The organism is Helicobacter cetorum MIT 99-5656 (assembly GCF_000259275.1).
Taxonomy (GTDB): Bacteria; Campylobacterota; Campylobacteria; order Campylobacterales; family Helicobacteraceae; genus Helicobacter; species Helicobacter cetorum.
On sequence record NC_017735.1, the window covers coordinates 1,382,937 to 1,440,607 of the forward strand.

The window sequence follows — 57,671 nt, forward strand, 5'->3', positions numbered from 1 at the left end:
CCCACCCCCATAAAGGATATTAGAGTTAGAGAAGTAAGCGTTAGTGTAAAGGTATTCAATATTAGCATAAGTTCTTAATCCAAATCTAGGCACAAAGAAATGTTTGTATCCTATAGCTAGACTAACTCCATAATGGAGAGTGGTTTGTTTGGAAACAGACACTAAATTTGAAAGGTTGGTTTGAGTATAGCGGTTTGTTTGTAAGGTTAGTAGGCGGTAGAGAGAAGCAAACATATTTGGAACATCTTGTGGTAACTCTGGCGGAATAATGGGACCTTTGTAACGAGTAGAACCATTATCATAAATACCATTATAGTAACAATTATAGTCTTCTAGTTGCTGTTGTGTATAACCCTGCGGAATAGCAACATGATATGCTGTTGGGCAAGTGGGAAAATCTGCATTTGGAGTTTTTATCTCATTAAACAGACTACGATACTTGGTTAGATAAACCTTAGCATTAGGACCAGCAACATTTAAACAATTATGCCGTTTATCTAAACCTTTTTTTCTATCGCAAAAGCTTTGAAATTGACCCCATTCAGTCGGATACTCAGTAGAAGCATGCTCTAAGGCATCAGCTCTCTGTGTCCAGTAACCGCTAACTTTGTTTTCATAATCTTTTTTGGCTAAATCTTGGGCTTGCTGTTGGGGGTCATCTTGTGGTTGTTCGGCTCTTCCTTGTGGTCGTTTTGATTTGCTTTGTGGTGGGTCTTGTTTCTGTGCCTGTGGTGGTAGCGGTGCTTCAGCTGGGTTCTCTTGGGGTGAGCTAGACTGGGCGGATTTATGCTGTGGCGGTGGGTCTTGGACTTGTGGTTTATCTTCAGGAAGTGGTTTGGTTTGGGGTAGCACTCTAGGTTGGCTAGGCGGACTTTCAACTACCTTTGGCGGAGTGGGTTTTTGCTGTGGTGGCTCTAAGGTGGTAATGGTGCGTTTTTGTTCACCTTGACCAATTAAAAAGCTTCCACCCGCATACCATGAGCTTTCTTCAGCTCTCAAATCCGTTAAGAAAGCTAAGGGTATGAAGAGTAAAGGTCTCATAAACTGCCCCCCCCCCCCGAGCTTGTTGTTGTGGCTACTATTTGAAAAAAGGCTATAAAAATTCATGTTAGATTCCTAAATATTTTAATTCATTGATTATCAAGTCAATATAACACAAAACACATGAATTTAAAGTGAATGTTTGTGGTTTGTAGGATATAAGTTTTAAGGCTGTTCTGAATTTATGCAAATGATTTTGTTAAAAAGAATAATCCCTGTTGCAACATTGTATAGATAAACTCTTTTTATGGGTCCATTCAAAATTCTGTGTCAATCCACTAAAATATAAAGAAAAGGATTGATTATGACAGAACAAGAACAAAATTTTGATTTTAACGATGCTGTTAAACAACTCTTAGCTTGGTCAAAAAGATAGGGGGTAAAGATAGTGTTTTAGCTCCCTTAGTCAAACAACTTATAGAAGTAGCACTAGAAACTGAAATAGAAACCCACATAGCACAAGATGTGTTAGGGGGCAATAAAAATCGTAAGAATGGAAGTTTTAAGTGTTCTCTAAGTTTCAAGTTAAATTCAATCAAAAATCATTTGAAATATAACACAAATTTTTTAAACAAAAGCTTAAAGAATAATTTCATTCCTTTAATATTGATTGTGAGTTCTTATTAAAATAGGCTGGTAGTTCTTTACTTCTAGCTAGTAGTTCTTATATGAGTTATCTTATATGAGTTATTAGTAAGTTCTAAGGGTATTTTTGCTCCTAGTTCTTAATCATACAAGCAACCTAGTTCATATTATTAGAGCAGATAAGCTCTTAATCTATTTTCCCCTTAGTTCTTTCTTGGTGTGAGCTATTAGGTTCTAACTTGTGGCTTTTAGTTTTTATCGTGTAGCCCTTAGTTCCCTAATTGTTGCTTACAAGTTCTTACTATTTGCTTGTTAGTTCATAGTATTTAGCTTGCTAATTCTTATTAGTGGGCTGTAAGTTCTTTGCTTGTGCTATAAAGTTTCATTCTATAGGTTACTAAGTTCTCACCATATGGCTATTAGTTCTTAATAATTTTGACTGCAAGTTCTTTTGCAAAAAAATCTCTAAGTTTTTATAGTGTTTCTAATAAGTTCTTGGCTCTTAATTTTTATAGTAAGGGGGTTAAAGCTTTTGAATGAATTTTTTCTCTCTTGCTAGATTAAAAGTTTAGCTTATCTGTCAAAGCACTTTTTAAAAACTTTTTAGGCAAAAAGTTAGCAAAAACCCTTATTTTTTAAAAATCTAGCTCCAAGTCCCTTGAATGCGAAGTTTTAACCATATGTGTGTAGACACTTGGTGTTATCCTGCACCTTTTTTGATTGGTTCTCTTTTTTAATTCTTTGTGCTATGCTACAAAGAATTAAAAAATCGCTAGATTTAAAATCAAAAATCTAGGGTTTAAATTAGCGTTAGCTTGAATAAAATTTTGGCGTTTTAAAACGCCTTTTTAGTAAGGGAATAAAGTCAGCTTGAAAGTGTGCGAATTAGATAAAAATTTAGCGATGTTGTTAAGTCTTAAAGGGCTTGTATGCTAGATAGAGCTATACGAGATGCTAAATTAGATAATCGCCCTATGGATTTGTCTTTTTTAGATGATATTTTAGAGCATATGTTAAAGCCTAGACCTAGTGATAGCGATAAAATTGATAAGAGATTGTTGATTAAATTCAATCAATTTGGCTCTAACTCAGAGTCTATTAAATCTAATCTAGTTGGCACAAAGAATGCTAATCCTGTGCTTATTAAAAACATAGGGCAAATGAAACGCTCCCATTTAGAAAATGCCCTAAGTTATACCTTAGAAAATAGCGAGACAGCCTACAATGAAATGTTTTTAGAGTGTGATAAGCAATTTATTTTAGAGACTTGGCTCAATGACTTTGATTTAACTAAGGATTATAACGAGGCTATGCATTTAGTCTTTTCTATCAAAAATAAGCCAGATGAAGAGACTATGCAAGGGCTTTTATACTCTACTTGGGAGAGCTTAAAAGTAAGATTGCCTGAATATAAATTCGCTCTTGTGCCTCATTCTCATCAAGACCATGCCCATATCCATTGTTTCATCAATAAAACTAACCAGCTCACAAGAAAGAGACTGCGTTTTAAGGGGCGTGAGGATTGCAAAGAATTTTTTAATGAACTAAGAAGTGAGTTTGCTTATAGGTTGAATAACCATTTATTGAGCGAAGAATACTTGTATGTCAATGAGCCTAAGCTCAAGGAATTAGACAATATCAAACTTCAATTACAAGTTTTAGAAAAAGAAGAGAAAGCATTAGAACAAATTAAAACCCCACAAGATGAGTGGGACTTAAACAAGGCTTTACAAAGCGAGTATTTACAAGAACTCAAAGATAAAAACAAAGCCCAAGCCCTAAACATTCAAAACAACCAAAGCCTGCCTTTGAGAAAAAAGATTTCTGAATTTAAAATCGCTCTCTTTAACCACAAAGATATGAGTGATGATGAAAAAGAACAGCTAAACATTGACAGGGTAGATAAGAGAGAGCTAGTAAGCGAACATTTAAAAAACACCAGCAAGCAAGAGCTATACGAACTCTTAAGTTTTTATCAAAAAGAGCTTGATAAAACAGAGAGCCATTCAGCCTTTAAAAATTTTGCTATTCTCAATGATTTAGACAGAAATTTTGAAAGAGAGACTAAGGGCTTTTCTCTTTTAAAGAAAAAAGAAATGCTACTAAGTAAGCTTGAACACCTAGACAAACGCCTTTTAGATAAAAACTCACACTTATTACTGGCTCAACTAAGAAATGAAGTTAAAACCAAGCAAAACACACAATACAACACTCTAACTAATCCTATTCTTTTAGCCAAAGCCTTAGAACTTCCTAAAGATAAACGCCCCACACTTAAAACTTTTAAAAACGCTTATTTTAGTGCTAGAAAATATCAATTCATGCTAGAGAGCTTTAAAACTAAACAAGATGACCCCACTTATAAGCTTAATGATAACACTTATGAGCTAGTGAGTAAGCAACTACAAGATTATCAAAAGACTATGCTTTTATTAGCCAAAGAGAGATTGCTCTTTTTAGAACAAGACTTAAAAACAAAAGAAGAAGAGTTTAAAAGAGCCAAAGAGAGCTATTTTAAAGCCCTAGAGAGCTATAAAGAGACTTTTTCATTGAAAGAAAACCAAGACTTTCTCAAACAAAACAAACAATTTTCTAAACTTTCAAAAGAAATTCTTTATACTTGTAATGAAATCATAGGGGCTAATAGGTTTTTAACCCACTATGACATTTCACAACTTCAAAAAGTCCTAGAACACGCTAAGGATACTAAGCTAGAGCAAAAAGAAATTCAAGTCAAGGTTAAAGAGCAAACCACACCAACCCAAAGCGAGCTGACACAAACCGCTACTGGCTCACAAGCTAATAAGAGTGTGGCTAAAGAAACTCAAGCTAACACAAAAACTACTACACAGCAAGAGTTAATCGCACCACAAAACCATGTTAGCACCATTCAGCAAGAGCCTAGTATTGCATTAAACACTCAAGCCGCCATAACAAACAATACTATCCAACCATTACAAGAGCCACAATCTAATGATAAGCCGACCAAAACATTGCATTCTGATGAGCCGTGGATAGAACATGCTAAAGAGCTTGAAAGAAAAGCCAAAGCTCATCAACAAGCTTGTTTAGAAAGAGAGCGAGCTAAAGAAAATCAAAAAGCTCACGAGAATGCCCTAAATTCAACACAAAACCAAAAACCGACTAACGATATATCTAACAGCCTAAAAAGTGCTGTCAGTCAAAATACAAGCGAAATAGAGCCTAATTCATACGAGTATCTAATACAAAAAAGCAAAGGGCGTGGTAGGTAAAAACTCAAACTAGCTCAATGCTCCCTAACAATCTAATTGACTAGGCAAAATTCAGCATGCCACACACTCTTAAAACGATTGAAACACAAATACGAGCAGAGATAATGAACCGCTTTAATAGGCAGTTTATTTCTCTCTATCAACCTTTAAATTAAATCAATCCACTAAAACCCAAATAAAACACTCTAAAATGCCCTACAATCAAAATAAGGCTATAGGGAAAGAACAAACTATCAACTTAAAATAAAAAACGCTTTAAAATGCCTTTTAGAGCTTAAATTTTTCTTAAACGGCACGCAAAAATTTTAAAACTTAAAGTTTCCTTAAACATAATCATAAAGCAAGTTTAAACCTAACCATTGAACCTACTATCAAATCAAACTTAACCCTTTTAATACTAAGAACTAGAAACAAACCTAACCCTACATACTCTAAACAAAAATCTTTCTAATCCTAGAACACTAAACAACAAACCACTTACAACTTAACAGCACAACCTAATCCTAACCCTCTCTCTACAACTACATACTATGACAGATAATTCTTAATTTTCTTTTCTTTTTGATTTCTATTCTTTCTAAATCCTAATCAACTAAGTCCTACTCCTAAACTAAACCTACTACTTACCATCAACAGCTCCTACAATCAGTTTGCCTCTTTCAATGAGAGTTTTTTCTTTTTTAACTTTTCTTTTTAGCAAATTCTTATTACATGATTTATAGTATTTAAAAAATAAATCCTAATCATGACATGGTATTTACTAATAATATTTTTTAATCAATAGGATTAGAAAGAAAGATAAATCTTTCTTTCCCTTAATATCTTTATAACTATGTGGCACTTAAGTTCCGCTTTTATCTCTAATGCCCATAGATACGCACTTCTTAATCTTATAAAGTGCTTAAAGTTAACTTTCAAAAACTATTTAATTGTTGCTAAATTAAATTTTTGTTTTTAGTGAGTAATGTAAATAACTCTGTATTTGATTATTTGCTTTTTAAGGGGGCGGAATTTTGTTTTTATGCCTTAGTGAATGCGGAACTTTTTAAAAAACTAAGATTTAAAAGCGGAACTTCAAATCTTTTAAGGAGCCATGCAAAATTTTTAAAAATACCGCTTTTAGAACCTAACAAACTAAAAGAGCTTAAAACTCTCATTCTTTAAGATTTCTTTTTATATTTTAATAAGGGAGCAATATGTTAAATAACAAACTCACCAAATCTCAAAGAGAACTCTTTGATAATCTTAAAGCCTTTTTATACACTAAGGTTAAAAATTTCACACCCATTCAAGATGTGAATGATATGGCTTTCATATTAGACACACAAGATAAAATCCTAAAATGCCACAATATAGAGCAATTAAAACAACTCTGTCATATTCTTTACAATCAAGGTATTAAGCACACGATTATGATGCAAGGCTTGTTTTTATTCTTTGAATACTTTAGAGATAATCTCAAACTAAGAAGTTTTAGAACGCTTAGCGAAGAGCAAGTCATTAACTTTCTCTTTGAACTCGCCCAAAATAGAAAGCCCAGCTCTATGGCTAAGTATGTGATGTATTTAAGACAATTCTTTGATTACTTGGATAGGAAAAAGCGTTATAGCTTTGATTTTACGCTTAAAAATTTAGCCTTTGCTAAGATTAAAGAAAGTCTGCCTAGACATTTAAATGATAAAGACTTAAAGAGCTTTTTAAAAACACTTTTAGACTATAAGCCAACCACTAGCTATGAAAAACGCAATAAATGTATTTTACTCATTGTAATACTTGGGGGACTTAGAAAATGCGAAGTGTTAAACATAGAATTAAAACACATTCAAGTAGAAGAGCAAAATTACTCTATTTTAATTCAAGGTAAGGGTAGGAAAGAAAGAAAAGCTTATATAAAAAAGAGTTTGTTAGAACCAAGCTTGAATGCTTGGCTTAGTGATGATTATAGACTAAAATATTTTAATGGGGCATATCTTTTTAAAAAAGACAAACAAAAAGCACAAAATTCTTTAACGCTTTATAACTTTATCCCCTTAATATTCAAACTAGCTCAAATCAAACACTATAAGCAATATGGCACAGGCTTACATCTATTTAGGCATAGTTTTGCAACTCTTATTTATCAAGAAACCCAAGACTTAGTTTTAACTTCAAGGGCGTTAGGGCATAGCTCTTTACTCTCTACTAAGATTTATATCCATACTACCCAAGAGCATAACAAGAAAGTGGCTCTTGTATTTGATAGTTTGATAGAGAATAAAAAGTAAGGGGGTTAAAAATTGATTAAATAGTTTAATGTAATTAATACAAATAATCTCATTAAGACAAATAGCATAACATTAGATAGTTTTTATTGATTATCTAATGTTTTATTAATAATTAAAAATAATTAGATTTTTATAAGGATTGTTAAAAACAATTAGTATTTACATAGTTATCTTAAATTACAAAATATACTAAAAACAATACGATTATAATTTACTATTGCTTACTAAGAAAACTTTTAATATTCAATGTAAATAATTAAATTCTATTAATTTATATCATAAGCAATAAATTGATTGTTATTTCTCATTAAGAGCATATATGGTAAATAACTAAATTCTATTCAATACTGATAAAATAACTAAATATTATCAAATACCCACTCAATAAGATTACTTATCGCCTACGCTTAGGTGTGGGGGTGTATTTATTAGGATTGTCTAAATCATCGGCGTTGTCATAAGAGTTTGAATGGGTGGCTGTTTTGATTTGCTCTATTTTTTCTATTAAAAATTGATAAGCGTTTAAAGAAAGGTCTTTGTAGTGTGAAATGGGTTCTACCATATCTATTTCTATGCTATAACGCTTTTTATCTAACTCTTGCAAAGAATTTTGAAGAGTTAATAGGTCTTGCTTGGTTATCTTTTGAGAGCTTAAGAGCTTATCAAATAAATTATTGTCGTTATGCAAAGCCACTGCTATATCAAAAATATCTCTTGTTTTATTACCAGTCTTTCTAAAAGTAATTTTTTTAGCGATAATATTTTCTAGGCTTTCTATATAAATATCAAAAGTAAAAATCTTTTTAGAGTTATCTATATATCCCTTATTACTAGCATAATCCACTAAAACATCTATTTTAATGTTGTCTTTATTCGTTACGCCTATATGATTGTGCTGGTCTATATACCTACTACTATCAAAATGACTGCAATCATCTATCCATAGTTTTGGGCTAAAAAATCCCAAGCATTGAGCGTCATTAACAAACAAATCAATATCAAAGCTTAATCTATGTTGGAAGTAATACATGCTTAAAGCTGTGCCTCCTCCAAACTTAATACTACTAGGATTAAGCCCTAAATTTAAAGCGTTTTTAATAATGGGGTAAAATTGCTCCAAAGCTTGAATTTGAGCTACAAAATTGTTTTTGATAAAACTAAGGCTCTCTTCATTGATAGGGATTGATAGAAAGGACATGCTTAATATTCTCCATAGGGACATGATAATCTTGTGAAAACCATTCTATTTCTTGCTCTAGTGCCTCTTGCTGGATTGTGCCTATAATATACTTGTCGGTATTGCTTAGATTAGTTGTTTTCTTTTTCATAAAAAGTTCTATAAGATATTCTAAGCTCACATGCTTATTTTTATTACCAATTGAGTTATTAATTGTAGCTAGTAACATAGGAGCAAATGACATTTTATTCTCCCTAAATTGATTTGATTTAGTTTAGCAAAATTTGTGTTGGTTTTGGTTTGACTTATAATGATTGTTTAGCTATAATACGCTTACATTATAAGGGCTTCGGTAGCCCACTTCTTTCTTACAGATTACTTAGTTTCTCAAAGTCTTTATTCCCAACACTTTTAATTAAATCATCTAAAAACAAAGTAATTTTACTAGGTTCAATACCGATAACCAAAATTCTATCCATTTGAATGCTTTCTGTTTCCCCATTAAATTGTGTAGCTATTCGTGGGCGGTTATTTGGTTTAATTTTTAGTAGGTTTTCCCAATGATACGCACGATTTCTAATTGTCCATAGCAAATTCAAAGCAATATGAACCTTAATATAGTTATAAAGAAGTCGTTTCTTGCCCTTAATAAGCAAAGTGTCTCTGTTGTCTTGATAATAAGCCTTAAAACTATAGGCTCTCAAATCTAATACTACCCCCTCTAACTTATAAAAAAACACAAGCTTAATCACAGCTCCCAAAGACATCTTGGATAAGACCAAAGAATGCGAAATTTCTTTTTTCTTTTCTTTTAATTCATTGATTAAAGGGATTAAAGAATTTTCATTAAACACCCATTCACTCCCCTTATTTTGAGTTAAGCAATAATCTAATGCGTTACGCAAATAAATCTCTAAATTAGAGATTTTAGGTGTGATTAGACTAATGAGTTTTAAATTTTCTTTGTATTGCTCCAAACTATCATAAGTATCCATTCTGTCTTTGGATAGAATGAGAGTAATATCGTTTTTAAAGTGTTGTAAATCTTGCATAGTGTCTCTTAAATGGATTGTTAAACCAATTATAACACAAACAAAAATAACTATAAAAGATTGTTATTACTTGTTAATATAATATATAGTGAGTAATTCAAATAACTAAATTCTATTCAATACTGATAAAATAACTAAATATTATCAAATACCTACTCAATAAGATTACTTATCGCCTACGCTTAGGTGTATGGGCGTATTCATTAGAATTGTCTAAATCATCGGCGTTGTCATAAGAGTTTGAATGGGCTTGTTTTTGTTGTAAGGATAGCTCTCTTACTTCTTGTAAGAAGTTTTGCATTTTTGCATAATTTTCTTTAAAAAATTCTATGTAAGGTGCGTAGTTATTGGTCTCATAATATTCTATCATAGCCCCCCTATATTGCTTATAGCAATCTTTGTTATCTTCTAAAATGACTAAGGGCATGATATTATGATTTTTTAAAGCGATAAACTGCATGCACCTTGCAGTGCGTTTGTTACAATCTTCAAAATACTGCAAATAGCATAGGTTGTTGTGTAAAAAAATGGCTTGTTCAAAAGGGTTTTCTATTTTATCTATTTGAGTAAAAACAAACTTCATTTCAGTGTGTAGTTTATCCCCTGTGCTTAAAGGTAAATAAGAAGTGCCACTAATGCCACTTAGATTATGTTTTCGCATAATGCCTTGATTAGATTTAAGAACTAATTCTTCACTTAATATAGAGTGTATTTCTAAGCAAGTTTCTAAATTCAATTTTAAATCATTGTTTAAGATAAAATCAAAGGCTTTTTTTAGATTGAGTATCATTTTAGCATCGCCATATTTCTTACCCCCAGCTGTTAGCCCCTCTTCTAATAAGCAAAGGGTGTCTAGTTTATTGTAAGTATTGCCCTCAATTTGAGCGCTTGAATAAATGAAATCAAAGCCTAACTTTTCAAACAAGCCCTTAGCATTTTTAAATTCATCAAAATGACAAATAAGGCTATTAAGCTCTTTCTTTTCTTTAGCGTTTAAAATTTGTAGGTTATTAAGGGCATTAGGATTGTATTGCATAAATTCCGCCTTTTAGTCTAGTTTCATTGATAGGGGTTGATAGAAAGGACATGCTGAATATTCTCCATAGGAATGTGATAATCTTGTGAAAACCATTGTTTCTTGCGTAGTTGCCTCTGTTTGAATGCTATATATCACATATTTATCTATATCGTTTAAATTAGTTGTTTTCTTTTTCATAAAAAGTTCTAGTTGGTATTCTAAACTCACATGCTTATTTTTATTGCCAATAGAGTTTGATTTAACCAATTATAACACAAACAAAAATAACTATAAAAGATTGTTATTACTCAAAAATGTAATCATTAGTTATAGGCTCTTTATAGATTAACTCATCTTCTTCTAACTCTTTTAAGGTGTTTTCTAAGCTCTGTTGCTTGTAATTTTCCTGAATGAATTGTAAATCTAGTTTGCCCCTTTCACTCAAGCTTGCCATAAGGGCTTCTTTGGCGTTATTTATCACAATAGGAGTGTTAGGGTTAATGGTTCTTTCAAAAAAGATACGAGCTTTTTGGGCCTGTGCTTTTTTAGGGGCAATGCCTTGTTTTTTAGCTTCCTTTTTGCTGATTTCTTTTTCAAAATGCGTTTCTAGAGCTACTACTCGCATGCCAAAGGCGTCTTCTTTAATGTCCTTGTAATTTTTGTTTTCATTCAAATAGCCATGCTTTTTAACAAATTTTTCATACAGAATATTGAGATTAGAGCGTTTGCTTTTTAATTTTTGTTCTGTGCTTAAGGGGTTTAGCTCGCTGTTAGACAAGTCTATTAAGGCATCTCTTAGGGGGATATAATCTAAAAGGTGTTGTTTGATAGTAACGCTTCCTTGTTTGTGGTTCAAGCCAGCATTTTTTAAAAAAATCTCGTTCTCGTTGTCTTCTAAGCTATCAAACTGAAAGATTTCGTTTTCAAATTCTACAAATGCCCCGCTCTTAAGATAGGTGGCTTTTTGTTTTAAGCTCTTAAACTTAGGGTGTGAATGATTGATGGCTAACAAATTTTGTTTGTAGGTGGTCTTGTGGTAGGTATAAACATTGCTAGGTAAAACATGAGCCACAAAGTTTTGCATCTTTTCTTCTAGGGGTTTTCCTAACTCGCCCCTAGCATTTAAAACAAATTTGTGATAGCGTGTGTCATACTCTAAGCTTTCACTCCCTAAAACATGCTCTTTAAAGCGTGTGAAATACTCATTTTGACGCACTTTTAAAAGGCTTTCAATGAGAGCATTATGTAAAATTTCTACATTATCTGCATCGTTATTAACACAATTCAGTAGGTAGCCCCCTAAAAACTCTTCTTCATTAACTTTCTCATAAACAAAGCCTAATCTTTTAGCAATAGGCTCATAGAGTTTTTTAACGCTTTCTAAATCCAAGCCACCAAGATATTCATTCGCACTAGCTTTGTTTTCAAACAAAGCAACAGCATTAACAAAGTCCTTATCCAACTCATTATCTTTCCCCTTTTTAAAAAACACCATATCGCACCCCACTTCAGTGTTGCTCTCATTGAAAAATCCTTTAGGCAATCTCATAGCCCCCAAGAAAGTTGCATGTTTAGAAATGTATTCACGCATTTTATGATTGGAGCTATCTAAGAAATTGCTCGTAACAATAAAAGCCATTAGCCCATCTTCTTTGAGATTTTTTATCGCATTGCCTAAGAAATAATTGTGGATAGTGTGATGAGACAATTCTTCATCATTCAAATCAGTAATGACTTCATCACCAAAAGGGGGATTTCCTATGAATACATCATAGTCTCTCCGCATAATGAATTTTTGTAAAGCAAGGTTTTGGATATTGGAATTAGGGTGTAGTTTTTTAGCGATTTGAGAACTAATAGGGTCTAATTCAGTCGCACTGAATTTGTAATTCAAACCACTAGGAGCATAGGTTAAGAACATGCCATTCCCACAACTTGGCTCAAAAAGGTGTTTTTCGTTTGCATCATTATTGAAGCCCAATCTATCTAGGGCTTGATAAATGCAATCAATTGCCATTTTAGGCGTGTAGTAAGCGTCATCACTGCTTTTTTTAGCGGCTTCAAAATCAGCATCGCCTAAGAGTGCTTTTAATTCTAAAGCTTCTTTTTCATGCTTAGAGCTATCAAAATAACTGCTTAAAGCTCCCCAGCCACTGAATTTAACTAAGATTTCTTGCTCTTCTTTGGTGGCAACTCTTTTACCTAGCTCTTTTAAAAGCGTGATAGCTTCAATATTAGCCTTGTAACGCTCTTTTTTGGTGGTAGGAATATCTAGCTTGTGAGTGGCTTTAAAATCAATGAGAAGCTCGGTATGGTTTGAAGTTTCGCTTGGCTCTGAATGATTGAACAAATTAGGCTCTGTTTGTTGTAAGGAGTTAGGCTCTAGTGTAATAACACTAGGTCCTACACTCCCCAAAGACATTTGAGATGTGGGGTTTTCTTTAGAATGATTTAAGGGGGTTGTAGTAAGCTTATGACTTGCTAGGCTCTCAACAGGCTCTTTAGAGTTATCCCACTCTCTTCTAGGTTCTTTATATCCATTTGGAAGAAGTCCATAATGACTTGCATCGCCTGTTCGCCCCATTGTTTGTCTGTCAGGCTCTTGGTGATGTTTGGAATGAGTGTGATGTGTTGGAAGAGATTGATTTCGTTCATCTCTAAAATCTCCCCATCGGTTATGCCTTTGGCTCTGCTGATTTCTGCTTGAGTGTTCGTTAAGACTTTCAATTCCATTTGGGCTTGGGGGTTGAGTAGCATGTTGATGAGTATATAAGTTTCTTGCTCTATCAACCATTTTATTGTCTTTGGAAAGTAGGCTATCCATCTCTCTAGGATTGTGAAGCCATGCATTTCTAGTTTCTTGGTCTCCCAAGCTCTCACTAGATATTCCCAGTCCTCTTTGGTTAGATTGTAGTTCGCTAGTATTCTCTCCCCAATCCATGTCGGGTGTGTCTCTATGTAGGGTTTGGTGGGTATGTGGTTCAAGCTGGCGTGAATTGCTGCTTGTATCTCTAACTCTTTCTCCAGTATGCGGATTTGTTTCTTGGATTTTTTCTCTTGTTTCATGTTCTTCTCCCTTATTGTTGTTGTTTAATTCTACACTATTTAAAATTAAATTATTCTTAATAGCGTTATTAGTAATAGAGTTATCACTAATAGAATGATTTTCTTTTAAGGCTAATTCTTTTGATAGAATTTTACTAATTTCATTGTTTAAATGCATGCCAAACTTATGGTCTAGTTCATCAAACATACTATCCACTAAGTCTTTTTCAATGTTAAAGCCTATGCTATCAAAATAGTTTCTTACATTGATGTTAAGATTTCTTTGATTTCTACGGCTATTGTAGTAAAGTCCGTCGCCATCACTACTAAGATAGTTAGCTCTTATCATTTTTTCTTGTATATTTTTTAGAGTGTCTATGGTTAGCTTATGCTCTTTAAGGGTGTTAAAGACAATTTGATAGACTGAGTTATCTGTAGTAGTGTTGTCTAGCGTTTGGTTGTTTTCTTTGGTGTTTAATTCTGTCGTATTATTAGAATTAGTATTATTTAATTCCATTTTATCGTTAGTAGAATTGTTAGAATTAGCGTTATTTAACTCTACACTATTATCTGTAATATTATTCTCTTGTGTATAGTTTAGCTCTGTATTGTTTTTAAGAGTATTTTCAGCATTTTGCAACCTTTCTAATGCGTTTAATTGCTCTTTAGTCAAACTCAAGCTTTCAGTGATAACTTCAATAGATTTTTCAATGCAATTTTCTAAAATCTCTAAAAGTTTCTTAGGGCTATAAGGCAAATTGAATTTATCATAGAATTTTCTAGTGTTAGGGTCTTTAAGAAGTTGTAACCCTATGTGGCTATTTGCTAGGCTTTCATTAGTTTGAGTAGCTTTTATAAGCCTGTATCTAAAATCAGGCTCATTGGCTATAGTGTTATCTTTTATGCTTTGGAGTAAGCCTTGTAGATTATTTAGGTTTTGCTCTAGTTCGTTTAAATCCTGTGAGAAATGATTTGTCTCATCTCTTTCTTTTGCTTGCTCGTTAGAATGAGCAAGCTTCTTATTAGTGTCAATAGGGTTTAATTCATCTGTAAGAATTTCTACACCACCAGCATGTTGTAAGGAGTTAGGTTCTAGGGTTGCTTGTGCAACACTAGGTCCTACACTCCCCAAAGGCATTAAATCTGTAGGAAGTTGTTGCTCTATAGAACTATTTTCTAAAGGCTCGTTATTTTGAATGGTTTTTATAAGTCTAAAATCAGGCTCATTGGATATTACATTGTTTTCTTTAGTTTCATTAGGCTCTATTGTATTATTGCTAGTGTTATCTAATTCTATTGTATTGTCAATAGTTTTATTATCCATAAGGCTATTAGCTGTAATCAAATCCCCCACAATGACACTAAGACTTCGTGTGATTAAAGCATTAAATTCCTTGTTGTTATAGTAGAGATTTTCAAAATCTCTACTCATATCTTTTTTAAAGTCATTTAACACCATAGAACTAATATCTATATTTCTCTTAAAGGTGTTAATAATGGCGTTATTAGAAACAATGGCATTAAGCTTTTGATTAAACTCTTCTTTTAAAGCTTCTTTGTTTGGCTCATTATTGATTAAATCTTGTAATTGCTCTAAGGGGGTTTTAATAGGTTCTAAATTCTTTTTGTTAATTAAATCCCCCACAATCACGCTAATATTCTTAAGTAAGAGAGTTTGAAATTCTTTGTTAGAAAAATAAACTTCTTTAAAATCATTGCTCATATCTTCTGTGAAATAAGTTAAAGCCAGCAATTTTATATCTTCAGGGTCTTTATATTCATTAAAAAGCTCTCTAATCTCTTTATTATTAGCAACTTCATTGATATTTTGCTCAAATTCTTCTAGTAATAACTTTTTGTTATTCTCGTTACTAAGTGTATTTTCCAATTGTTTTAAAAAAGTTTGAGTGCGTTTGAACTGATTGTTGAGTGGGTTATGTAAATCTATTAAATCTATGCCAAACTCTTTGTGAAACTTAGCACAAAACTCTCGCATAAGCGTTTCTAGTTTGTCTAGCTTGTTTTCTAAACTTTCATGATACGCCCCATTCAAACGCACGGCATTTTTAAACTCATACCATTCTTGCATGGTAGGAATGGTTGTAATGTCTTTAGGGGTAGCTGGGTTACCACTATCTAAAACTTCAAAATTCATTGTATAGAAATGGTTTAAAAAAGCATTATTAGGCATTAATTTTGCCTGTAATACTCTAAGACTAGATTTATCTTTGATGGCATCTCTCATAGTGCGTTTGCAAATATCAATATCCCATAATAAATATTCTAAATTCTTAACAAACTCATTGCTTGTAGAAGGCGAGCCTAACTCTTTAGCTAGAAATTCTTTCATTCTCTAAAGAATGGTAAATCTTCTAAGACTATTAAAAGCACCGATGGAGCTTTTATACTGAATACTAAGAAGAGATAGAGCAGGAACTTTTGAACCCCAAATTGTAAAGAAAAATCAAACTAGTATCTCTAATGAAATAGAAAGATTGGATACTCTCTATGTATGGCTTAGGATTGAACTATAAGGATATTGTAAAACATATTTGAAGAAATTTATAGGATAGAGTTAAGTATAGCCACTATGAGTGCCATTACAGATAAAATCATAGACAAGCTAAGAGAATGTCCAAATTAGACTCCTTAAAGCTATCTATCCTTTTGTGTGATTTAGATGCAATCCACTATAAGATTAAAGAAGATGGTAGGTATGTTACTAAGGCGGTTTATACCATTCTAGCACTAGATTTAGAGGGTAAGAAAGAAGTTTTAGGATTATATTTAAGTGAAAGTAAAGGGGGCTAATTTTTGGCTTAGTGTTCTTACTGATTTAAAAAATAGAGGGTTAGAGGATATTCTTATAGCCTCAGTTGATGGCTTAAAAGGATTTCCTGAAGCTATCAATAGTATTTTTCCTAAGACTGAGGTGCAACTTTGTATAGTCCATCAGATTAGAAATTCTATTAAGTATGTAGGGAGTAAGTATCAAAAAGAGTTTTTAAAAGATTTAAAGCTAGTCTATCAAGCTCCTAATAAGCAAAAGGCAGAAGATGAACTCTTAAATTTTGATAGAGTTGTGGGGTAGCAAGTATCTTTTAGTGCTTAAATCTTGGCATAGCAAGTAAGATAACTTATCGTTATTTTTTAAGTATCCCCCTGCTTAGAAAGATTATCTATACGACTAACATTATTGAGCTAGTCCATAGACAATTTGAAAAAATTAACTAAAACTATAAGGGGGTTTTTCTAATGAAAATTCTTTATTAAAATTACTCTATATGGGTATTTTAAACGCTACTTCTAAATAGGGTATGCCTATTTCATAATTCTAGTCTAACCTTATCTCAATTAGCTATTTTCTTTGAGAATAGATTAAAGAGAAGTATTTAGAGATTTAAAAGGTTATAAATATGTTACTTGACACAGAATTTGGAATGGTCTCGTTTTTATTGAGTATCATAAAAAGAGAGGTTTCTCTCCCTATGAAATTTGTTATTTCAACTTATCGTTAGCTACATTAAGAAAAATGTTTAAACTCAGTATTTTGTTAAAACAGAAGAAATAAATTTAATGCTTGAACCCCCTAATTAAGAGTGGGGTAGTGAAATCTAAAAATGAAATACCTTTAATTTTGATAGCGTGAGAATGTGAGAAATAGGATAATAGAATAATCAAAAGAGTTTTTTAAACTCTAATAGGGTTCTAAACCCTTTCAAACACTCTTAATTCTCTATAGCAAGATTAATAACAATATCAACAATAATAACAAAAACATAAAATCAACTTAGAATAAGAATAATATAAGAATAAAAGGTCTTATTAAAAAAGATTTAACAATTATGCCTTAACCCATAACCCAAAATCATAGTAACCTTAAGAATAGTTAGTGCTAAAACATAAAACAATATAAAAATTAAAATTTTTATTAACAACACTACTATAACAATGTATAAAATTAACTTGAATTTGAAGTGTTATAAGGAGTTCATAGCAAGAATAAAAAGCAGAGATAATAAAGATAACAAAGAACTAAAACCAAAAACTAAAAGCAACGATAACAGAGTTAAAACTAAAAAATAAAACAAAAAACAACGATAAAAACCAAAAACAAGATTAAAAATAATAGCAACAAAACCTAAAAAAATGATTTGTATTAAAAGCGGTTAAAAAAGATGAAAAAAACAAAAACTAAAACAAGGAGCAACAACAAAAATCAACAATAAAGCTTTAACCCCCTATCCAACTCCAAACACTCTTTTAGTGTTAAATAGGTTAGTTCTAGGTTGCAAAAATTTAAGAGTATTTGAGAAAGTTAAAAAGAGCCTTAGAATAAATTGCCCCTTTTTAAAAGGGGTTAAGAGATTTAATATGCAAACACATAGTTCAAATAGATACTATACAACCTTCTATAAGAGAGTTTAGCTCCCATAAAGGAATAATAGCTTGTGTTAATGGTAGGAATCTTAATACCCAGTTCCATTCCATGCTGGATAGCATGATTACCCTTTTTCTCTTCAGCCAGATTTGCTCTCAAGCCAAAGTTGAATAAAAATTGGAAATTTGCGGCACTAATTTTAGCGTTATAGATATTATTTACCGTTTCTAAATTCACACGATTAGAATTAGCCCATGAAGTCCCAGCAAGTGCGATTCCACCAAAAACACCCACAGAAAGTTTATTGTTTTTTCCAAAAAGATTTGTGGCTTTATCGTTGATGAAATTATACAGAGCGTCTGCACCTGCCCCATAAGTGAAAACATTAGAGGCCGAATTAAAAAAGTCTGATTTGATATAGGTGTGGTTATAATCAAAGAAGCCATAATATTTAACGCCATAGTTTCTATTTTCACCAAAGAATTGTTTATAACCTAGTTGGATACCTATACCATTCATCACACCGCTATTAGATTGAGATTTAATCACGCCAAAGTTTCTGAAAGGGTTGTTAGCTAATTCTTGCATAGCAGTTTGCATTTGAGAATAGGCGTTTTGATTGAGATAATAAACGGTTTGTAAGCCTACCGGTTTATTTGAATCTGTAGTCGTGCTAACAAGGTTTTGCAAGGCTAGTTTGGAGTTGGGTAAGCTTGAAGCCACAGAAATATTATTTTTTATCTCACCATAAGTGTCTTTTAAAGTCGCAACCCTTTCTTTGAAATGCAATAAGGTGTCAGCGATAGTCAAAGCTTGATTGACTTGGTTACCATAATAAGCGCTCTCTTGCTCTAAAGAATTTAAAGTCGCTTGTAGTTTTGCACAGCCTGATACATTACTCCCTTGTGCGATAGTGTTTGCACCTTGCATACATCGTGTCATTAGCTCTCTTTGTCTGGCATTGATGGCTTTAAAATCATTTCCCACTTGATTGACCAGATTTAAAATATTGGCTTGAGTTTGAGCGGTCTTAAGCATGGTTTGAGCGACTTGGTGGTTGTTAGTATAGGGGTTGAAACTGCTTGGAGTTTGAATTTTTTGTTCTTGGGTGGCTGAGACATTTTGAGTTTTTTGCACGACTTCTTTGGCTGTAGCAAGCATTTGTTTCACCCTATCAAAAGGGTCTTTAAACAGGTCGCACACACTTCCACTTGCTGAATTAATCCCATAATAGGTTTTAGTGCTATCATTATTAGGCACCTCAAACCATGGGCATCCGGTAGTTTCTTTATTATTATCACCTGTAGTGAGAGTGTCTATGAGTGTTTGAGCTTCACTTAAAAGATAGGTGGCGGTATTTTTTTGTTCTGCTTTAGCTGGTTCGCTTTTAGCGTGTGTTTCTTGAGCTTTTGATTCTTGTGCTGCTTCTGCCACATTTACTCCCCTTTCCTCCTTGATAGCAACAACGGCTTGCAAGACGGCTTGTTGGACTTTTTTCATCTCTTGTGATGCATTATTACTATCTTTTAGCGCCAGCATCCCATTATCTTTTAAAGCGTTATGGATGACTACAAAAGCATCATTGATTTTTTTAAAAGTGTTGTGCGAAATAACGCCTCCCCATCCTGATGTAGTTCTGTTACAAGTAACTGAACCACTCTCATTAGGAACATTGTTTATTGTTTGATTTGTTTGATTTGTTTGATTTGATTGATTTGATTGATTTAAATCATTGCCGCAACCAATTCTAGAAGCAATGATTTGCCACATCGCTACCGCTGAATTAAGCGCTAAAAGCACGGCCTGATAAGCAGGAGATTGTGTGGTGCCATTAGTCAAATTATTCGCGCTCGCACTCAAATTATCAATTGCACTATTGATAGAAGTAGCGCTTCCTGCATTAGTAACCGCCCAATTAAGGCTGTTGTAATTAGCTAAAAGATTGTTCAAGTTTGCATAAGTGTCTGAAAGCTTTTGCAACTCGCCAGTGTTTTTAACCATTTGAGAAGCCTGACCGATTTGATAGCCTACGCTTACAAAATAGCCGTTATCTTCGGCATGAAGACCGCTCAAAGCCAAGAATGACGACAAACCTAAAGACGCTATGATTTTGTGTTTTTTCATTTTTCTTCCTTTTCTTGTAAAAATAAAACATATTCTTAATGTTAAACCTAGTTTGAAGTGTGAAATATTTTTAAGAATATGGATTTTTGAATAGGCATACTATAACATAAATATCGTTTTTTTTTTTTGGAATTTAAGAAATTTTTTGCATGATTAAATTGTTTTGTAACAATTACCGACACTAAGAAGCGACAAAAAAATTGGGGGGTTAAAAATTGGTTGCGGAGAATGGATTTGAACCACTGACCTTTGGGTTATGAGCCCAACGAGCTACCGGACTGCTCTACTCCGCGTCAATTACTTAAGGAGATTAAATGGCTGGGGTGCAAGGATTCGAACCTCGGAATGCCAGGACCAAAACCTGGTGCCTTACCGCTTGGCGACACCCCAAACTGAATTAAGACTGACATTATACAGAATTTGTATGCTACAAGTCAAGTAAAATTCTAAAATCTTTTGTATAATGCTTGCATGCAAAAGGAATTTGACCCCTTAATTTATGAGCGTTATCTCAAAAAGCAACAGGAATTTAAGCGTTTTCAAAGTATTAGCAAAAAATCAGCTCTCAAAAATTTGAAAATGAAGCTCAAGCAACGCCAAATCCTTCATCATTATGTTACTCAGTCCTTACAAGGTTTGGAGAAAGGTTTTAGATATGCCAAAATTGAGCAAAAAACCCTAAAAATCTTTTTTACCCATACAAGCTATTTAAAAGCCTTTAAAATGCAAGAAGAATACTATATCAACAACTTAAAAGCTCATTTCTTAGAAACCAAAAAAACGCTTGAAAGTTTGAATTATGCTTTGCTTTTCACACGCATTCTTGCAAGCGTTAGAGAAACAGCTCATCAAAAACCCCATGTATCTTTTAAGCCAATAAAACCCCCTATAACTATTAATGTTGATTTTAATGCCAAGCCTTTAAGCGATTTTACTAAAGAGCAATTTCTAAAGCTCAAACAAGCTTTAGAAAAACAGCAAAAAAGCTCATAAAAGACTACAAAAACTAAGAGCGTTTATAACGATAATACGCCGAGCATGCCCCTTCAGAACTTACCATACAGCTTCCAATAGGATTTTGTGGGGTGCAAACTTTAGCAAATAAAGCACAATCTAAGGGCTTAGCGATACCTTTTAGAATCTCTCCGCACTTACAAGCCTTGTTTTCTTTAGGAGTCTTGTGGCTTAGATAATGGCTAAATACTTTTTCAGCATCATAAAAGGCGTATTCTTCTTTGAGTTTTAAGGCAGAATGCTTAATCTTACCTAAGCCTCGCCATTCAAACTCTTCTCTTACTTCCATGCATTCATTGACTAAACTTTGCGCTTTTAAATTCCCTTCAAAGCTCACCACTCGCTTATATTGTGTCTCTAATTTGGCTTCTTTGTTTAGAGCTTGTTTGACTAGCATAAGCACGCTCTCTAGCACATCAACAGGTTCAAATCCGCTCACCACAATCGGTAGTTTAAAGCGCTCCACTAAGGGCTGATAAATCTTAGAACCACTAATCACACTCACATGGCTTGGAGCTAAAAGGGCGTTAATTTTACACTCTCTATCTTCTAAAATCGCACTCACGCTTGGTGGCACTAGAACATGGTTAATATGGAAAAAAAGATTGTTAAGCTTTTCTTTTTTGGCGTTGAGTAAGACACTAGCACTCATAGGCGTTGTGGTTTCAAAACCAATAGCAAAATAAATGACTTTTTTATTAGGGTTTTCTCTAGCAATTTCTAAGGCTTGCATGGGCGAATACAAAAAGCGGGTGTCTAGCCCTTCTTCTCTTGCTTGAATCAAGCTTTTATGACTTCCAGGAACCTTCATCATATCCCCTAAGCTTACAACAATGCAATCTTTGATACAAGCAAGCTCATAGGCTTCATCAATGCGTGCTTTTGGCATTACACATACCGGACATCCAGGCCCATGCACAAACTCTAAATTTTTAGGCATTAAATCTGTAAGCCCATATTTCATCAGCGTATGCGTATGCCCCCCACACACTTCCATAATGACTAATTTTTTAGAGAGTTTTAAGGCTAACTTTTTTATCTCACTAGCAAGAGCTAGGATAGTTTGCTTGTCTCTAAAAGGTGCAATAAAATGGCTAACACTCATTAGTATCCATTTTGGCTATCATTTCTTGGTATAGCTTAATAGACTCTAAAGCCTCTTTTTCATCTATCTTACTCATCACATAGCCAATATGTAATAGCACATAATCGCCCACATTCACAGGCTCGCCCATTAAATCAAGGCTCGCCTCTCTTTGAACCCCTAGAGTCTCTAAAGTAGCCACATTATCACAAATGGCGACTACTTTAGAAGGAATGGCTAGACACATTAGAATGAGTGCGTGGACTGATAATTTTCACGCTTTTTTTCTAAAAGGAAATTTTTAAAATTTTCTAAACTTTTAGGGTCTTTGGAACTCATTAAAAAAATAGGCACATTAGGCTTTAATTTTTGCATGTCTTCTTCCACTTGAGACACTCTAAAATTAAACACCTCAATCATATCTGCCTTGCTAACAATGACTGCGTCCGCACACATAAACATCGTAGGGTATTTTAACACTTTATCATCACCCTCTGGCACAGAGAGTAGAACAATATTCATAGCCGCCCCTAGATTATAACTTGATGGGCAAACCAAATTCCCTACATTTTCAATGATTAAAAAGTCGCTTTTTTCCAAAGCTCCTTCATTTTTCAACAAATCAAACGCCCCCTCAATCATACTTGCCTCTAAATGGCACGCCTCACCGGTAGTGATTTGATGCGCACTTACGCCTTTTTTACGCAATCTGTCCGCATCTCTATTAGTCTGCAAATCGCCCTCTACCACGCAAAACTTAAAATCTTCAAAATCCGCCAAGTTTTCTAACATGGTTGTTTTACCACTACCAGGAGAGCTCATAAAATTTAAAACATAAAGCCCCTCTTCTAAATAACGCTCTTTCATTTCAGCGGCTTTGATGTCATTTTTACTCAAAATCTTTTCAACAATTTGAACATCTTTTTTACTCAAATTAGGGTTATTCTCTAAAGATTCTCTTCGTTGCTCGCTCATGTTTTTGTTTCCTTTTTCAAATAATTAAATTATTCTAACGCATTAAAACCATTATTTGTTAAACACAACTTTTAAATAATTAAAAAAATTTGATTAGGATTTGCTAATATGCACCCCTTTGACCCTATCTACACTATCATTCTTGCTTAAACTAAGTCTTAGCACGCTATTTTCAATCCCACCAAGACTATGAGGCACTTTAGAGTCAAGACTAATGAGACAACCCTCTGTCATTTCATGCTTATGATTTTCTACTTCAAACCAAATCTTTCCTTTTAGAACTTGCACGCTAATCGCCCCAGGGGCTTGGTGCTTATCCATAACAGCACCTTTAGGCATGCAAATGCGGATTTCTTTGTTGTGAGAGTTTTCGCTCAAGACATCAATCTGAAGTTTTTCAAATTTATTATCGTTTAAAAAATTTACAACCTTCATTACAAGACCTTTCTATCAAAATAAGCTTTCTTAAAACATCAATTGTTTTAAGAAAGACTTGTAATGATTATCTAAAGAGTCCTTAAAGAAAGATTAAAAAAATTATTTTGAGACCTTTTCTACAACTTCTTTGGTTTGCAAAGCAATCTCTAGCTCTTCATCAGTAGGGATTCGCAAAACTTGAATTTTTGTATTAGGTTGACTTAAATTAACCAAACCTTTAGCGGGTTTGTCATTAGTAGGTTTGTGTAAGGCAATTCCAAAGTTTTCTAAGCCTTCACACACGCTCTCTCTTAAAGCTGGATAATTCTCGCCCATGCCTCCTGTAAAAATAATTGCATCCACTCTTCCTAAAGCTACCATGTAAGCCCCTACATCTTTTTTAATGCGATACACACACATATCAAAGGCTAATTGAGCTTTCTCATCACCTTTTTCTACCCTAGCCTCTACATTTCTTGCATCATTATCTCCACAAATGCCTTTCAAACCGCTTTCATGGTTTAAGATTTTCATCACTTCTTTTAGGCTCTTATTGGTGCATTGTGCGATATACTCCACTACAGTTGGGTCAATATCCCCACATCTTGTCCCCATAATCAAGCCCTCTAAGGGGGTGAGTCCCATAGAAGTGTCTACGCTCTTACCATCTTTAATAGCTGTTGCACTCGCTCCATTACCCAAATGTAAAGTAATGGCATTAAACTTGTTGTAAGGAATGTTTAAATACTTTGCAGCTTCTTTAGCGACATAGTGGTGTGATGTCCCATGAAAACCATAACGGCGGATTTTATACTTTTCGTAAAATTCGTAAGGCAACGCATACATGTAAGCAAAACTAGGCATAGTGCTATGGAATGCGGTGTCAAAAACGGCTACTTGGGGGATATGGGGGTGTGCTTCTTGAACAAACTTAATGCCAGCTAAATTTACTGGATTATGCAAAGGGGCTAGAATAGAAAGACTATCAATATCTTGCATAGCTTGATTGTCAATTAAGACCGGAGCATTAAACTTATCCCCCCCTTGAACCACACGATGCCCTATAGCATCAATTTTGTCAAAATCTTTTACAATGCCCATTTGAGTTAGATTCTCACGAATCATTAAAAGCCCACTTGCATGGTCTTTTACCACATGTTGTTCTTTTAACACTTTTTCATCATGATGCAAATGAGACTCTATTTTAATTTGTCCCATTTCTTCGCCGATTCTTTCTACCAAACCACTTGCTAAAGGCTCATTTTTTTCCATATCAAACAATTTAAACTTGATAGATGAACTACCCAAATTTAAAACTAAAATTTCCATTAATTCTCCTATTGTTTTTAAAATAAATTAAGCTTGTGCTTGAATTGCACTAATTAATACGGTGTTAATAATATCTTCTACTAAACAGCCCCGACTCAAATCATTAATGGGCTTATTCAAACCTTGTAGAACCGGACCTATGGCAATGGCTTTGGCACTTCTTTGAACCGCTTTATAGCCGATATTTCCGGCATTTAAATCAGGGAAAATAAAGACATTTGCTTGACCTGCTACTTTACTATGTGGCATTTTTTGCTGTGCAACGCTTAAGTCAATAGAAGCATCAAATTGCAAAGGACCATCAATTTCAAGGCTTGTGTCTGAATCTTTAGCAAGTTGCGTCGCTTCTTTGATTTTATCCACCATTTCGCCCTTACCAGAACTGCCTGTAGAATAAGAAAGCATAGCCACTTTAGGCGTGATACCAAATTGCTTAGCAGTTTGAGCTGAAGTCATAGCAATTTCAGCTAATTCTTTAGGGCTAGGATTAGGATTAATCGCACAATCTCCAAAGACTAGCACCTGAGTGTCTAAACACATCAAAAACACGCTTGAAACCAAACTCACATTAGGCTTAGTTTTAATGATTTGAAGAGCCGGTCTAATGGTATCAGCGGTGGTGTGAATCGCTCCAGAAACCATGGCATCTGCATAGCCTAAATGCACGAGCATGGTCGCAAAATAAGTCTTATCTAGCACTAATTTTTGAGCTTCTTCAACACTTAAGCCTTTTGATTTTCTCAATTCATACAAGCACTTCGCAAACTCATCTTTGTAGTTAGAAGTGCTTGGGTCTATGATTTCTACTCCTTCTAAATTGAGATTCAATGCTTTAGCTTGTTTAAAAATGCTTTCTTCATTGCCTAAAAGAACGAGTTTTACCGCTTTGAGCTGGTTTAAATGATGCGTTGCTTTTAGCACCCTTTCATCTTCGCTCTCTGGTAAAACCACTTTTTTAACTTGCTCTTTAGCTCTCAAAACAAGGGCATTTTGAAAAGCTAATGGGGTTGTAATCATGCTTTTTACTTGCAATAAATCTTGGATAACGCCCGCTTCTAACTCGCATCGCTCTTTACAAATAGACGCACTCAAAAAGCTTGGTTTTTTGGGCATTTCGCCTACTAATAGCCCTAGAGCAAAAGGGGCTTCTTTTTTGACTACGCTAGAATGCATCGCTTTTAGGCGTTGTGTATTACTCTCGGCAATAGCCACAATGGGAGCGTTTAAATGCTTAGCTAAAGTTGTATTTAAATCCAAAATAGCGTTTAAGAAAAATTTAGGCACATACCCCAAGCAAACTACAAAATCATGCGTAGCTTGTAATTCATGATAGCGTTTTAAAATGCTTTCAAACAGCAACTCTTCCTTAGAATCGCTTACAAGCTCTAAAGCTTTTTCTTTATCTATAGCACTATAAATATTAAGACTTAATTTTTCGCATTTTCCATTAATGGGCGAAAATAGAGCGATTTTTTGATAGCGTGGTTCTAACGCCTTTAAAAGGGTTTTACAAGCAATCTCCAAAGTCTCTATACTCTCTGGGTAAATCCATAAACTTCGCATTCAAAATCTCCGTAATCGTTTTTGTGAATTGTAGCAAAATTTAATAAAACTCACATGAAAGCATGGTTTTAAAAATTTATTTTTCATAAAAACCTTTATTATGGAACTCTTTTTGCTTTATCCTTGTTTGAATCAAAGTTTAAAGAGTTGTTTTATAAGGATACAGAACATGCCATCTCAAATCAATCCCATTCAAACCCCTATTAACACGCCAAAGAGTGAAACTAACAACGCCCCAAAAAACCCTAGCTCTACAAAAGATTTTAACAAACTCTTAAAACAAACTATCTCTAAGAACGACCCAAAAAATAAGGCAAATAAAGCTCAAACCACCCCTAAGGAACTTCCTAATCATAGCACTTTAAAAGATACCCCTAAAACCCAACATTCTGTATCCAAAAAAATCCCTACCCACAAAGAAATTCCCCAAGATAAAGAAGCCCCCACCCTAAAGGACTTACTCAAGCATACAGAAAACCATGATGAAGCCAAGCCAAAACATCATGAAGAGAATCTCTCTCCCATGATTTTACCCAATAAAAGCGTTCAAACCCCTACCAGTAATCCTATGAAAACCCCACTTACCCCCCCCACTGATAAAAAAGAGTCAAAAACCCTTAAAGATGTTCAAACCCTTGCTAAAAAACATGACCTAAATATAAGCCATATCAAAACGACCACCCATCAAACTTCTAGCAAAGAAACCCCAACAAAAGGCTCAAAGCACTTAAGCACCAACGAGCAACTTTCTCTAAAAACAACCCCTAAGCAAGCCCTAGAAACTCCAAGCCCTACAACCACAAATCTCTCTAGCGTTTTGCAATCCTTAGAAACAAAAGATTTAAGCTTAAAGGACAAATCCATAAGCTCTAAAAAACCTGTTGCTTCCTTAGAAAAAGCAAACTTACCTAGCGATGAAAAGCCTAAAAAAATGCCCCCCTTAAATGAAAGCTTACAAACTCATGCAATTAAAAGGGCTAAAAAACCTAAAGTGGCTAAGAAAAAGAAACCAGAAAAAACCCCTAGCCTTCAAAAAAACCAAGTCCAAACCACAATAAACGCCCCAAAAGAAACCCCTAGAATGCCCCCCTTAACGCCATTAACGCCTATGCTTATGGGGCTTAACACTCATGGTGTTGATTTTAAAACCCCCTTAGAAAAAGAAGAAAAAACTCCCCCTATTGATACCAAAGAAAGCATTAAAGAAAACACCAAAGAATCTAGTATGATTCAAAACACCCAAAACGCACCTACAAGCGACAATAAGGGCATTACTCCCAAAGAGACGATTAAGCACTTCTCCCAGCAATTAAAACAAGAAATCCAAGAATACAAACCCCCCATGACTAAAATCTCTATGGACTTATTCCCTAAAGAATTAGGCAAACTTGAAGTTACCATTCAAAAAGTGGGTAAGAATCTTAAAGTGAGCGTTATTTCCAATCATCACAGCTTGCAGACCTTCTTAGACAACCAACAAGAGCTTAAGAATAGTTTGAGTGCTTTAGGTTTTGAAGGGGTGGATTTAAGCTTTTCGCAAAATCATTCTAAAGAGCAACACAGCCACAAAGAACAAGAGCTAACCCCCCTAAAAGAAAGTGCTTTAAAACGCTATCAAGAAAACACTAATGATGATTTTAACCAGCCAACAACTAGCCTAGAAATCACTCTTTATGCGTGATTTTAAGCAAGATTACTTTATAATGGATTATCCCAAACTAAGGAAGAGAACATGGCCATTGATTTAGCAGAAGTTACCGGAGCCAAAGCTGCACAAGAGAGAAAAAAAGAACAGCCTAAAATTGCTAATGGACTAGACAAAGACGCTTTTATGAAATTGTTCCTAGAGCAATTAAAAAATCAAGACCCAACAGCCCCTATGGAAACAGATAAAATCATCACACAAACCGCACAACTCACGCAAGTTGAAATGCAAGAAGAAAATAAAAAGACTATGCAAGAAGTTGCAAGTGCGATGAAATCTAGCAAAGAAACCAACGAATCTTTAAAGGATTTTCAAAGCTCTTTAAAAGACACTATGGAAAATCTTAATAAGGGCATGGACGATAGCCTAAAGGCTAATAACTCTTTAAGAGAAGTTACTGCACTTAATTCTGTTAGCATGATAGGAAAGATTGCAGAAACTGATGTGAGCGGAGCGAATTTTGATGGCAAGAACAAGCTCGCTTTTTCGCTTTTCTTTGATGAAAGCATTGACACTTCTAAAGGCACGCCTACTATTCAAATTCTCAATGAGAGTAATGAGCTAGTCAAAACCCTTTCTTTAAAAGATTATAATGGTAAAAAGGGCTATGTCAATTTTGAATGGGATGGCACGAATGAAAAAGGAGAGAAAGTCCCTGAAGGCAGCTATAAAATCAGGGCTGAATACAACCTAGACTCTCAAAGCAAACAATATTTACAAACTCGTATCGGTAGGGGCGAAGTAGAGAGTGTACTCTTTAATCAAGGCAAACCCATGCTAAGAATGGGCGAAATGATTCTGCCCATAGATAGTGCAATAGAGTTTTACAAGCCTGAAAATCAAAAACCACACAAAGAGCAAGCATGAATGACACCCTTTTAAACGCATACAGCGGAATCAAAACCCATCAATTTGGCATTGATAGTCTCTCTAATAATATCGCTAATATTAACACCCTAGGCTATCGCTCTAATGAGCCTGAATTTAAGAGCTTGTTCTCTTCGCATTTAGACGCCTTGAATGCTAAATCAGTTATGGCAAATGATAGGAATTATGGCGTTACAGGAGCGGGTAATGCCCTTTTGAGTAAAGATGGCGAATACATGCCTAGTGAAGGGGATTTTCATATGGCTTATCAAGGTAAGGGCTGGTTTGTTATAGGGCCTAATAAAAACGGCACACTCACTATCAATAAAGATGGATATGAAAAAAAACAGGATAATTTTCTCACACGCTCCGGAAATTTCGTGCGAGATGCTGATGGCTATTTAGTAACCCCTGAAGGCTATTATGTCTATGGCGTGGATTTGCATAAAATTAAAGACGGCACCCTTAATGCCACCCCTAGAGATGAAGATATTGAAAAATTACACAGCAACACCCTATCGCCCTTGAAAATTCCTCAAGATTTGACCTACCAGCCTGTGCTTAGCACTAAAGTAGATATTAGTGTGAATTTGAATCCTAAAGACCATGTCAAGGGGGCTCAAGAGTTCTTTTTAGACGATAAAGGTGCGATTATAGAAAAGCGTTTTTTAAACCAAGACATCAACGCCCTAGCTAATGATGACAACGAACCACTAGACGCCATAACACACCGCAAACTAAACATTAGCGTTCAAAAAGATGGTAAAAAAGAAGATTTTACTTTCACTTATGGGGATTCTGAAAAAGGAGAGAATCAATTCAAAACTTTGGGCGATTTGAAAAAGCTTCTCAAAGAAAAAACCGGGCTTGATTTAAACCTCATCAAAAGTGAAGATGATGTGAAAAAGCCCCCCCTTTTATTAGAAATCGCTAATCCCAGCGATAACCCTGTCATTTTTAGCTTGAGTGGGGGCATTGCGGATAAATTAGGCTTGAGTGCTAATGAAATGGAACTAAAAAAGGGTATTGCAAGAGATTCTGTAGCCATTAGGATTCCTTACTACAGCACTTCAGCAGATATTTATGATGAAGCAGGTAATAAATACCTACTCCAAAGCGAATACTTTATGACTAACTCTAATGACCCCGCATCAAGCCCTACAAGCACGAGGAAAAATCAAACATGGCAAGTTAAAAGCTACATCGTAGATAGCAGAGAAAAAGACCCTATCAATGAGCCTATATGGGAAATTATTGGCTTTGACTCTGAAACGCATAAGATGAAAGCCACGCCCATTACTTTGGATTTTAAAGGCAATAAGCTTACCTATTCACTAGACAAGAGCGAAAGTCATGTTTCTAGCGATTTATCTTATCAAGAATCTAAGCTTTTAGAAGTGAGTCAAGATGGCAAACCTAAAGGCATTTTCAGAGACATGCGTATTGAAGAAAATGGCATTATCTCACTATCTTTTAGTAATGGTGCAGTAGAACCAGTCGCTCGTATAGGCATTTTAGCTTTCACTAATGACCAAGGGCTAAGAAAGGTAGGTGGGAATGTCTATGAAATGGAAGAAGGCACCATCAATGGGCAAAACAGACCTTTAAGCGGTAATCCTATTTTAGGGTGGGATGAAGAGGGCAAGCTGAAATTTGGAAAAATCAGACATAAATATTTAGAAACAAGTAATGTGAATGCTGGAAATGCCTTAACGAATCTAATCTTAATGCAAAGGGGCTATTCTATGAATGCCAAAGCCTTTAGCACCGGCGATGATATGATTAAGGAAGCCATTAGTCTGAAAAAATAGTAAGCATGTTAAAATATCCTTTAGCTCTGTTAAAACAAACCATTGTTTTTTATTCGTTATTTCACTATACTATTTCTATAAAACCCCTTTCAAATAAGGACTTTTAAAGTGTCTAATCATACAAATGAATTAGAGATTATCAAACAGCTCTTTAACAATTTAGCAGAAACTGATAAAAAGGCTTTTTTAAAGACTATTAAAGATAAAGAAAAAAACCACAATCAAAACACCTATTCAAAAAGAAATCAAAGAATATCCACATTGTAAATCTACTAAGTTTGTAAAAAATGGCATTAATTACAACAAGCAAAGATTTATGTGTAAAGATTGCAAAAAGACTTTTACGCTAACTAATAATACTATTCTTTTTAGCACTAAAAAAGACATTAAGGTATGGAAAAAATTCATTCATTGCATGAGCGGTTCAACCATTTTTAAAAATCTTACACCAAGATTACAATTACTCAAAGGATATGCTACAAGCACACCCACAATATCGTGTTAAATCTTGTCCATCAGATACAAAAGGTTTTCCTATAGATATTGCTGTATTTGAAGAAGAAAATGGCAATAAACAACTAAAAATAGTTGTAGAATGCAAAAAGAAAGACCGTAAAGAAAACTTTGAAGTTCATTATTGGTTTAATGCAAAATATTTGCATTATTGATACTGATAGGGATACTATCGCTGATGCTTTTGAAGTTTTTATTGGATATTCTTTAAAGGGTAGTCAAGGGCAATTTTTTACACCAAAAAATATTGTCAAAATGATGGTTGAGATTGTTAATCCTAATAGGCGACACATTATTATTGACCCATCTTGTGGGAGTTGTGGGTTTTTAGTAGAAGCCCTAAAACATATTTTGAAACAAATTGAAATAAGTGTTAAAAATCCTAAATCTCAATGGTAAGAACAAAAAGAAGTGAGTATAAAAAATATAAGAGGTATAGAAAAAGATAGTTTTTTGACTAAAGTGGGTAAGTCATATATGGCGATTTTAGGCGATGGTAAAGGGGGAATTTTTTGTGAAGATAGTTTGGAGCAACCTAGTATTTGGAAATCTCAAACGCAACAACACATTCATTTGGAAAGTTTTGATGTTGCTTTTTCTAACCCACCTTTTGGAAAAGAAATTAGGGTTATAGGAAGAGAAAAATTAGCTCAATACTCTCTTAATGGAGCTAAACAAGAGAGTAGTATTTCTACTTTATTTTTAGAACGAAATATGCAATTATTAAAAGATAATGGCGTGTTAGCCATTATATTGCCAGAGACTTATTTCCATGCAAAGAAGCACAAAATTTGTGAGAGATTTTATTTATCAGCATAATATTTTGTGGGTTATTGATATTTCTCATAATACTTTTAGACCCTATAATAACGCTAAATGCATTGTTCTTATCATTCAAAAAAAAACGCTCAACAAAATGAATTTATCCATATGGCAGTCGCTGAATACATAGGGCATGACCATAATGGCAGACTTATCTATGATAAACAAGGTAATATTAAAGATGAGACCATCAATATTCTAAATGAAATTAAAGATAAAAATCTTGAAAAGAAATACACCTTTGAAATAGAGGCTAAACAGGTTGTAGAAAGAGATATTTTAATTCCTAGATACTATTCTTAAGTCAAAAGAACAAGACATTATAAAACAAGCCTTACAAGAAGACTTAGAGCTTGTTGAATTAAAAACGCTTATTGATAAAAAAGCGATTGTATTCTTTGATGGTAATGGCTCACCAAAAGCAGAGTTTAAGGGAATGGGTGAAATTCCTTACATTAGAGTAAAAGATATTGTTAATTGGCAAATCTACAAAGACCCTACGGCATTAATTCCCGAAAGTGAATATATGCGTCTTTTCAAGTCAAGTAAGGCATTAAGAGAAAATGATATTTTATTTGTTCGTAGAGGAAGCTATCGTATAGGTAGTGTGGCGATGGTTTCGCCTTTTGATTTAAAGTGTATCTTAACTAGAGAAATCTTAGTATTAAGAACCACCAAAAATAGTCCTATCACACCTTTTTACTTGCTTTATGCTCTTTCGCATAAATATACCTATGAGCAAGAGGTTAATAAGATTTTTATGGATACTACTTTGCCAAATATTGCAAATAGATGGCAAGAAATTGCTATTCCTATTCATAAAGATGCTAATAAACAACATGAAATTTCTGAAAAAATAAAGAAAATTATCCAAAATCAGTGGAATGCTCTAAAAGAAATCAACCATTTAAAAGAAGAACAAGGAATTTGTTATACTTAAGTAAGAGATAAGTAATTTTATAAGCAAACTTTTTGTTTTTTCTTTTATCAACACTTCATAGATACAGAACCTTCTGATGTTTTGCACGCACTTTCAAAATACCCACAATGTATAAAACCTACAATGCACACACCACAAGCTTATTAGCATGCCAAATGGCTTCTAGGGGTGTGTTATAGAGTGAGCTTAGAGTTTTTGAAGTCATAGCGATTTGAGTTTTAGCCTGCAAGAAAAGTTTTTTGTCTTTTAGCATAATCACATCACTAGAATACCGAGCCACTAAATTAGGGTCATGGATATTCATTAAAACGCTTAATTCTCTTTTTTTCATTTCATCTTGAATCGCATTAAAAAACAGGGCTTGATTTCTCAAATCTAAAGCGCTTGTAGGCTCATCTAGTAGCAATAAGGGCGTTTTTTGCAACAAGCTTCTGGCTAAAAGCACCATTTGTCTTTGGCCGCCAGACAAATCATTAATGCCTTGGTCTTTTAAAAACTCCAAATTCAAGCGTTCTAAAATGCTTGTCGCTTCCTTAATATGCTTAGCTTTAGGAGTGGCAAACAAACTCAAATGCGTCGCCTTTCCCATAAGAACAAAATCTAACACATTAAAATTAAACGCATAATGTTCCACTTGCGGAATATAAGCAATTAATTTGGCCTTTTCATGAGGTCTTAGGGGTAAAATATCTTTGTTGCAGGCCTTAATTTCAGTCTTTTCTAAAGGCTTTAAAAGCCCTAAAAGGCATTTTAAAAGCGTGGTTTTACCCGAGCCATTAGGCGCTAGAATGCTTGTAATGCTGTTTTTTGGCACACTAAAACTGAGCTTATCCAAGATTAGTTTTTGTGGGTATTTAAAAGAAAGGTTTTTAACTTCTAAAACCATTAAATCCCCCTAGTTTTAAACAAGAGCCATAAGAAAAAGGGGGCTCCTAAAACACTTGTGGTAATGCCTACTGGTAAATCATAGGGCGTAATCATCTTAGCCACTACATCAGCTAGTAGCAAGAAAAACGCCCCCATAAGCAACGAACCCATAAGCAATTTTTGTAAATTCGCCCCAAAAAAGAGCCGTGCAACATGCGGCACTACCAAACCAATCCAGCCAATCGTGCCAGACACACTCACACTCATTGCACTTGCGATACTCACACACGCTAAGCACAGGGTGCGTAAAAGCACAGGATTAATGCCTAAGCTCAAACTTTGTGCATCGCTCAAACTCAACAAATTGATACGCCACCTTAACAAAAAAAGCGGTATGAACCCTACAGCCAGTCCTATTAAAGCTACTAAGCAATCCTTATAACTAGATAAAGATAAACTTCCTAAAAGCCATACCACAATCGCTTGAGCTTTTTGGGGGAGCACAAAGAACTTTATCGCCCCTGCTAACGCTCCTAAAAACGCGCTTAGCACCACCCCTGATAGCACAAGCGAAAGGGCTGAATTACCCAAAACCCTATTGAGTGCTAAAATGGCTAGACTCGCTAAAATCGCCCCTAAAAACGCCAAAATCGCAATATTAGATTCAAAAATAGCAATCGCTAGTGCCACCCCTAGCATAGCCCCACTAGAAATGCCTAACAAAAAGGGGTCAACAAGCGGGTTTCTAAAAATCGTTTGCATAATAACCCCACTCCCAGACAAACTAGCCCCTACTAAAAGTGCTAAAAGCACTCTGGGTAAGCGAATTTCTAAAATAATAATACTCAAAGAGCTCAGCTCCTCGCCATGCAAAAAATGATTTTTGGTGTTTTGAAACACTTCTAGCCATTCATTAAAGCTTAATAGTTCCCCTCCAAAGAGCAAGACTAAAACGCTTAAGATTAAGCAAAACAAGGCTAAATGGTAAGTTTTGAGTGTTTTATTCATGCTTTTTTCCTAAGAATAATGAGCCTAGAGAAATAATCGCACCAGCTACTAGGCAAAACTTTATATAAGACTAACCATAACTTCGTTTTCAAGCCAATGAGATAGCGGGCTTTGATTTTTGGCTTTGCATTAAGAGCGACAATTTTTTGAGCCACCAACTTAGTGCTAAAGGCTTGTTGATACACGCGGGCATAAAATATTCTAGTCGCATGCAAATCATGCGCATAAAAGCTGTTTTCACGCTCAAATTGCTTGATAGAAAAGGCGGTGTTTTCCCAATTGCTTCTCACAGCTCCAGGCTCTATCAAACACACTTGAACCTTAAAGGGCATAAGCTCCATGCGTAGCACATCACTATAGGCTTCTAGGGCATGCTTACTTGCATTGTAATAGCCCAAAAAAAGCATGCTCATACGCCCCGCCACAGAAGAAAGGTTGAAAATCTTAGAATAAGGCTTGTTTTTCAACAAGGGCAAACTCCATTGAATCACTTCACAAAGGGCAAAAAAATTCACATCAAATTGTCTTTTAGCGTCTTTAATAGGAATCTCTTCTAAGCTTCCAAACAGCCCATAACCAGCTGAATTGATTAAGACATCACAATGATTTTCCTTAGCTTGAATGAGTGCAAACACTTCTTTCAAAGCCATAGAATCGCTCACATCAATATCTATACTCTCGCACAAAGCATGGTTTAATGCTACACACAAACTCGCACGCCTAGATAACGCATAGACTTTATACCCTTGCTCTAGCAATAATAACGCACACTCTAACCCAATACCCGAACTTGCCCCTGTAATAATAGCGACTTTTTGATTTTCTTCTCTATCCTGCATGACCAAATTTCTTTTATACAAAAATTCTCTTATTGCATATTAATTCTTCCAATATTCACTCAATATTACTTAATTTTTACTAATATATAGGCTTTGAAATGTTTTTCAGAGAAACATTTTTGAAAAGATTTGAATTAAGGAGTTTACATGCCCCATATACAAGCCTCTCAATTGAATAATTTTGATTGCACTTTAGACACCGCTGACCCCACAAAATTGATGATGAGCTATCTTGTTGTGCCGACTATGGCAAATTTTAGCAATGTCATGCATGGGGGCGAATTGCTGAATTTGTTAGATAAAGTCGCTTATGTGTGTTCAGCTCGCTATTGCGGTAAAGGAACGGTAACTCTAAGTGTAGATGGCGTAACCTTTAAATACCCCATTCCTGTAGGGAATTTAGTCACTTTCTTAGCTAGCATCAATTATGTGGGTAACACTTCTTGTGAAGTAGGCATTAAGGTTTTGAGTGAAGATTTTAAAACCCATGTGGTAACCCACACCAATTCATGCTACTTCACTATGGTGGCCGTAGAAAATGGCAAGCCTACCCCAATGCCCAAATACGAACCCAAAACAGATATTGAAATCCGCCGTTATGAGGGGGCTTTAAAGCGTAAAGAAATGCGTATGCATGGCTACTTAAAGAGCGGAAAAGCAAAGCTTTGAATGAAGTAAAAATCTTTTAAAGATTTTTACCCACCCCTTTCTGCCCCCCTACCAATTTAAGAAGTGGAGCTTTAAAACTCGTAGTTGATAAAGCAAGTTACAGAGCGGCCAGGTCCAGGCTGTCTACCTGTAGGGCTAGTGCCAATACCCCTAAAATAGTATTTCATGTTGAAAATATTATTCACTTGCAAGCTTGCGGTGATTTTATGGCGGTCATTTTGCCACAATACTTGACTTAGTTGGATATTCCACACCCAATACCATGGCAGCATGCCCACATTATTGCATTGATAGTTAATGCCCCATAAGGGTTGAATCCATCCGCACACTTGCTTAGATTGTGTGCTATTTAGCATGCTACTATAAGAGCGGCTATAAAAGAAGCTTGATAACCCAATGGTAGTGTTTTTATAATTGTAGCGTGCGTCAAAAATAAATTGGTTAGGGCTTACATAAGGAAATCTCTTACCCTTAATATTAAAAGTATCGTATTGTCCGTCATAAGAAGAATTGACAATACCTACAAAGAAAGGGTTACTATCGCCATTATTAGTGATTATCGCATCCGCATAAGTGTAAGCCGCATGGAGTTGTAAGCCCCTAACTGGCACATAATAAGCTTCTAATTCTACCCCTTGACTTCTGCCATCAATTGGCACTGAAGTATAGCCCCCTGAATTATAATCTTTTGCAAAAGTCAAAAAGTAGTTTGCATTAAAACTTAGCTTATCCTTGTAGCTATAGCGTTGTCCCACTTCAATTTCATTGAAATGTTGTGTGTAAAATTGCTCATAAAATCCGTTGTAAAAAGCCGCCATTCCTTGTTGTGGGGGAATGAAACTGCGCTGATAATTGAAATAGAGCAACCACCCTTCAAGTGGCTTATAGGCGATATTGACTGCGGGGTTCCATTCATTTTGTTGTTTAGGATAATCCCTGTAAATAAAGTCATCTTGCTCGTTCATATCTAGCATATTGTAAGTGTAGTTAGGGTTGAGCATTTTAATTTTGTAATGGTAATTCAAAAAAGTGTATCTAAGTCCCGGAGTGATTACAATCTTGCCGTCTAAAATATCAATTTTATCGCTCAAATACACCGCTGTAAAATTATTATTCAAGCGTTGATCAGGGAAAAAGGCGTAGTTTTCTTGATACCCTGTCTGAGAACAATCGCTTGTGTTATACCCCAAGTCCCCATCTGCTTCTAATTGCTGCACGCTTCTATTACCCACCACAACACCATCTTTGAGCGTAACGCCACTATTTTCTAAATCTTGTAAACTTTCATGAAAAATCCTACCTTTAATGGGGGTGAATCCGCCTTTACAAATGGTTGTATTTCTCAAAGCGGGTGGAAAATACAAATCAGAAGCAAAAAACCTTAAGCCCGCTATAAAAGTTTGCTTAACATTACCTGTCTTAACATTCAAATGCAATTTAGGCTCAAAGGCGTTAAACACAAACCTTCTAGGATGGTGAAACACCGCATAGCCATTGTATTTTTCATCAGTATAAACAAGCCCGTCATTAGGGTTACTATTGACATTTAAAAAATTGGTGTCAAATTCAAAATCCCTACTCATATCTTGAGTGTAGTAGGTAAAAGTGAAATCGCCATTGACCTTTTCACTGGTGCCAAAATAATTTTGATATACAATACCAAAACGCTTTGAACGCCCGCTTTTAATATTATTGGGGCGGTCGTTTTGAAAGCGGTTTTGATTATAAGCTTCTATACTCAAACTTCCTGGGTCAGCAAAATAAAAATCATAGTATTGGTAATAGGCTTTAAAACTATTATTATCATTAACTTTCCAAAGACCTTCTAACATAAAATTACGATTATTGATAGGGCTACTATCTCTAAAACCTTGCCCTTTGAGTAAATCCATTTGCATTTGAACCCCAAAATGCTTGTTTATCATACCGCCACTCTTCAAATAAGTGTCATAAAGCATGTTATTACCCAAGCTTTTAATGGGGTTCTTAGCGTTTTTGTTAAAAAATCCGCCATTTCTAGCCTTCCCCCAAAAAGTAGTTCTTTCAGCCACTTCATTAACCCAAGTTTTTGGAATTTCTTTGGTGATAATATCAATAACGCCCCCAAAAGTATTAGGCCCATATTGAACGCTTGCTCCCCCCTTCACAATATCAATCCTATCCACATTCAAAAAATTTAAGGGTATAATGGGTAATCTAATCGCTGAATAGGGGTCAGCATAAATAGGAATGCCATTGATTAAAATATTTCCTGTATCACTATGCCCTGCAGCCCCAGCTCCAAACCCCCTCACACTAATAGAAGGCTCTGAGCCTGTGCCATTGACATTTCTAATCTGAAGTCCGGGGGCATTTTGCAAAGACTCTTCAATGCTCTGATTAGCCCCTTGAGTGATTTGCTTATTAGAAATCACCGTCCTACTTCCTGCAAAATTCTTAACGCTTGGACTTTGCCAATTCTTAGGGGCATCAATACCGCCATATTCTCTGGAGTCAATATTCTTATTAACCCCCAAAGCCTTCACTTTGCTTAGAGTGTAAGATTTTTTATCGCTTTTTGCATCTAGCACAACCACGCCAAGCAATGCCAACAACAACCAATTTCTATATTTCATGCAAAAACTCCTATATAATGATAACTACAATTACTATACAGACAAAATACAAGGCGTAGTGTAGGGTTAATAAAATTAAAAGTCAATATTAAATTGTAAAAATATAATCATTTTTACAAGAAATAACAGCTTTGAGAGCAAGAATACTTAAAAAAGCTTCAAAACAAACTAGAAAAAAGAGAGAAAATTTAATTGTTATTTATCCAAGTGGTGCCAGCTAACTGAATGTCTAGAAAAAGTCCCAAAAGACAGCTTTGAATGCCTAAAATGCCTCTCATTGACAAAGTTATACAAAAAATCTGAACCCACCCTAAGTAACCACATTTGAAGCAGAGTTAAAAAGACTGGATTTTATGCAAGTATAGTTATAGTCCAAGAAGCCATAATACCTCAAACCCCATCATCTATCATCACCAAAAAATTGTTTGTAGCCCATTTGGATACCAAAGCCATTCATCACGCCATTACTGTTCAAAGGTTTCTCAAGACTCGCATTGTTGCGTGGCATTGATATGTTATCTCACATTATCTCCCTTTGGAAAGTTGGGGTCAGTAGTCGTATAGACGACATTAGATAAAGATAATTTACTAACAAGAATACCTTGAAGGGCTTGCAAACTCGCTTTATTCTGTTCTACATTGACAAATATCATTAGCTAGTTTGATATTCTTAGTGGCAGTATTGCCATAGTATTCAGCCGTCGTATACAAAGCAACAAAAACTAGTTCCGTTAAATTCTGCTTGTAAACTTCCTACTAACTTTTGATTCTAAACCGATACATTTTCCTATTATGCCCCACATCGCCATAATCGTTCTAATAACATCAGAGACGGCGTTATTTAATATGAATAATTGCGAATTATGTTAAAAAATATCATTAAAAGTCAATACAAATCAAATTAGAACAAGAAATCACAAAAAAATATTATTTTAAATAAAAAGCTTTTAAGAAGTATTTTTTAAAATCACTAAAGCATGAAAAGAAATCAAGGCATTGATAAAGGTATTTTTAGCTATCAATATTTAAGGCGTCTTAAACGCTCAATAAGAGTTTAACTTAACCCTTATAATTCATGCACTTGAGAATAGAATAATTTGATAGAAGCAAACTGATTTCGTAAGGCTTGACTTAATGCGAGTGTCATTTCATCGCTTAAAAAAAGCTTGAATTTAGCGTAGTCTTTACGCCCACTCACTTGCTCTTTTTCACTCAAAAGTAAACTAGAAGTGGCGTATTTATAGCATTCCATGTAGAAAAAGTCATCAAAACCCTTTTCAAACAAATAATCTATTAAGGCGTCTTTAAGACGCAAATCAATATAGATTTCTAAAGCACACATGCTAAATCCCTTTCAAACGATTTTAATGCTCGCTTAATTTCAACTTTTTAGCTACAAGCATAAACATAGGCGGCAATAAGAGTAAAGTTAAAGCACTTGAAGTTACTAAGCCCCCAAGCACGACAATCGCTAGAGGCTTTTGGACTTCTGAGCCTACACTATGTGAAAACAATAATGGAATCAATCCTAAACCAGCGATACAAGCGGTCATCAAAACCGGTCTCAAACGCCTTTTTGCCCCCTGTAAAACGCACTCTTCTATGCTCTTGCCTTGTGATAGAAGCTCTTTGAAATAACCTATCATCACCACGCCATTTAAAACTGCAATCCCAAAAAGAGCGATAAAGCCCACGCTCGCTGGCACTGAAATATACTCCCCTACTAGAAATAATGCAATCAATCCGCCGGTCACTGCAAAAGGAATGTTTAAGAGAATGAGTAAGGCTAAAGGAATGCTTTTAAAAGTGAAAAAGAGAATGAAAAAAATCGCTAATATGCTTAAAGGAATCACAGTTGAAAGCCTTGCATTAGCTCGTTGCTGGTTTTCAAACTGCCCCCCATAAGTGATGTAGTAACTAGAAGGCAAGCTAATATTTTTACTAATCACCTTTTTAGCTTCTTCTACAAAGGAATTTAAATCTCGCCCTACCACATTACTACGCACCACACTCATACGCCTTGAATTTTCACGCACAATAGAAACAGGGCCATCCACTTCTTTGATTTCAGCAATGGAAGTAATAGGCACCGCAACGCCGTATTTTGAAGTGAGAGCTAGGCTTTTAATCTTAGTGATAGAGCTTGCAAAATCACTCTCTTGGCGAATCATTACAGGGGTGCGTGAAATTCCTGTAGGAATCACATCTACAATCAAGCCTTCTAAAGCGGATTTTAAAAACCTTGAAAACTCATCACTTGCAATCCCTACATTTGCCATAGCCTCTTTATCTGGGGTTACATACAGGTAGTTTACGCCTTCATTAAGAGTGGTTAACACTTCATTAGAGCCTTTAATCCCTTTTAAAAGCTGTGCAATTTGAAAGCTCAATTCATTAAGTTTGGTAATATCATCTCCAAAAATTTTAATCGCTAAATCCCCCCTAACTCCTGTTAGCATTTCAGAAATTCTCATTTCAATGGGTTGGGTGAAAGAAAAATTGATCCCCTTAAAACCTTCTAAGGAATCCATAATTTTTTGTAATAATGCTTCTTTGGATTTAACCGACCACTCTTTTTTAGGAATAAAGGATATAAAAGTGTCGCTTTGATTCAAACCGCCTAAATCAAGCCCTATTTCATCGCTTCCGGTGCGTGCGACTATGGTTTTGACTTCTTTAACATTATTCCTGATAGCGTTTTCAATTTTTAGCATAAGCTCCTTAGACTGCTCCAAAGAAATAGAAGGGGTAGTTTCTACGCTCAAAACCACATCGCCTTCATCTAAATTTGGCATGAAAGTCTTACCTACAAAAGGAAATAATGAAAGACTAGCCACTAAGAATATAAACGCTGCGATAATCACCTTTTTAGGATTATAGACAAAAAATTCTAGCAAAGGGGCATAGACTTTATTTAAAAATCGGGTTAAAAAGGTCTCGCTATGGGGCGTGGCTTTTAACACAATAGAACTCATGACAGGAATAATGGTAATGGATAAAATTAAAGTGCCTAACAGAGCATAAACAATACTCTCAGCTAAAGGTTTAAACATCTTCCCTTCTAAGCCTTGTAAGGTTAAAATCGGCACAAAAAACACGATAATAATCACCACCCCACTCACCACTGAAACTGCAATTTCTTTGCATGAGCGATAAATGGCATGCAATTTGGTAGTAGTGGTATTACTGCTTAACTTTTCAAAAGCGTTTTCTACCACTACCACCGCAGAGTCAATCAGCATGCCTATGGCAATAATTAGCCCCCCCAAGCTCATTAGATTTAAAGTCAAATCATTAAGTTTGATAAGGATAAACGCTACGGACAAGCTTAAGGGCAAAATCACCCCTACTGCAACACTGGCTCGTAAATTCCCTAAGAATAAAAAGAGTGTGATAATGATTAAAACAATGGCTTCTATAAGCGTTTTAGAAACGGTTGCAATGGCTTTTTGCGTAAATTCTGAGCGGTCATAAAACACATTGATAGACACATCATTAGGTAGAAGGGGTTTTAATTCTTCTAATTTTTGACGCACCTGAGTGATAATCTTTTTAGAATTAGCCCCTTTTAAAGAAAGCACCAAGCCTTCTGTGGTCTCGCCTATGCCATCTTTAGTTACAAAACCTAATCGGGTGCGAGACTGACTGACCACTCTAGCAAAGTCCTTGATGTGTAAATGCCCCAAATTCGTAGAAATGGTGATTCTGCCGATGTCTTCTAAAGAAAGTGATGCGGTTTGGATTTTGACTAAAAAAGTCTCGCCATCTCTATCCACACGCCCTGCTCCGCTATTTCTCAAATTCGCTTTTAGAACTTCTTCTAAATCAGAAATGCTTACGCCAAGTCTTGCCATATCATTAAAATCTGGCACAATCACAAACGCCCTACTAAAACCCCCGATAGAATTGACATCAGCCACGCCACTAATCATTCGTAACTGCGGACGGATAACAAAATCTAAAAGCTGGCGTTTTTCTATCTCAGTAATATCCCCATCAATAGTGAACATAAACATGTCTGATAAGGGCGTAACAATAGGTGCCATGCCCCCTTCAACGCCTACGGGCAAATCTTTCATCACACTAAGAAGGCGTTCATTAACAATATTTCTAGCTAGATAAATATCTACACTATCATCAAAGTCTATGGTGATATCTGAAATAGAATACTTAGAGATACTTCTTAGAGATTTTTGCCCCTTCAACCCTAGAAGCTCTAACTCCAAAGGCCGCACAATGTTATTTTCCATTTCTTCAGGGCTTGAGCCTGGAAGCTTTAAAATGATTTTTACTTGAGTGGGCGAAATATCAGGAAAAGCGTCCACTGGCGTGTTGATAAAACTATAAGTTCCAAAAAATAAAGTTAGAATCGCACAGACAATGACAATCACTCGCTGGCGTAAGGAAAATTCAATAATGGAAGCTAACATCAATCTTCCCCTAAGTGGTTTATCATGCCCTTTAACCCGATTAACGCCCCCATAGCGACACTATCAGTGGGCTGTAAATTCTTACTACTCACCACAAAAATCTTGTTGCGTTCTTCTAAGACTTCAACCGCTACAGGTTTAAAACCCTTAAGAGTTCTAATAAACACTAGGTAATCCTTACCATTTCTAATCAAAGCTTTTGAAGGAACTAATACAGAATCCTTAGGTTGTGAGCCTTGAATATACACTTCTACCATTTCGCCCACATGATAGCTCTTCTCACTGATAAGAGCTGTTGCTAAAATGGTGTTAGAACTCCTATCTAAAACGACTGAAACGCTTTGAATTTCGCCTATCCACATGCCATCACTGCTATAAATCAAAGAATCATGTTTGACGTATTTAGACACATCTACCGGTAATTTAATGCGTGCAATCAAGTTGTTGCTCTTAGAAATACGCACATAACTGGTGAAAGCTAAAATTTTTTCACCCGCATTCTTAGGGGCAACGGATAATAAACCACTATCTCTTGCAACAATTCTAAAACCATAATTGCCTTTAGGCTTTTTGGGGTCTATGCCAAAGCCTTTAAAAGTGCTTTCCAATTGCTCTACTTTGAGTCTCATTTCTTGACTGATTAAGTAGCTGGTTTGGTATTCTCTTTTAGAAATAACTCCCGCTTTATATAGCTCTAAATCTTTATTAGTGATGTCCGTAGCGATATTTAACTTATTTTGGTTGTTTTGTAATTCAAAATACAAATTGCTTAAATCAATGGAGCTGACTTCACAAATCACATCGCCCACTCTCACACGCTCACCTTCTCTTTTATAAACAGCTACTACTGAAGCATCAAAACTCAAACTTTGAACCACAGAGCTTTTGCTGTCAAAATCAATGTAAGCGTTAAAAGGAAGTCCTTTGCTAAAAATCTCTCTGTCTAGTCTAACGACTTGCAAATCCATTCGCTTGAGTTGTTGCTCGTTTAGAATAATTTCTTGATAATCTTTTGCCCCTAGAAAAACACTCATAAGAATGAGCCACAATAATGTTTTATTCAATGCAAATCTCCTAATCTCGTCAAACTCTCCCCTAAAGTCTCTTCTAAAAGAGCAGTAATATCAATGTATTCAATTTTGGCTTGAGCTAGGGCAATGAGAGCGTCCATGTAAGAATTTTGATAAATCAAGTATTCAAAAAGCCCGATTTTTTGGGCTTCATAAGCAATGCGTCCCATCTCCATTAAACGCTTTTTATTTGCAATGGCTTCTTTTTGAACTTCAATGTATGCTTCTTTGGTTTTGAGCTGGTTTAAATAGGAGTTGGCATTGATTCTAATGTTTCTTTTCATCACTTCATTTTGTGCGAGCGCTCCGCTTTGTAAATCCAAAAATTTTCGCTTTTGGTAGATATTTTTTGGGGTTACTGGTAAAGGAATACGCACTTCCATAGAAAAGTTTGTAGAAGAGTTATAGCTCTCAGCCCCAAGCCCAAACTCAAAGCTATTAAACACATCTCTACTGGCTAATTTAGCATTGACCCCATAATCCTTAGCCGTTAAATCCAAAATATCCACATACAAAGAGCGGTTTAATTTGTGCTTTAAAGATTGTGCTTCTAAACGCACATATTCAAAATCTAAGCCTATTACCTTTACATCATGCAAGTGGTTTAAATGGGTGTCAAAATGAGCGTCTTGTTTTACTGGCTCTACAATCGCCAGCATGGTATCTAGCATTTTTTCTAAATTTATCAGTCTGGTTTCAATGTTTGTCTTAGCTAATTTGGATTCTAAATACGAATTGTTGAAGTTAATATAATCCTTTTCGCTCATGCTACCGGCTTTAACTTTTTCTTTAGCGATTTTGAGTTGCGAAAAAAAGTTAGCTTCTCGTTGCACATACACTTGATATTTTTCCTTAGTCATTACATAAGTCAAGTATAGGCGTTTAGCACCGATAAAGGCTAGATTTTTGCTTAGAGTATAGCTTTTATCATATTGAATGGTTTTGATAGAAAGGCTTTTAGACAACAAAGTGCTAACCCATGGAAGTTTTGGCTTAATCACTAAAACGGTTCTAGGCTGTGCTTCTATAATGCCCTGAAAGTTCTTCACCATAGAAGTTTCATTATCAATATAAGGAAAATCCCAAGAATTTACAGAATGTTGCTCATTCAATCGGCTCTTAAAATCAGCCTTTTTAGCGATTAACTCCATGGAGTTAGTTTCTACTTCTTTAAAAAATTCCTTTAGGGTAAACACCTTAGCGTCAAGCACCCCTATAAAGAGAACTAAGAAAAAAACCTTGTGCTTCAAAAAGCGTTTGAATAAATTAAATCGCAATTTCTTTAATATCCCCAATTTCTAAGAAACCCTTATAGATATGCAATAAGAAATTCTTACGATTTTCTTGAATTTCTTTATCCTTATCCATAACAAGCACATTTTTAAAATACTCTTCTAAAGGCTCATACAAACCAAAATAAGCTTCTATTTTGCTATCTAAATCCTTGAAGTCGCTAGACTTTAATACATCATGCGCCTTAAAAAGGGCATGCTCTTCTAACTCTTTAAAAAGATTTTTTGAAAAATCGCTAGGCTCATTGAGATTTCTATCTTTATTAATGTTAGCTAGGCGTTTGAAAGCACTAAAAAGCAATTCTTTCTTTTGAGCGTTCTTTGGGTTATCTAAAAAGCGTTTCAAGGCTTTGACTTTTTGAATGATTTTCACCACATCTCGCTCATTTGCATTAAGCACGCTTCTAATGATTGAAGGGTTACACTCTATTAGATTAGCAAATCGTTCTAGCAAAAACTTCTCTAACATCTCCAAATCAAAGCTTCTATAAACACCCACTTTCTGTAGTATATTTTCTAAATCTACTTTTAAATCAAAATCTAATTCATAGTGAGAAATAATTTTTAATAGCCCTAATCCCATACGCCTTAACGCAAAAGGGTCTTTAGAGCCACTAGGAATTTTACCCATACTAAAAAGGGCGAACAAGCTATCTATCTTAAGGCTTAAAGAAACTATCGCACTAAAGACATTAGAGGGTAAGGGAGCGTTTTCACTTGTGGGTAAATATTGCTCTTTGATACTCAAAGCAACGAGCTTGTCTTCATTTTGGGCTAAAGCGTAGTAATAGCCCATAATCCCTTGAAGCTCTGTAAATTCATACACCACTTCAGTCAGTAAATCCGCCTTAGCGATTTTAATGGCTCTAAGAATGAGTTCAAGGGCTTTTTCTGAAGGCATGTTTAAATGTGAAGAATATTTTTGTGTCAGATATTTAGCAATAATTAACTCACGCTCCACTTTATCTTTTAAAGTTCCTAAGCCTTGCACAAAGACAACATTCTCTAAAGGAGCGTTATCTAAGGGCTTTTTCAAATCATTTTCATAAAAGAAAACTGCATCACTTAAACGAGCTTTTAAAACCTTTTGATTGCCTAGAATGATTTTTTGCTTATCTTTGCCAATGGCGTTACTCACCACAATAAAGCCGTTGTGTAGTAGCTTGCTGTCTTTATTAAAGGTAGCAAAATAGCGTTGGTTTTCTTTCATAGAAGTGATAATAATTTCACTGGGTAATTTCAAAAATTCCTTGTCAAACTCCCCAAAAAGTGCTGTGGGGTATTCCGTAATCGCTATGACTTCTTTGAGTAAGTCTGTATCAATCTCTACGACAATATTGTGCTTTTTTTCTAGCTCTTTAATCTCTTGTAGGATTTTAGTTTCACGCTTTTTTGGGTCTAAAATAACATGGTGTTTTTCTAAAGTCTCAAAATATTCTTTAGGGCTACCAACCTTAATGTATTCAAAACTCTCTTGTCTATGCACTTGTGTGGCTTGCTGAATTTTGGCACAATAAACCCTATTGATATTTTCACTATACCACTCATTCCATCTTTCCCAATCTTTAAAAAGCATTCTTTTCTCAAGCAACACACAAATATTATGAATAGGTCTAATAAAGCCTTTTTCTACACTAGCCCAACGCATAGATTTTCCAAAATTCAAACTCTCTAAAAACTCCATAATAATAGGCATAATTAAAAATTCTGTCGTAGGCATTGCTCCAGCAAACTTAACATGATAAAGCACTTCTTTATTATTCTTGAAAGCTGTTTGGAAGTTTTTATTATCTTTTAATTCTAAGCCTAATTTCTTATAAAACCCTAAACCCACCGCATTCAAACCTTGTGTTTTATCCTTATTGTTACAAGCAATTTCAATGGGTGCTCCAAAAAACTCTTCTTTAGTCTCTTTGGTTGAAAGGGGAAAATCTTTGATAGATAAACACAAACGCCTAGGGGTGTAAAAAATCTCTATATTTTCTACTTCCAGAGCGTATTTTTGAAAAAGGGTTTGGAGCTTTTTAGGCATTTCTTTATATTCATTCAGCAATGCTTGTGCGGGTAATTCTTCGGTTAAAATCTCTACTAATAATTCATCTGAACTCAAAATCTAAATTCTCCCTAAAAAACAAAACTCATCTATTCATCTATAAGACCAAGCTAAATTTATGCTAGAATTATACTAAAATTTATTCCTAATTTAATTATGTTCTTAAATTCATCACAAAAAGGTAAGCGTTTTGAAAAATTTAACCCTACTCACTAACACCACATTCAAAGCTCTTTTTATAAGTGCAACCATAAGCATGCTCTTAGGTCTAAACCTAGTTGCTAAAGAATCTGCAATGGAGTCTAAGCAAGATGAGAACGCCAAGCATAAGCCTATGTCTCCTGTTACTAATGTTGCAATGACTAAATGCGACAATATCAAAGAATTTAACCCCAAACAAAAAGAAGTTTTACGCTTTGCGTATCAATTTGGCTCTAAAGAAAATTTAGGTTATGAATTAGCAAGCATTGCATGGAAAGAATCATGTGCGGGGACTTATAGAATCAATTTTTCTGACCCAAGTGCTGGAATTTATCATGCTTATATTCCAAGTGTGTTAAAAAGCTACGGACACAAGGACAGCCCTTTTTTACGCAATGTAATGGGTGAATTACTCATTCAAAACCATACCTTTGCTTCTGAAGTAGCCTTAAAAGAATTAGTCTATTGGAAAACACGCTATCAGGGTAATACGAAAAACATGATTAAATCCTACAACAAAGGCAGCCGCTGGGAAAGAAACCAAAAATCTAATGCCGATGCTGAAAAATACTATGAAGATATACAGGATAAAATCAGGCGTTTAAAAGAATCTAAAATCTTTGATTCACATGCTAAAGACGACCACAAATTACAAAAAAGTGCTAACAGCAATTTAGCACTAGACCCTATCGGCGATGTCATGCCCCAAACTTTAGCAAGTGGTGATAAAGCCCCACAAACCCCTACAAACCTAAATTCTCAAGTGGCTAAGGAAATAGCCAAAGAGCAACAAGAGATTAAAAAAATCAAAGAGTTGGAACACAAACCTGAGTATGTGGCCCAAGCCAACCACACTAACCTTATGCCCCCTAAGACTAAAGACGCCCATAAACCCAAGCACACTCAAAAAAACACTCAAAAATTAGCCAAACGCCCCCACAAAGGGGCTAAAGAGGTATGTAAACATTGCTCTAAGGGGCAAAAAAATGCGATTTTGGCTAATCGCATTACCCTTATGCAAGAGCCTTAAAAAGCCTAAATATGGCACAAAAAACTCTTCTCATTATTACTGACGGCATAGGGTATCGTAAAGATAGCGATTATAATGCCTTCTTTCATGCTAAAAAACCCACTTATGACTTGATGTTTGAAACTTTGCCTTATAGTCTCATTGACACACATGGCTTAAGCGTAGGCTTACCCAAAGGACAAATGGGAAATTCTGAAGTGGGGCATATGTGTATCGGGGCTGGTAGAGTGCTTTATCAAGATTTAGTCAAAATTTCTTTAAGTATTCAAAATGATGAGCTTAAAAACAACACCGCTTTTTTAGATACTATCCATAAAAGCAAGGTTGTTCATCTTATGGGGCTTATGAGTGATGGAGGCGTGCATTCACATATTGAGCATTTTATCGCTCTAGCACTAGAAAGTCAAAAACTCAATAAAAAAGTCCATTTACATTTAATCACTGATGGCAGAGATGTCGCTCCTAAAAGTGCTTTAACTTATTTAGAACAAATGCAAGCTATTTGTAATGAAAACATTCAAATCGCTACTCTTAGCGGACGATTTTACGCCATGGATAGAGACAAACGCTTTGAGAGAATTGAACTCGCTTATAACAGCCTAATGGGTCTTACAAATCCCACCTCTTTAAGCCCTAGTGAATATATCAAAAGTCAGTATAATGAAAATATCACCGATGAATTTATTTTACCCACTTGCTTTAAAGGTTATTTAGGCATGCAAGATGATGAGAGCTTTATTTTTGTAAACTTCAGAAATGATAGAGCTAAAGAAATAGTGAGTGCTTTAGGCGATAAAGATTTTAATGCTTTCAAGCGTCAAACTTTTAAAAAACTCCATATCGCTACCATGACGCCTTATGACAAAACATTTTCCTACCCTATTTTATTTCCTAAAGAAAACATTCAAAACACGCTCGCTGAAGTTGTCTCTTCTCACAACCTAACTCAAAGCCATATCGCTGAGACTGAAAAATACGCCCATGTAACTTTCTTTATCAATGGTGGAGTAGAGACCCCTTTTAAAAATGAAAATAGAGTGCTTATTGCTAGCCCTAAAGTGGCTACTTATGACTTAAAGCCTGAAATGAGTGCCAAAGAAGTAACCCTTGCAGTATTAGAACAAATGAAACTAGGCACTGATTTAATCATTGTTAATTTTGCTAATGGTGATATGGTGGGGCATACCGGAAATTTTGAAGCAAGCATAAAAGCTGTAGAAGTGGTAGATGAATGCTTAGGAAAAATCCTTTCATTAGCTAAAGAATTAGATTATGCCATGCTTTTAACAAGCGACCATGGAAATTGCGAGCATATGAAAGATGAGAACCATAATCCCTTAACCAATCACACCGCTGGAAGTGTGTATTGCTTTGTTTTAGGAAATGGTGTCAAAGCCTTAAAAAACGGAGCCTTAAACAACATCGCTAGTAGCGTTCTGAAACTTATGGGTATTAAAGCCCCAGAAGTCATGGATGAACCCCTATTTTAAATCAAAGGAAAAACAATGCAAATTGATGATAAATTATTACAACGCTTAGAAAAATTAAGCATGCTAGAGATTAAAGATGAGCATAAAGAAAGTGTTAAAAGCCATTTAGCTGAGACTTTAGGCTTTGTAGAAAATATTTTTGCTTTAGAAACAAGCGATTTAAACACTAACACCAAGCTAAGCACCCCCCTAAGAGAAGATATAGCACAAAATGAGCCTAGCGTAGCACAAGATATTTTAAATCAAAGCAAGCACAGCCACGATAACTACTTCATTGTGCCTAAGATTATTGAATAGGCATATAACAGAGTATTTAATATCAAGTCAAAAACACTTGATTCTACCATTTAAAATCAATTTGAAATAGACATAGAAATGTTTCATTTTGACCCCCTTATTTATATCAAACACCATTTTTATTTGACCTAATTCTTAATAAACTGCTTTTTATGATAAAGTCTAAGCCCTATAAGAAATCAATTTGCATTTTTCTCATTTTTACAAACTTTTATGCTAACTTTTAAAAATTTTCATAATCTTGTTTACTTTTTCATTATCATTTATGCTATAATAATAAGACAAATTTAAATTAACACGAAGGAGATTTTATGTTATCACAAGATACCATTAAATTACTAAACGAACAAGTCAATAAGGAAATGAACGCTTCTAACTTGTATATGAGCATGAGTTCATGGTGCTATACCCATAGCTTAGATGGCGCGGGACTTTTCTTGTTTGACCATGCGGCTGAAGAATATGAGCATGCCAAAAAGCTTATCGTATTCTTAAATGAAAACAATGTGCCTGTGCAATTAAACAATATTAATGCCCCTGAGCATAAGTTTGAAAATTTAATCCAAATTTTCCAAAAAGCATACGCCCATGAGCAACATATCAGTGAGTCTATCAGCAATATAGTAGACCACGCTTTAAAAAGCAAGGACTATGCGACTTTCAATTTCTTGCAATGGTATGTGGCTGAGCAACACGAAGAAGAAGTGCTTTTCAAGGATATTTTAGATAAAATTGAGTTGATTGGCAATGAAAGCCATGGCTTGTATTTAGCTGACCAGTATATCAAAGGGATTGCTAAAAACAAGAAAGCTTAATTTAAGGTTATTGAGTGCAAAAACTAGCCGTTTTTGATTTTGATTCCACGCTTGTAGATGCCGAGAGTATTGAATGCTTAGCAAGGGCGTGGGGGGTGTTTGATGAAGTGAGAGAAATCACTTCAAAAGCCATGAATGGCGAGATAGATTTTCACAAAAGTCTTGTTTTAAGGGTGTCCAAACTCAAAAACATGCCCTTAGAGTTAGCCAAAGAAGTTTGCGAAAATCTAGCTTTGTTTGAAGGAGCGACTGAGTTAATCAATGCTCTAAAAGAGAAAAATTACAAGGTGGTTTGCTTTAGTGGGGGCTTTGATTTAGCAACGAATTATTACAGAGATTTATTAAACCTAGATGCGAGTTTTAGCAACACACTTTGTGTAGAAAATGACACATTAAATGGTTTAGTAACAGGACACATGATGTTTTCGCACTCCAAAGGCACAATGCTACTAGCTTTACAACGCTTGCTTAATATCAGCAAAGAAAACACCTTGGTTGTAGGTGATGGGGCGAATGATTTGAGCATGTTTAAGCATGCTCATACAAAAATCGCCTTTAATGCTAAAGAAGTTCTAAAAAAGCATGCCACACATTGCATTAATGAACCTAATTTAGCTCTGATTATTCCTTATATTTGAATACCCGTTTCGTTTTTTTTTTTGTAAAATACTCTCTTTATTGTTCAACAAAAAATAAGGATAAAAATGTTCCAACCATTATTAGACGCTTTTATGGATAGCACTCAAATTGAAGAAGTTTCTTCTAAACCCCCACTTAACATAGCTGTAGCGAATTGGTGGACTGGAAATGAAACAGAAGCAGAAGAGTTTAAATACTTTATCTTGTATCCCATCTTAAGCCAGCATTATGAAATCACTTTACACGCAAACCCTAATAAGCCTACAGACATTGTTTTTAGTAATCCGCTTGGAGCAACCAGAAACATTTTATCCTATCCAAATACTAAACGAATTTTTTACACAAGCGAAAATCAAGTGCCTGATTTCAACCTTTTTGATTATGCTATAGGCTTTGATGAATTGGAATTTAAAGAACGCTACTTGAGAATGCCTTTATATTACGCCCAACTTCATAGGTGTGCTGAACTAACTAACGACACCACTTCGCCTTACAAACTCAAACCTAATAGTCCTTATTCTCAAACAAAACCTACCCATCATTTTAAAACAAACCACCCGCACTTATGCTCTGTAGTAAATGGCGACATTGACCCCCTTAAAAGAGAATTTGCAAGTTTTGTAGCCAGCAATAGTCAAGCTCCTGTAAGAAATGCTTTCTATGATGCTTTGAGCTCTGTCGGTGCGATTGCGGGGGGGGGGGGGTAAATAATACCTTAGGCTATAAAGTTCCAAATAAAACAGAATTTCTAAGTCAATACAAATTTAATCTCTGTTTTGAAAATTCTTTGGGCTATGGCTATGTAACAGAGAAAATCATAGACGCTTATTTTAGTCATACTATTCCTATCTATTGGGGAAGTCCTAGTGTGGCTAAAGATTTTAACCCTAAAAGTTTTGTGAATGTGCATGATTTTAAAGATTTTAGAGAAGCGATTGATTATGTGAGATACCTGCATACACATGATAACGCCTATTTAGATATGTTATATGAAAATCCTTTAAATTCTGTTAATGGCAAGCCTTGTTTTTATCAAGACTTGAGTTTTAAAAAGATTTTAGATTTCTTTAAGAATATCTTAGAGAATGGTGAGATTTACCATGATAACCCTTTCATTTGGTATCGTGATTTGTATGAGCCGTTATTATCTATAGACGCAACCAAAGAAGAACTTGAAGCCACTAAAGAAGAATTGTCTCTGTTAAAAATGGATTATGAGAATTTGAAATCCAAGCATGACCACATTCTACAAAACGCCTTACCTTTATTAGATTTATCTCAAAACCTATCTTTTAAAATCTATCGCAAGCTGTATCAAAAATTATCGCCTTTGCTTCGTATAGCTAGAAAGCTGATTAAATAAGTTAAATCTAATTCAAAAAATCAAGCGCCACTTTAAAATGTGTCAAGGCTTCTTTTTTGAGCGTTGGGTTTTTGAGCATGTCTTCTAAAGCATGCGTGCTTAAAAACCGTTTTGCTTTTAAGCTCACCATGCGACCAAACGACTCTTCTTTAGAGAGATTTAAAAGGTATTTGAGCAAGGTCTCGCCAAATACAATTACCAGTTTTGAAACACTACTATCTAACTGCCATATTAAATGGGGCAAGCAAGCATTGATTTCTTCTTCTAGATTAAGGCTATTAGAATTGCATTTAAGAAGCGATAAAATATTACAATCTCTCAAAGAAGCATGAAAAACTTTTTGAATAATGTTCTGTAGCATCATTGCCTTCAAATTATCTAAAAAATTTAATTGAGTATCTAGCATGGGAGTGAGCGTAATAAAAGTGAGCTTGGATTGAGGGTTAAAAAGCCCAGCAACAGGCCTTGAGTTTTGATGGCGTTTGCATAAATTGCAATTTTCTACACTCTCATGGACTTGTTTATTAAGGGGCTTAGTGGGGGTTTTTGTAGGACTAATATTTGTATAGGTTTCACCCAAAAGACGCTCCATATAAAGAGAGCGTAAGGTTTTTAAATTTTCCAAAAGTCTTAGTCTTTGTGCTTTTTGAAAGTATGAGGGCTTAGCATGTTTTCTGGCTTAAAAATATCATCTAATTGTTCTTTGGTTAAGATTTTCTTTTCTAGAGTGATGTCATAGATAGAGCGGCCGCTTTTCAAAGCTTCTTTAGCAATGGAAGCGGATTTTTCATAGCCAATGTGAGGGTTGAGTGCGGTAACAATGCCGATACTATTAAACACATAATCGCTACAAATCTTCTCATTAGCCGTAATACCTTCTACACATTTAGTCGTTAAAGTTTCAATCGCACGCCCTAAAATCACAAAAGAATGGAATAGTTTGTAAGCAATGACAGGCTCAAACACATTCAATTGTAATTGTCCACCTTCTGCGGCTAGTGCCACACTCAAATCATTTCCGATTACCGCAAAGCACACTTGATTAACTACCTCTGGAATTACAGGGTTAACCTTACCAGGCATTATGGAACTACCCGGTTGCATTTTAGGCAAATTAATTTCGTTTAGCCCCGCTCTAGGACCTGAACTTAACAATCTTAAGTCATTACAAATCTTAGAAAGTTTTACAGCAATACGCTTTAATACCCCGCTCACTTGCACATACGCTCCCGTGCTTTGAGTGGCTTCTATTAAGTTATGAGCGACCACAAAAGGGCGACCCGTTACTTCTTGGATTTTCTTTTCAATCAAGCCACGATAATCAGGGTGCGAATTGATTCCTGTGCCAATAGCAGTGCCACCTAAATTAAGCTCTCTTACCCAATTTCTAGCGTCTAAAACTTGCTCAATATCCTTATCAATCATCAAAGCATAAGTTTCAAACTCTTGCCCTAAAGTCATAGGCACAGCGTCTTGAAGCTGGGTGCGCCCCATTTTAATCACATGAGAAAATTCCTTAGCTTTTTTGGCAAAAACATCGCGCAAGGCTTTCATGGGAGCTACCAAATTGCTCAATCGCTCATAAATGGCAATTTTTAAAGCACTAGGATAGGCATCATTTGTAGATTGAGAGCGGTTAACATGGTCATTAGGGTGGCAAAATTCATACTCGCCCTTTTTATGCCCCATGTATTCTAAAGCTAAATTAGAAATGACTTCATTCACATTCATGTTAGTGCTTGTGCCAGCCCCCCCTTGAATCATATCTACAATGAACTGGTCATGGTGCTTGTCATCTATCAACAAATCGCATGCATGACAAATAGCAATCTTAACTTTTTCATCAATCAAACCCAACTCTGCATTAGCTAGAGCGGCTGCTTTTTTGACTTGAGCAAAAGACCTAATAAAAATAGGGTAGCTAGAAAGCTTGTCATTAGTGATAAAAAAATTCTCACTCGCTCTTAAAGTTTGAATCCCATAATAAACTTCGTTGCTAATTTCCATTTCTCCGATGAAATCATGTTCAATGCGCATGAAAGCTCCTTGTGTAGTAAAATATTGTGGCTATTGTAACCAAACTTTGAGTTACTTTTCTTTTAAACGCTTGATTTTTACCCCCAAGGCACTCATTTTGTTCTCTAAGCTCTCATAACCCCTATCCAAGTGATAAATTCTATGCACCCTACTCACGCCTTGAGCTACTAAAGCGGCTAAAATGAGAGCTGAAGAAGCCCTTAAATCAGTCGCCATCACATCACTTCCTGTAAGCTCTGTAGAGCCACTAATGGTAGCAATATTAGTCTTTAAACTGATATTAGCCCCTAAGCGTTGCAATTCGCTTGCATGCATGAAGCGGTTTTCAAACAAGGTTTCTTGAATAATGCTAGTCCCCAAACATTGTGTGGCTAATGCCATAAATTGCGCTTGCATATCAGTCGGAAAACCCGGATATTCTTGAGTGGTAATTTCAAACGCATGGCGTTTATTGGTAGGATAAATTTCTATAGAATTTTTTTGAATGTCTAATTTAAAACCGATTTCTATAAGCTTGTCTGAAATGGCTTGAAGATGATTTGGCATGACATTTTCAATTTTAAGCTGGCAATTAGAGATAGCCCCTACGCATAAATAAGTGCCTGCTTCAATCCTATCAGGAATGATTTGAATATCTTTTAGCCTTAACGCTTCGTTTTCTGTGCCTCTAATTTTCAACTCACTTGTGCCTATGCCCTCAATCTCTACCCCCCCACTTTGTAAAAATTCACATAATTGAGTGATTTCTGGCTCCTTAGCGGCGTTGATAATGCGTGTTGTGCCTTTGGCTAAACTTGCTGCCATAAGGGCATTCTCTGTGCCTGTAACGGTGATTTTATCAAATAAAATATCATTACCTTTTAAACCCTTAGGAGCTTTTGCATGAATATAACCCTGCTCAATTTTGATTTCAGCCCCTAATTGTTGCATAGCTTTTAGGTGTAAATCCACAGGGCGAGTGCCTATAGCACACCCACCAGGCAAGCTCACTAAGCATTCTTTAAAGCGTGCTAGTAAAGGACCTAGAACCAAGATAGAAGCACGCATTTTACGCACCAAATCATAAGTGGCTTCGGTGTGATGGAGGTTTTTTGTGCAAGCCTTAAGCGTATGAGTATCAAGCCACTCTAACTCTACGCCTAAATTTTGCAATAACAATGCCATAGCCTTTATATCTGCCACTATAGGCAAAGCCCTTATTTTGACTTCTTGTTGGCTTAAAAGTGTGGCGGCTAAGATAGGAAGGGCGGCATTTTTAGCCCCTGAAATATTGATAGTGCCTTTTAAAGGGCTTTGTCCTACAATCTCTAAAAAATCCAATTCTATCCTTTTTTTCTTTGTTTTTAAGGGCTAAGCCTGTCGCATTAGAAATCTTTTGCTGGTAATTTGGGTTAGCACTTTCTAAATCCTGTCCAAAATTAATCGCATTTTCTAATTCAAAAAATTCTGAAGCCACCAAAATTTGTATCGTGTCTAGCCATAGACTCTCTTTGTCTTTGGGGCAAATTTTAAAATGCTTATAAAAGCTGTCTTTAAGTTTTTGTAGGGCTTGCTCGCTTTTAAGGCTCTTAACTTGCTGGTGCAAACTTTCTAAAGACACGCTTTTTTTAGGCAATTCCTGCTTTAATGGGGCGCGAGAAAATCTCCACGCAAGCCCAATTAATAGCACAGGGAGCAAACATAAAAACAAGCTCAAATACATGTAAGCGTAATAAGTTAAACTACCCATAATTTATAAGCGTTTTTTATAATACGCATTAGTCGCTTCAATATAGCCTTCTACGCTTCCACAATCATAGCGTTTGCCTTTGAATTGATAGGCGATAATGCGTTTTTGTTTAGCTTGAGTTAAAAGGGCGTCTGTAATTTGGATTTCATTATTTTTACCGGGTTTAGTCATACGCAAAATATCAAAAATATCAGGGGTTAGAATGTAACGCCCTATCACAGCCAAATTGCTTGGGGCGGCTTCTTG

Annotated in this window: 43 protein-coding genes, 2 tRNA genes and 8 pseudogenes (2 of these 53 cut by a window edge); 21 read left to right on the top strand and 32 right to left on the bottom strand. The window is 35.2% G+C overall.

What is annotated here, in order from left to right; translation table 11 throughout:
* On the bottom strand, window positions 1-1,107 hold the 5' portion of the coding sequence (locus HCD_RS06545; RefSeq protein ID WP_014659790.1) for an outer membrane beta-barrel protein. The gene continues 315 nt to the left of window position 1, outside the view; 1,107 of the gene's 1,422 nt are visible here — the first part of the coding sequence; its start codon is at window positions 1,105-1,107; its stop codon lies beyond the left edge, outside the window.
* 294 nt (window positions 1,108-1,401) lie between these two features.
* On the opposite strand from HCD_RS06545, the gene HCD_RS06550 reads away from it, so the two are divergent.
* From HCD_RS06550 to HCD_RS06560, 4 genes are all read left to right on the top strand, one after another.
* Window positions 1,402-1,668: a hypothetical protein gene (locus tag HCD_RS06550; protein ID WP_014659791.1), complete on the top strand. Its 267-nt coding sequence runs from the start codon at window positions 1,402-1,404 to the stop codon at window positions 1,666-1,668.
* A gap of 887 nt (window positions 1,669-2,555) precedes the next feature.
* Window positions 2,556-4,880, top strand: a complete 2,325-nt coding sequence (locus tag HCD_RS06555) for a relaxase/mobilization nuclease domain-containing protein (protein WP_014659028.1) — start codon at window positions 2,556-2,558, stop codon at window positions 4,878-4,880.
* A 957-nt stretch (window positions 4,881-5,837) separates the two neighbouring features.
* Window positions 5,838-6,044 (top strand): hypothetical protein, encoded by a 207-nt coding sequence (locus tag HCD_RS08975; protein ID WP_158308549.1) that lies wholly within the window; start codon window positions 5,838-5,840, stop codon window positions 6,042-6,044.
* 32 nt (window positions 6,045-6,076) lie between these two features.
* Window positions 6,077-7,144 carry a tyrosine-type recombinase/integrase gene (locus HCD_RS06560; protein WP_014659026.1) on the top strand — a complete coding sequence of 356 codons (1,068 nt, stop codon included), beginning with the start codon at window positions 6,077-6,079 and terminating at the stop codon, window positions 7,142-7,144.
* A 394-nt stretch (window positions 7,145-7,538) separates the two neighbouring features.
* Here HCD_RS06560 and HCD_RS06565 read toward each other — a convergent pair whose 3' ends face one another.
* The 6 genes and pseudogenes from HCD_RS06565 to HCD_RS08780 all read right to left on the bottom strand — a co-directional run bounded on the left by HCD_RS06565 (window position 7,539) and on the right by HCD_RS08780 (window position 15,786).
* Complete coding sequence (locus tag HCD_RS06565; protein ID WP_014659792.1) at window positions 7,539-8,342, bottom strand: nucleotidyl transferase AbiEii/AbiGii toxin family protein; 804 nt, start codon at window positions 8,340-8,342, stop codon at window positions 7,539-7,541.
* The gene (locus tag HCD_RS06570) at window positions 8,314-8,565 is read right to left on the bottom strand and encodes a hypothetical protein (RefSeq protein ID WP_014659793.1); all 252 of its coding nucleotides are present in this window, start codon (window positions 8,563-8,565) and stop codon (window positions 8,314-8,316) included. The genes HCD_RS06565 and HCD_RS06570 overlap by 29 nt, the downstream gene beginning before the upstream one ends.
* 124 nt (window positions 8,566-8,689) lie before the next feature.
* Window positions 8,690-9,373, bottom strand: coding sequence for a hypothetical protein (locus HCD_RS06575; RefSeq protein WP_014659794.1), 684 nt, complete (start codon window positions 9,371-9,373; stop codon window positions 8,690-8,692).
* Window positions 9,374-9,542: 169 nt separating this feature from the next.
* Complete coding sequence (locus HCD_RS06580; RefSeq protein ID WP_014659795.1) at window positions 9,543-10,409, bottom strand: Fic family protein; 867 nt, start codon at window positions 10,407-10,409, stop codon at window positions 9,543-9,545.
* A gap of 23 nt (window positions 10,410-10,432) precedes the next feature.
* Window positions 10,433-10,658 (bottom strand): annotated as a pseudogene (locus tag HCD_RS08980) (hypothetical protein).
* A 37-nt stretch (window positions 10,659-10,695) separates the two neighbouring features.
* Window positions 10,696-15,786: an Eco57I restriction-modification methylase domain-containing protein gene (locus HCD_RS08780; protein ID WP_014659797.1), complete on the bottom strand. Its 5,091-nt coding sequence runs from the start codon at window positions 15,784-15,786 to the stop codon at window positions 10,696-10,698.
* A 6-nt stretch (window positions 15,787-15,792) separates the two neighbouring features.
* Here HCD_RS08780 and HCD_RS09575 point away from each other — a divergent pair.
* Window positions 15,793-16,832 (top strand): annotated as a pseudogene (locus HCD_RS09575) (IS256 family transposase); the annotation flags it as partial.
* Between the two features lie 973 nt (window positions 16,833-17,805).
* Here the strand turns inward: HCD_RS09575 and HCD_RS06595 are convergent.
* The 3 genes from HCD_RS06595 to HCD_RS06605 form a co-directional block, all read right to left on the bottom strand.
* Window positions 17,806-19,941 (bottom strand): outer membrane protein, encoded by a 2,136-nt coding sequence (locus HCD_RS06595; protein WP_014659799.1) that lies wholly within the window; start codon window positions 19,939-19,941, stop codon window positions 17,806-17,808.
* A 216-nt stretch (window positions 19,942-20,157) separates the two neighbouring features.
* Window positions 20,158-20,234, bottom strand: a tRNA-Met gene (locus HCD_RS06600).
* Window positions 20,235-20,256: 22 nt separating this feature from the next.
* A tRNA-Gln gene (locus HCD_RS06605) sits at window positions 20,257-20,331 on the bottom strand.
* 81 nt (window positions 20,332-20,412) lie between these two features.
* Here HCD_RS06605 and HCD_RS06610 point away from each other — a divergent pair.
* Entirely contained in the window at window positions 20,413-20,934 is a 522-nt protein-coding gene (locus HCD_RS06610) for a hypothetical protein (protein ID WP_041594835.1), read from the top strand.
* Window positions 20,935-20,947: 13 nt separating this feature from the next.
* On the opposite strand, the gene hypD is transcribed toward HCD_RS06610, so the two are convergent.
* The 6 genes from hypD to pta form a co-directional block, all read right to left on the bottom strand.
* Entirely contained in the window at window positions 20,948-22,060 is a 1,113-nt protein-coding gene (hypD, locus tag HCD_RS06615; protein ID WP_014659801.1) for a hydrogenase formation protein HypD, read from the bottom strand.
* Window positions 22,050-22,286 carry a HypC/HybG/HupF family hydrogenase formation chaperone gene (locus tag HCD_RS06620; RefSeq protein ID WP_014659802.1) on the bottom strand — a complete coding sequence of 79 codons (237 nt, stop codon included), beginning with the start codon at window positions 22,284-22,286 and terminating at the stop codon, window positions 22,050-22,052. The genes hypD and HCD_RS06620 overlap by 11 nt, the downstream gene beginning before the upstream one ends.
* On the bottom strand, window positions 22,286-23,014 hold the full coding sequence (gene hypB / locus HCD_RS06625) for a hydrogenase nickel incorporation protein HypB (protein WP_014659803.1): 729 nt from the start codon (window positions 23,012-23,014) through the stop codon (window positions 22,286-22,288). The genes HCD_RS06620 and hypB overlap by 1 nt, the downstream gene beginning before the upstream one ends.
* 93 nt (window positions 23,015-23,107) lie before the next feature.
* Window positions 23,108-23,449 carry a cupin domain-containing protein gene (locus HCD_RS06630; protein ID WP_014659804.1) on the bottom strand — a complete coding sequence of 114 codons (342 nt, stop codon included), beginning with the start codon at window positions 23,447-23,449 and terminating at the stop codon, window positions 23,108-23,110.
* Between the two features lie 102 nt (window positions 23,450-23,551).
* Window positions 23,552-24,760 carry an acetate kinase gene (locus HCD_RS06635; protein ID WP_014659805.1) on the bottom strand — a complete coding sequence of 403 codons (1,209 nt, stop codon included), beginning with the start codon at window positions 24,758-24,760 and terminating at the stop codon, window positions 23,552-23,554.
* 27 nt (window positions 24,761-24,787) lie between these two features.
* Window positions 24,788-26,323 carry a phosphate acetyltransferase gene (pta, locus tag HCD_RS06640; protein WP_014659806.1) on the bottom strand — a complete coding sequence of 512 codons (1,536 nt, stop codon included), beginning with the start codon at window positions 26,321-26,323 and terminating at the stop codon, window positions 24,788-24,790.
* 169 nt (window positions 26,324-26,492) lie between these two features.
* On the opposite strand from pta, the gene fliK reads away from it, so the two are divergent.
* The 8 genes and pseudogenes from fliK (at window position 26,493) to HCD_RS09595 (ending at window position 32,981) form a co-directional block, all read left to right on the top strand.
* On the top strand, window positions 26,493-28,004 hold the full coding sequence (gene fliK, locus HCD_RS06645; RefSeq protein WP_014659807.1) for a flagellar hook-length control protein FliK: 1,512 nt from the start codon (window positions 26,493-26,495) through the stop codon (window positions 28,002-28,004).
* Between the two features lie 51 nt (window positions 28,005-28,055).
* Window positions 28,056-28,892: pseudogene (flgD, locus tag HCD_RS06650) on the top strand (flagellar hook assembly protein FlgD); the annotation flags it as partial.
* Complete coding sequence (locus tag HCD_RS06655; protein ID WP_014659809.1) at window positions 28,892-30,706, top strand: flagellar hook protein FlgE; 1,815 nt, start codon at window positions 28,892-28,894, stop codon at window positions 30,704-30,706. The pseudogene flgD and the gene HCD_RS06655, both read left to right, overlap by 1 nt.
* Window positions 30,707-30,814: 108 nt before the next feature.
* A pseudogene (locus HCD_RS09140) lies at window positions 30,815-31,124 on the top strand (transposase); the annotation flags it as partial.
* Window positions 31,125-31,179: 55 nt separating this feature from the next.
* Window positions 31,180-31,374, top strand: a complete 195-nt coding sequence (locus tag HCD_RS09580) for a hypothetical protein (protein ID WP_041594836.1) — start codon at window positions 31,180-31,182, stop codon at window positions 31,372-31,374.
* A pseudogene (locus HCD_RS09585) lies at window positions 31,352-32,038 on the top strand (HsdM family class I SAM-dependent methyltransferase). Before HCD_RS09580 ends, HCD_RS09585 begins: the two are co-directional and overlap by 23 nt.
* Window positions 32,039-32,095: 57 nt before the next feature.
* Window positions 32,096-32,344: a hypothetical protein gene (locus HCD_RS09590; RefSeq protein ID WP_014659810.1), complete on the top strand. Its 249-nt coding sequence runs from the start codon at window positions 32,096-32,098 to the stop codon at window positions 32,342-32,344.
* Window positions 32,345-32,477: 133 nt separating this feature from the next.
* A complete protein-coding gene (locus tag HCD_RS09595; RefSeq protein WP_014659811.1) occupies window positions 32,478-32,981 on the top strand; it encodes a restriction endonuclease subunit S domain-containing protein in 504 nt (167 codons plus the stop codon).
* A gap of 118 nt (window positions 32,982-33,099) precedes the next feature.
* Here the strand turns inward: HCD_RS09595 and HCD_RS06690 are convergent, their stop codons facing one another.
* From HCD_RS06690 to HCD_RS06700, 3 genes are read right to left on the bottom strand one after another with little or no spacing between them, the layout of a single operon-like run.
* On the bottom strand, window positions 33,100-33,867 hold the full coding sequence (locus tag HCD_RS06690) for an ABC transporter ATP-binding protein (protein WP_014659812.1): 768 nt from the start codon (window positions 33,865-33,867) through the stop codon (window positions 33,100-33,102).
* Window positions 33,867-34,856: a FecCD family ABC transporter permease gene (locus tag HCD_RS06695; RefSeq protein WP_014659813.1), complete on the bottom strand. Its 990-nt coding sequence runs from the start codon at window positions 34,854-34,856 to the stop codon at window positions 33,867-33,869. Before HCD_RS06695 ends, HCD_RS06690 begins: the two co-directional genes overlap by 1 nt.
* The gene (locus HCD_RS06700; RefSeq protein WP_014659814.1) at window positions 34,853-35,695 is read right to left on the bottom strand and encodes an SDR family oxidoreductase; all 843 of its coding nucleotides are present in this window, start codon (window positions 35,693-35,695) and stop codon (window positions 34,853-34,855) included. Before HCD_RS06700 ends, HCD_RS06695 begins: the two co-directional genes overlap by 4 nt.
* A gap of 147 nt (window positions 35,696-35,842) precedes the next feature.
* Between HCD_RS06700 and HCD_RS06705 the strand changes: the two genes are divergently transcribed.
* The gene (locus HCD_RS06705; RefSeq protein ID WP_014659815.1) at window positions 35,843-36,364 is read left to right on the top strand and encodes an acyl-CoA thioesterase; all 522 of its coding nucleotides are present in this window, start codon (window positions 35,843-35,845) and stop codon (window positions 36,362-36,364) included.
* A gap of 71 nt (window positions 36,365-36,435) precedes the next feature.
* Here the strand turns inward: HCD_RS06705 and HCD_RS06710 are convergent, their stop codons facing one another.
* The 8 genes and pseudogenes from HCD_RS06710 to glyS all read right to left on the bottom strand — a co-directional run bounded on the left by HCD_RS06710 (window position 36,436) and on the right by glyS (window position 47,881).
* The gene (locus HCD_RS06710) at window positions 36,436-38,961 is read right to left on the bottom strand and encodes a TonB-dependent receptor family protein (RefSeq protein ID WP_411269457.1); all 2,526 of its coding nucleotides are present in this window, start codon (window positions 38,959-38,961) and stop codon (window positions 36,436-36,438) included.
* A 212-nt stretch (window positions 38,962-39,173) separates the two neighbouring features.
* Window positions 39,174-39,448, bottom strand: a pseudogene (locus HCD_RS09600) (outer membrane beta-barrel protein); the annotation flags it as partial.
* A gap of 46 nt (window positions 39,449-39,494) precedes the next feature.
* On the bottom strand, window positions 39,495-39,632 hold the full coding sequence (locus HCD_RS09355; protein ID WP_158308560.1) for a hypothetical protein: 138 nt from the start codon (window positions 39,630-39,632) through the stop codon (window positions 39,495-39,497).
* A gap of 413 nt (window positions 39,633-40,045) precedes the next feature.
* On the bottom strand, window positions 40,046-40,321 hold the full coding sequence (locus HCD_RS06715) for a DUF3240 family protein (RefSeq protein ID WP_014659817.1): 276 nt from the start codon (window positions 40,319-40,321) through the stop codon (window positions 40,046-40,048).
* A 22-nt stretch (window positions 40,322-40,343) separates the two neighbouring features.
* The gene (locus HCD_RS06720) at window positions 40,344-43,409 is read right to left on the bottom strand and encodes an efflux RND transporter permease subunit (RefSeq protein ID WP_014659818.1); all 3,066 of its coding nucleotides are present in this window, start codon (window positions 43,407-43,409) and stop codon (window positions 40,344-40,346) included.
* A complete protein-coding gene (locus tag HCD_RS06725; RefSeq protein WP_411269458.1) occupies window positions 43,409-44,443 on the bottom strand; it encodes an efflux RND transporter periplasmic adaptor subunit in 1,035 nt (344 codons plus the stop codon). The genes HCD_RS06720 and HCD_RS06725 overlap by 1 nt, the downstream gene beginning before the upstream one ends.
* A 26-nt stretch (window positions 44,444-44,469) precedes the next feature.
* Window positions 44,470-45,774: a TolC family protein gene (locus HCD_RS06730; protein WP_041594839.1), complete on the bottom strand. Its 1,305-nt coding sequence runs from the start codon at window positions 45,772-45,774 to the stop codon at window positions 44,470-44,472.
* The gene (glyS, locus tag HCD_RS06735; RefSeq protein ID WP_014659821.1) at window positions 45,746-47,881 is read right to left on the bottom strand and encodes a glycine--tRNA ligase subunit beta; all 2,136 of its coding nucleotides are present in this window, start codon (window positions 47,879-47,881) and stop codon (window positions 45,746-45,748) included. Before glyS ends, HCD_RS06730 begins: the two co-directional genes overlap by 29 nt.
* Window positions 47,882-48,014: 133 nt before the next feature.
* Between glyS and HCD_RS06740 the strand changes: the two genes are divergently transcribed.
* From HCD_RS06740 to HCD_RS06765, 6 genes and pseudogenes are all read left to right on the top strand, one after another.
* Complete coding sequence (locus tag HCD_RS06740; protein ID WP_014659822.1) at window positions 48,015-49,055, top strand: hypothetical protein; 1,041 nt, start codon at window positions 48,015-48,017, stop codon at window positions 49,053-49,055.
* An 11-nt stretch (window positions 49,056-49,066) separates the two neighbouring features.
* Entirely contained in the window at window positions 49,067-50,545 is a 1,479-nt protein-coding gene (gpmI, locus tag HCD_RS06745) for a 2,3-bisphosphoglycerate-independent phosphoglycerate mutase (protein WP_014659823.1), read from the top strand.
* 15 nt (window positions 50,546-50,560) lie between these two features.
* A complete protein-coding gene (gene gatC / locus HCD_RS06750) occupies window positions 50,561-50,842 on the top strand; it encodes an Asp-tRNA(Asn)/Glu-tRNA(Gln) amidotransferase subunit GatC (protein WP_014659824.1) in 282 nt (93 codons plus the stop codon).
* Between the two features lie 311 nt (window positions 50,843-51,153).
* Window positions 51,154-51,657, top strand: a complete 504-nt coding sequence (locus HCD_RS06755; protein WP_014659825.1) for a ferritin — start codon at window positions 51,154-51,156, stop codon at window positions 51,655-51,657.
* Window positions 51,658-51,671: 14 nt separating this feature from the next.
* Entirely contained in the window at window positions 51,672-52,295 is a 624-nt protein-coding gene (gene serB / locus HCD_RS06760) for a phosphoserine phosphatase SerB (RefSeq protein WP_014659826.1), read from the top strand.
* Window positions 52,296-52,361: 66 nt separating this feature from the next.
* A pseudogene (locus HCD_RS06765) lies at window positions 52,362-53,659 on the top strand (glycosyltransferase family 10 domain-containing protein).
* Window positions 53,660-53,666: 7 nt separating this feature from the next.
* Here the strand turns inward: HCD_RS06765 and HCD_RS06770 are convergent.
* The 5 genes and pseudogenes from HCD_RS06770 to galU all read right to left on the bottom strand — a co-directional run.
* Window positions 53,667-54,251, bottom strand: a complete 585-nt coding sequence (locus HCD_RS06770; RefSeq protein WP_041594934.1) for a uracil-DNA glycosylase family protein — start codon at window positions 54,249-54,251, stop codon at window positions 53,667-53,669.
* Window positions 54,252-54,289: 38 nt separating this feature from the next.
* Window positions 54,290-55,696 carry an aspartate ammonia-lyase gene (aspA, locus tag HCD_RS06775; protein ID WP_014659830.1) on the bottom strand — a complete coding sequence of 469 codons (1,407 nt, stop codon included), beginning with the start codon at window positions 55,694-55,696 and terminating at the stop codon, window positions 54,290-54,292.
* Window positions 55,697-55,747: 51 nt separating this feature from the next.
* Window positions 55,748-57,016: a UDP-N-acetylglucosamine 1-carboxyvinyltransferase gene (murA, locus tag HCD_RS06780; protein ID WP_014659831.1), complete on the bottom strand. Its 1,269-nt coding sequence runs from the start codon at window positions 57,014-57,016 to the stop codon at window positions 55,748-55,750.
* A gap of 7 nt (window positions 57,017-57,023) precedes the next feature.
* Window positions 57,024-57,425: pseudogene (locus tag HCD_RS06785) on the bottom strand (UDP-N-acetylglucosamine 1-carboxyvinyltransferase); the annotation flags it as partial.
* A gap of 3 nt (window positions 57,426-57,428) precedes the next feature.
* A protein-coding gene (galU, locus tag HCD_RS06790; RefSeq protein ID WP_014659833.1) for a UTP--glucose-1-phosphate uridylyltransferase GalU crosses the window boundary here: on the bottom strand, window positions 57,429-57,671 show its final stretch. The gene runs 579 nt beyond the window's last position; 243 of the gene's 822 nt are visible here — the last part of the coding sequence; its start codon lies off the right edge, out of view — the gene reads right to left on this strand; its stop codon occupies window positions 57,429-57,431.

What these genes read in the sequence shown, in the direction of transcription:
- HCD_RS06715 (WP_014659817.1), bottom strand. Translation starts at nt 40,321, where the DNA reads ATGTGTGCTTTAGAAATCTATATTGATTTGCGTCTTAAAGACGCCTTA.
- hypB (WP_014659803.1), bottom strand. Translation starts at nt 23,014, where the DNA reads ATGAGCGAGCAACGAAGAGAATCTTTAGAGAATAACCCTAATTTGAGT.
- HCD_RS06580 (WP_014659795.1), bottom strand. Translation starts at nt 10,409, where the DNA reads ATGCAATACAATCCTAATGCCCTTAATAACCTACAAATTTTAAACGCT.
- hypD (WP_014659801.1), bottom strand. Translation starts at nt 22,060, where the DNA reads ATGAGTGTTAGCCATTTTATTGCACCTTTTAGAGACAAGCAAACTATC.
- HCD_RS06565 (WP_014659792.1), bottom strand. Translation starts at nt 8,342, where the DNA reads ATGTCCTTTCTATCAATCCCTATCAATGAAGAGAGCCTTAGTTTTATC.
- HCD_RS06770 (WP_041594934.1), bottom strand. Translation starts at nt 54,251, where the DNA reads ATGGAGCGTCTTTTGGGTGAAACCTATACAAATATTAGTCCTACAAAA.
- HCD_RS06695 (WP_014659813.1), bottom strand. Translation starts at nt 34,856, where the DNA reads ATGAATAAAACACTCAAAACTTACCATTTAGCCTTGTTTTGCTTAATC.
- HCD_RS06725 (WP_411269458.1), bottom strand. Translation starts at nt 44,443, where the DNA reads ATGAGTGTTTTTCTAGGGGCAAAAGATTATCAAGAAATTATTCTAAAC.
- gpmI (WP_014659823.1), top strand. Translation starts at nt 49,067, where the DNA reads ATGGCACAAAAAACTCTTCTCATTATTACTGACGGCATAGGGTATCGT.
- HCD_RS06755 (WP_014659825.1), top strand. Translation starts at nt 51,154, where the DNA reads ATGTTATCACAAGATACCATTAAATTACTAAACGAACAAGTCAATAAG.
- HCD_RS09595 (WP_014659811.1), top strand. Translation starts at nt 32,478, where the DNA reads ATGGGTGAAATTCCTTACATTAGAGTAAAAGATATTGTTAATTGGCAA.
- HCD_RS06610 (WP_041594835.1), top strand. Translation starts at nt 20,413, where the DNA reads ATGCAAAAGGAATTTGACCCCTTAATTTATGAGCGTTATCTCAAAAAG.
- HCD_RS06555 (WP_014659028.1), top strand. Translation starts at nt 2,556, where the DNA reads ATGCTAGATAGAGCTATACGAGATGCTAAATTAGATAATCGCCCTATG.
- HCD_RS06620 (WP_014659802.1), bottom strand. Translation starts at nt 22,286, where the DNA reads ATGTGTCTAGCCATTCCTTCTAAAGTAGTCGCCATTTGTGATAATGTG.
- HCD_RS06575 (WP_014659794.1), bottom strand. Translation starts at nt 9,373, where the DNA reads ATGCAAGATTTACAACACTTTAAAAACGATATTACTCTCATTCTATCC.
- HCD_RS08780 (WP_014659797.1), bottom strand. Translation starts at nt 15,786, where the DNA reads ATGAAAGAATTTCTAGCTAAAGAGTTAGGCTCGCCTTCTACAAGCAAT.
- fliK (WP_014659807.1), top strand. Translation starts at nt 26,493, where the DNA reads ATGCCATCTCAAATCAATCCCATTCAAACCCCTATTAACACGCCAAAG.
- HCD_RS06630 (WP_014659804.1), bottom strand. Translation starts at nt 23,449, where the DNA reads ATGAAGGTTGTAAATTTTTTAAACGATAATAAATTTGAAAAACTTCAG.
- HCD_RS06690 (WP_014659812.1), bottom strand. Translation starts at nt 33,867, where the DNA reads ATGGTTTTAGAAGTTAAAAACCTTTCTTTTAAATACCCACAAAAACTA.
- HCD_RS06720 (WP_014659818.1), bottom strand. Translation starts at nt 43,409, where the DNA reads ATGTTAGCTTCCATTATTGAATTTTCCTTACGCCAGCGAGTGATTGTC.
- gatC (WP_014659824.1), top strand. Translation starts at nt 50,561, where the DNA reads ATGCAAATTGATGATAAATTATTACAACGCTTAGAAAAATTAAGCATG.
- HCD_RS06595 (WP_014659799.1), bottom strand. Translation starts at nt 19,941, where the DNA reads ATGAAAAAACACAAAATCATAGCGTCTTTAGGTTTGTCGTCATTCTTG.
- HCD_RS06655 (WP_014659809.1), top strand. Translation starts at nt 28,892, where the DNA reads ATGAATGACACCCTTTTAAACGCATACAGCGGAATCAAAACCCATCAA.
- HCD_RS09580 (WP_041594836.1), top strand. Translation starts at nt 31,180, where the DNA reads ATGCTACAAGCACACCCACAATATCGTGTTAAATCTTGTCCATCAGAT.
- HCD_RS06560 (WP_014659026.1), top strand. Translation starts at nt 6,077, where the DNA reads ATGTTAAATAACAAACTCACCAAATCTCAAAGAGAACTCTTTGATAAT.
- HCD_RS06570 (WP_014659793.1), bottom strand. Translation starts at nt 8,565, where the DNA reads ATGTCATTTGCTCCTATGTTACTAGCTACAATTAATAACTCAATTGGT.
- aspA (WP_014659830.1), bottom strand. Translation starts at nt 55,696, where the DNA reads ATGCGCATTGAACATGATTTCATCGGAGAAATGGAAATTAGCAACGAA.
- pta (WP_014659806.1), bottom strand. Translation starts at nt 26,323, where the DNA reads ATGCGAAGTTTATGGATTTACCCAGAGAGTATAGAGACTTTGGAGATT.
- HCD_RS06705 (WP_014659815.1), top strand. Translation starts at nt 35,843, where the DNA reads ATGCCCCATATACAAGCCTCTCAATTGAATAATTTTGATTGCACTTTA.
- HCD_RS06635 (WP_014659805.1), bottom strand. Translation starts at nt 24,760, where the DNA reads ATGGAAATTTTAGTTTTAAATTTGGGTAGTTCATCTATCAAGTTTAAA.
- HCD_RS09355 (WP_158308560.1), bottom strand. Translation starts at nt 39,632, where the DNA reads ATGATATTTGTCAATGTAGAACAGAATAAAGCGAGTTTGCAAGCCCTT.
- HCD_RS06700 (WP_014659814.1), bottom strand. Translation starts at nt 35,695, where the DNA reads ATGCAGGATAGAGAAGAAAATCAAAAAGTCGCTATTATTACAGGGGCA.
- HCD_RS09590 (WP_014659810.1), top strand. Translation starts at nt 32,096, where the DNA reads ATGCATTGTTCTTATCATTCAAAAAAAAACGCTCAACAAAATGAATTT.